Annotated in this window: 61 protein-coding genes and 1 riboswitch (1 of these 62 cut by a window edge); of the genes, 38 read left to right on the top strand and 23 right to left on the bottom strand. The window is 45.2% G+C overall.

Going from position 1 to position 56,950, the window contains the following annotated elements:
• The 4 genes from AB4263_RS02385 to AB4263_RS02370 form a co-directional block, all read left to right on the top strand.
• Positions 1–159: the 3' end of an ornithine carbamoyltransferase gene (locus AB4263_RS02385; protein WP_372097346.1), read on the top strand. 846 nt of this gene lie to the left of the window's left edge; the window shows 159 of its 1,005 coding nt (coding positions 847–1,005); the start codon falls outside the window, past its left edge; the stop codon is at positions 157–159.
• A gap of 287 nt (positions 160–446) precedes the next feature.
• Positions 447–1,376: an aspartate carbamoyltransferase gene (pyrB, locus tag AB4263_RS02380; RefSeq protein ID WP_012604860.1), complete on the top strand. Its 930-nt coding sequence runs from the start codon at positions 447–449 to the stop codon at positions 1,374–1,376.
• A gap of 12 nt (positions 1,377–1,388) precedes the next feature.
• Positions 1,389–1,850: an aspartate carbamoyltransferase regulatory subunit gene (gene pyrI, locus AB4263_RS02375; protein WP_372097344.1), complete on the top strand. Its 462-nt coding sequence runs from the start codon at positions 1,389–1,391 to the stop codon at positions 1,848–1,850.
• Positions 1,851–1,986: 136 nt separating this feature from the next.
• Entirely contained in the window at positions 1,987–2,376 is a 390-nt protein-coding gene (locus AB4263_RS02370) for a RidA family protein (protein ID WP_004735319.1), read from the top strand.
• Between the two features lie 125 nt (positions 2,377–2,501).
• Here AB4263_RS02370 and AB4263_RS02365 read toward each other — a convergent pair whose 3' ends face one another.
• The 8 genes from AB4263_RS02365 to mlaF form a co-directional block, all read right to left on the bottom strand.
• The gene (locus AB4263_RS02365) at positions 2,502–3,227 is read right to left on the bottom strand and encodes a 1-acylglycerol-3-phosphate O-acyltransferase (protein ID WP_081230959.1); all 726 of its coding nucleotides are present in this window, start codon (positions 3,225–3,227) and stop codon (positions 2,502–2,504) included.
• Positions 3,228–3,379: 152 nt separating this feature from the next.
• Positions 3,380–4,645 (bottom strand): UDP-N-acetylglucosamine 1-carboxyvinyltransferase, encoded by a 1,266-nt coding sequence (gene murA / locus AB4263_RS02360; protein WP_372097342.1) that lies wholly within the window; start codon positions 4,643–4,645, stop codon positions 3,380–3,382.
• 8 nt (positions 4,646–4,653) lie between these two features.
• Positions 4,654–4,908: a BolA family iron metabolism protein IbaG gene (ibaG, locus tag AB4263_RS02355; RefSeq protein WP_017058924.1), complete on the bottom strand. Its 255-nt coding sequence runs from the start codon at positions 4,906–4,908 to the stop codon at positions 4,654–4,656.
• A gap of 13 nt (positions 4,909–4,921) precedes the next feature.
• On the bottom strand, positions 4,922–5,230 hold the full coding sequence (locus AB4263_RS02350) for a lipid asymmetry maintenance protein MlaB (protein WP_017058923.1): 309 nt from the start codon (positions 5,228–5,230) through the stop codon (positions 4,922–4,924).
• Positions 5,230–5,859, bottom strand: coding sequence for a phospholipid-binding protein MlaC (locus AB4263_RS02345; RefSeq protein ID WP_120459707.1), 630 nt, complete (start codon positions 5,857–5,859; stop codon positions 5,230–5,232). The genes AB4263_RS02350 and AB4263_RS02345 overlap by 1 nt, the downstream gene beginning before the upstream one ends.
• Before the next feature lie 52 nt (positions 5,860–5,911).
• Positions 5,912–6,403, bottom strand: coding sequence for an outer membrane lipid asymmetry maintenance protein MlaD (gene mlaD / locus AB4263_RS02340; protein ID WP_017058921.1), 492 nt, complete (start codon positions 6,401–6,403; stop codon positions 5,912–5,914).
• Between the two features lie 2 nt (positions 6,404–6,405).
• Positions 6,406–7,185 carry a lipid asymmetry maintenance ABC transporter permease subunit MlaE gene (mlaE, locus tag AB4263_RS02335; protein ID WP_017058920.1) on the bottom strand — a complete coding sequence of 260 codons (780 nt, stop codon included), beginning with the start codon at positions 7,183–7,185 and terminating at the stop codon, positions 6,406–6,408.
• A 1-nt stretch (position 7,186) separates the two neighbouring features.
• The gene (gene mlaF, locus AB4263_RS02330) at positions 7,187–7,981 is read right to left on the bottom strand and encodes a phospholipid ABC transporter ATP-binding protein MlaF (protein WP_017058919.1); all 795 of its coding nucleotides are present in this window, start codon (positions 7,979–7,981) and stop codon (positions 7,187–7,189) included.
• Between the two features lie 264 nt (positions 7,982–8,245).
• Here mlaF and AB4263_RS02325 point away from each other — a divergent pair, with 264 nt between their 5' ends.
• The 12 genes from AB4263_RS02325 (at position 8,246) to mgtE (ending at position 17,518) form a co-directional block, all read left to right on the top strand.
• Complete coding sequence (locus AB4263_RS02325; RefSeq protein WP_017063737.1) at positions 8,246–9,211, top strand: calcium/sodium antiporter; 966 nt, start codon at positions 8,246–8,248, stop codon at positions 9,209–9,211.
• A gap of 34 nt (positions 9,212–9,245) precedes the next feature.
• Positions 9,246–10,217 carry an arabinose-5-phosphate isomerase KdsD gene (kdsD, locus tag AB4263_RS02320; protein WP_017058917.1) on the top strand — a complete coding sequence of 324 codons (972 nt, stop codon included), beginning with the start codon at positions 9,246–9,248 and terminating at the stop codon, positions 10,215–10,217.
• Positions 10,217–10,774, top strand: coding sequence for a 3-deoxy-manno-octulosonate-8-phosphatase KdsC (gene kdsC / locus AB4263_RS02315; RefSeq protein ID WP_017058916.1), 558 nt, complete (start codon positions 10,217–10,219; stop codon positions 10,772–10,774). The genes kdsD and kdsC overlap by 1 nt, the downstream gene beginning before the upstream one ends.
• The gene (gene lptC, locus AB4263_RS02310) at positions 10,771–11,334 is read left to right on the top strand and encodes an LPS export ABC transporter periplasmic protein LptC (protein ID WP_004735306.1); all 564 of its coding nucleotides are present in this window, start codon (positions 10,771–10,773) and stop codon (positions 11,332–11,334) included. Before kdsC ends, lptC begins: the two co-directional genes overlap by 4 nt.
• Positions 11,315–11,809, top strand: a complete 495-nt coding sequence (gene lptA / locus AB4263_RS02305) for a lipopolysaccharide transport periplasmic protein LptA (protein ID WP_017058914.1) — start codon at positions 11,315–11,317, stop codon at positions 11,807–11,809. The genes lptC and lptA overlap by 20 nt, the downstream gene beginning before the upstream one ends.
• Before the next feature lie 2 nt (positions 11,810–11,811).
• Entirely contained in the window at positions 11,812–12,537 is a 726-nt protein-coding gene (gene lptB, locus AB4263_RS02300; protein WP_004735304.1) for an LPS export ABC transporter ATP-binding protein, read from the top strand.
• A 54-nt stretch (positions 12,538–12,591) separates the two neighbouring features.
• Entirely contained in the window at positions 12,592–14,052 is a 1,461-nt protein-coding gene (locus AB4263_RS02295) for an RNA polymerase factor sigma-54 (protein ID WP_136981969.1), read from the top strand.
• Between the two features lie 62 nt (positions 14,053–14,114).
• Positions 14,115–14,402 carry a ribosome hibernation promoting factor gene (gene hpf / locus AB4263_RS02290; protein ID WP_009847742.1) on the top strand — a complete coding sequence of 96 codons (288 nt, stop codon included), beginning with the start codon at positions 14,115–14,117 and terminating at the stop codon, positions 14,400–14,402.
• A 1-nt stretch (position 14,403) separates the two neighbouring features.
• Entirely contained in the window at positions 14,404–14,865 is a 462-nt protein-coding gene (ptsN, locus tag AB4263_RS02285) for a PTS IIA-like nitrogen regulatory protein PtsN (protein ID WP_004738707.1), read from the top strand.
• A 1-nt stretch (position 14,866) separates the two neighbouring features.
• Positions 14,867–15,736, top strand: coding sequence for an RNase adapter RapZ (rapZ, locus tag AB4263_RS02280; RefSeq protein WP_017063735.1), 870 nt, complete (start codon positions 14,867–14,869; stop codon positions 15,734–15,736).
• 2 nt (positions 15,737–15,738) lie between these two features.
• On the top strand, positions 15,739–16,014 hold the full coding sequence (locus tag AB4263_RS02275) for an HPr family phosphocarrier protein (RefSeq protein WP_017066670.1): 276 nt from the start codon (positions 15,739–15,741) through the stop codon (positions 16,012–16,014).
• A 148-nt stretch (positions 16,015–16,162) separates the two neighbouring features.
• Entirely contained in the window at positions 16,163–17,518 is a 1,356-nt protein-coding gene (gene mgtE, locus AB4263_RS02270; RefSeq protein WP_017058911.1) for a magnesium transporter, read from the top strand.
• 98 nt (positions 17,519–17,616) lie between these two features.
• Here the strand turns inward: mgtE and pmbA are convergent, their stop codons facing one another.
• Positions 17,617–18,960: a metalloprotease PmbA gene (pmbA, locus tag AB4263_RS02265; protein ID WP_017058910.1), complete on the bottom strand. Its 1,344-nt coding sequence runs from the start codon at positions 18,958–18,960 to the stop codon at positions 17,617–17,619.
• 118 nt (positions 18,961–19,078) lie between these two features.
• Here pmbA and yjgA point away from each other — a divergent pair, with 118 nt between their 5' ends.
• Positions 19,079–19,603, top strand: a complete 525-nt coding sequence (gene yjgA / locus AB4263_RS02260) for a ribosome biogenesis factor YjgA (RefSeq protein WP_017069408.1) — start codon at positions 19,079–19,081, stop codon at positions 19,601–19,603.
• 123 nt (positions 19,604–19,726) lie between these two features.
• On the opposite strand, the gene thiQ is transcribed toward yjgA, so the two are convergent.
• From thiQ to mpl, 5 genes are all read right to left on the bottom strand, one after another.
• The gene (gene thiQ, locus AB4263_RS02255) at positions 19,727–20,431 is read right to left on the bottom strand and encodes a thiamine ABC transporter ATP-binding protein (RefSeq protein ID WP_372097340.1); all 705 of its coding nucleotides are present in this window, start codon (positions 20,429–20,431) and stop codon (positions 19,727–19,729) included.
• Entirely contained in the window at positions 20,431–22,044 is a 1,614-nt protein-coding gene (thiP, locus tag AB4263_RS02250; protein ID WP_017058907.1) for a thiamine/thiamine pyrophosphate ABC transporter permease ThiP, read from the bottom strand. The genes thiQ and thiP overlap by 1 nt, the downstream gene beginning before the upstream one ends.
• Before the next feature lie 92 nt (positions 22,045–22,136).
• The gene (gene thiB / locus AB4263_RS02245; RefSeq protein ID WP_102320274.1) at positions 22,137–23,129 is read right to left on the bottom strand and encodes a thiamine ABC transporter substrate binding subunit; all 993 of its coding nucleotides are present in this window, start codon (positions 23,127–23,129) and stop codon (positions 22,137–22,139) included.
• A 53-nt stretch (positions 23,130–23,182) separates the two neighbouring features.
• Positions 23,183–23,302: riboswitch (TPP riboswitch) on the bottom strand.
• 43 nt (positions 23,303–23,345) lie between these two features.
• Positions 23,346–23,969, bottom strand: a complete 624-nt coding sequence (locus AB4263_RS02240) for a flavin prenyltransferase UbiX (protein WP_016787846.1) — start codon at positions 23,967–23,969, stop codon at positions 23,346–23,348.
• Between the two features lie 38 nt (positions 23,970–24,007).
• A complete protein-coding gene (gene mpl, locus AB4263_RS02235) occupies positions 24,008–25,366 on the bottom strand; it encodes a UDP-N-acetylmuramate:L-alanyl-gamma-D-glutamyl-meso-diaminopimelate ligase (protein WP_017071296.1) in 1,359 nt (452 codons plus the stop codon).
• A gap of 270 nt (positions 25,367–25,636) precedes the next feature.
• Here mpl and fbp point away from each other — a divergent pair, with 270 nt between their 5' ends.
• Complete coding sequence (fbp, locus tag AB4263_RS02230) at positions 25,637–26,647, top strand: class 1 fructose-bisphosphatase (RefSeq protein WP_017063728.1); 1,011 nt, start codon at positions 25,637–25,639, stop codon at positions 26,645–26,647.
• Between the two features lie 87 nt (positions 26,648–26,734).
• Here the strand turns inward: fbp and AB4263_RS02225 are convergent, their stop codons facing one another.
• From AB4263_RS02225 to AB4263_RS02215, 3 genes are read right to left on the bottom strand one after another with little or no spacing between them, the layout of a single operon-like run.
• Positions 26,735–27,091 (bottom strand): gamma-glutamylcyclotransferase, encoded by a 357-nt coding sequence (locus AB4263_RS02225; protein WP_017069403.1) that lies wholly within the window; start codon positions 27,089–27,091, stop codon positions 26,735–26,737.
• 18 nt (positions 27,092–27,109) lie between these two features.
• Positions 27,110–30,868 carry a translocation/assembly module TamB domain-containing protein gene (locus tag AB4263_RS02220; protein ID WP_372097338.1) on the bottom strand — a complete coding sequence of 1,253 codons (3,759 nt, stop codon included), beginning with the start codon at positions 30,866–30,868 and terminating at the stop codon, positions 27,110–27,112.
• Positions 30,865–32,577 (bottom strand): autotransporter assembly complex family protein, encoded by a 1,713-nt coding sequence (locus AB4263_RS02215; protein ID WP_017058900.1) that lies wholly within the window; start codon positions 32,575–32,577, stop codon positions 30,865–30,867. Before AB4263_RS02215 ends, AB4263_RS02220 begins: the two co-directional genes overlap by 4 nt.
• 195 nt (positions 32,578–32,772) lie before the next feature.
• Between AB4263_RS02215 and msrA the strand changes: the two genes are divergently transcribed.
• Positions 32,773–33,402, top strand: coding sequence for a peptide-methionine (S)-S-oxide reductase MsrA (gene msrA / locus AB4263_RS02210; protein ID WP_017058899.1), 630 nt, complete (start codon positions 32,773–32,775; stop codon positions 33,400–33,402).
• A 110-nt stretch (positions 33,403–33,512) separates the two neighbouring features.
• On the opposite strand, the gene AB4263_RS02205 is transcribed toward msrA, so the two are convergent.
• A complete protein-coding gene (locus AB4263_RS02205) occupies positions 33,513–33,713 on the bottom strand; it encodes a DUF1107 family protein (RefSeq protein WP_017058898.1) in 201 nt (66 codons plus the stop codon).
• A gap of 253 nt (positions 33,714–33,966) precedes the next feature.
• Here AB4263_RS02205 and AB4263_RS02200 point away from each other — a divergent pair, with 253 nt between their 5' ends.
• The 7 genes from AB4263_RS02200 to AB4263_RS02170 all read left to right on the top strand — a co-directional run bounded on the left by AB4263_RS02200 (position 33,967) and on the right by AB4263_RS02170 (position 39,769).
• Positions 33,967–34,518, top strand: coding sequence for a YtfJ family protein (locus tag AB4263_RS02200; RefSeq protein ID WP_017063723.1), 552 nt, complete (start codon positions 33,967–33,969; stop codon positions 34,516–34,518).
• A 91-nt stretch (positions 34,519–34,609) separates the two neighbouring features.
• Positions 34,610–34,900 carry a DUF2607 family protein gene (locus tag AB4263_RS02195; RefSeq protein WP_017063722.1) on the top strand — a complete coding sequence of 97 codons (291 nt, stop codon included), beginning with the start codon at positions 34,610–34,612 and terminating at the stop codon, positions 34,898–34,900.
• A gap of 40 nt (positions 34,901–34,940) precedes the next feature.
• Positions 34,941–35,702, top strand: coding sequence for a DUF2796 domain-containing protein (locus AB4263_RS02190; RefSeq protein ID WP_372097336.1), 762 nt, complete (start codon positions 34,941–34,943; stop codon positions 35,700–35,702).
• 141 nt (positions 35,703–35,843) lie between these two features.
• The gene (locus AB4263_RS02185) at positions 35,844–36,560 is read left to right on the top strand and encodes an ABC transporter ATP-binding protein (RefSeq protein ID WP_017058894.1); all 717 of its coding nucleotides are present in this window, start codon (positions 35,844–35,846) and stop codon (positions 36,558–36,560) included.
• Complete coding sequence (locus tag AB4263_RS02180) at positions 36,557–37,816, top strand: FtsX-like permease family protein (protein ID WP_017067558.1); 1,260 nt, start codon at positions 36,557–36,559, stop codon at positions 37,814–37,816. The genes AB4263_RS02185 and AB4263_RS02180 overlap by 4 nt, the downstream gene beginning before the upstream one ends.
• 14 nt (positions 37,817–37,830) lie before the next feature.
• Positions 37,831–38,346 (top strand): DUF3299 domain-containing protein, encoded by a 516-nt coding sequence (locus AB4263_RS02175; RefSeq protein ID WP_017058892.1) that lies wholly within the window; start codon positions 37,831–37,833, stop codon positions 38,344–38,346.
• Between the two features lie 514 nt (positions 38,347–38,860).
• Complete coding sequence (locus AB4263_RS02170) at positions 38,861–39,769, top strand: TIGR03899 family protein (RefSeq protein ID WP_017069397.1); 909 nt, start codon at positions 38,861–38,863, stop codon at positions 39,767–39,769.
• Positions 39,770–39,940: 171 nt separating this feature from the next.
• Here AB4263_RS02170 and cysC read toward each other — a convergent pair whose 3' ends face one another.
• The 4 genes from cysC to cysD all read right to left on the bottom strand — a co-directional run bounded on the left by cysC (position 39,941) and on the right by cysD (position 44,769).
• A complete protein-coding gene (gene cysC, locus AB4263_RS02165) occupies positions 39,941–40,561 on the bottom strand; it encodes an adenylyl-sulfate kinase (protein WP_102320278.1) in 621 nt (206 codons plus the stop codon).
• A gap of 24 nt (positions 40,562–40,585) precedes the next feature.
• Positions 40,586–42,310, bottom strand: a complete 1,725-nt coding sequence (locus AB4263_RS02160) for an SLC13 family permease (RefSeq protein WP_372097334.1) — start codon at positions 42,308–42,310, stop codon at positions 40,586–40,588.
• Positions 42,311–42,375: 65 nt separating this feature from the next.
• On the bottom strand, positions 42,376–43,806 hold the full coding sequence (gene cysN, locus AB4263_RS02155) for a sulfate adenylyltransferase subunit CysN (RefSeq protein ID WP_372097332.1): 1,431 nt from the start codon (positions 43,804–43,806) through the stop codon (positions 42,376–42,378).
• 18 nt (positions 43,807–43,824) lie between these two features.
• Positions 43,825–44,769 carry a sulfate adenylyltransferase subunit CysD gene (gene cysD, locus AB4263_RS02150; protein WP_226088532.1) on the bottom strand — a complete coding sequence of 315 codons (945 nt, stop codon included), beginning with the start codon at positions 44,767–44,769 and terminating at the stop codon, positions 43,825–43,827.
• 414 nt (positions 44,770–45,183) lie between these two features.
• Here cysD and AB4263_RS02145 point away from each other — a divergent pair, with 414 nt between their 5' ends.
• From AB4263_RS02145 to AB4263_RS02100, 10 genes are all read left to right on the top strand, one after another.
• Positions 45,184–47,160, top strand: coding sequence for a bifunctional 2',3'-cyclic-nucleotide 2'-phosphodiesterase/3'-nucleotidase (locus AB4263_RS02145; RefSeq protein WP_136979540.1), 1,977 nt, complete (start codon positions 45,184–45,186; stop codon positions 47,158–47,160).
• Between the two features lie 338 nt (positions 47,161–47,498).
• Positions 47,499–48,086 (top strand): DedA family protein, encoded by a 588-nt coding sequence (locus tag AB4263_RS02140; protein ID WP_017100018.1) that lies wholly within the window; start codon positions 47,499–47,501, stop codon positions 48,084–48,086.
• The gene (locus tag AB4263_RS02135) at positions 48,083–49,216 is read left to right on the top strand and encodes an ATP-grasp domain-containing protein (RefSeq protein ID WP_136979542.1); all 1,134 of its coding nucleotides are present in this window, start codon (positions 48,083–48,085) and stop codon (positions 49,214–49,216) included. Before AB4263_RS02140 ends, AB4263_RS02135 begins: the two co-directional genes overlap by 4 nt.
• A 19-nt stretch (positions 49,217–49,235) precedes the next feature.
• Complete coding sequence (locus AB4263_RS02130) at positions 49,236–49,778, top strand: hypothetical protein (protein ID WP_372097330.1); 543 nt, start codon at positions 49,236–49,238, stop codon at positions 49,776–49,778.
• Between the two features lie 2 nt (positions 49,779–49,780).
• Positions 49,781–50,530: an NRDE family protein gene (locus AB4263_RS02125; protein WP_372097328.1), complete on the top strand. Its 750-nt coding sequence runs from the start codon at positions 49,781–49,783 to the stop codon at positions 50,528–50,530.
• Positions 50,531–50,542: 12 nt separating this feature from the next.
• Positions 50,543–50,980: a YHS domain-containing (seleno)protein gene (locus AB4263_RS02120; protein WP_102333018.1), complete on the top strand. Its 438-nt coding sequence runs from the start codon at positions 50,543–50,545 to the stop codon at positions 50,978–50,980.
• 12 nt (positions 50,981–50,992) lie between these two features.
• Entirely contained in the window at positions 50,993–52,747 is a 1,755-nt protein-coding gene (locus tag AB4263_RS02115) for a lysophospholipid acyltransferase family protein (RefSeq protein WP_372097326.1), read from the top strand.
• Positions 52,748–52,818: 71 nt separating this feature from the next.
• Positions 52,819–53,385 carry a Crp/Fnr family transcriptional regulator gene (locus tag AB4263_RS02110; protein WP_372097324.1) on the top strand — a complete coding sequence of 189 codons (567 nt, stop codon included), beginning with the start codon at positions 52,819–52,821 and terminating at the stop codon, positions 53,383–53,385.
• A 57-nt stretch (positions 53,386–53,442) separates the two neighbouring features.
• Positions 53,443–53,895 (top strand): GNAT family N-acetyltransferase, encoded by a 453-nt coding sequence (locus tag AB4263_RS02105; protein WP_017058878.1) that lies wholly within the window; start codon positions 53,443–53,445, stop codon positions 53,893–53,895.
• A complete protein-coding gene (locus AB4263_RS02100) occupies positions 53,895–54,743 on the top strand; it encodes a DMT family transporter (RefSeq protein WP_065584307.1) in 849 nt (282 codons plus the stop codon). The genes AB4263_RS02105 and AB4263_RS02100 overlap by 1 nt, the downstream gene beginning before the upstream one ends.
• Before the next feature lie 59 nt (positions 54,744–54,802).
• Here the strand turns inward: AB4263_RS02100 and AB4263_RS02095 are convergent, their stop codons facing one another.
• Positions 54,803–55,387: a LysM-like peptidoglycan-binding domain-containing protein gene (locus AB4263_RS02095; protein ID WP_017068022.1), complete on the bottom strand. Its 585-nt coding sequence runs from the start codon at positions 55,385–55,387 to the stop codon at positions 54,803–54,805.
• Between the two features lie 213 nt (positions 55,388–55,600).
• Here AB4263_RS02095 and AB4263_RS02090 point away from each other — a divergent pair, with 213 nt between their 5' ends.
• Both AB4263_RS02090 and AB4263_RS02085 read left to right on the top strand, forming a co-directional pair.
• The gene (locus AB4263_RS02090; RefSeq protein WP_017078817.1) at positions 55,601–56,221 is read left to right on the top strand and encodes an FKBP-type peptidyl-prolyl cis-trans isomerase; all 621 of its coding nucleotides are present in this window, start codon (positions 55,601–55,603) and stop codon (positions 56,219–56,221) included.
• Positions 56,222–56,355: 134 nt separating this feature from the next.
• The gene (locus AB4263_RS02085; protein WP_017058875.1) at positions 56,356–56,850 is read left to right on the top strand and encodes a DUF2780 domain-containing protein; all 495 of its coding nucleotides are present in this window, start codon (positions 56,356–56,358) and stop codon (positions 56,848–56,850) included.
• Positions 56,851–56,950: the final 100 nt, after the last annotated feature.

Below are 56,950 nucleotides of genomic sequence, written 5' to 3'. Positions count from 1 at the left end.
GAAACTGTGATTGGTCAGCAAGTCTCTGACAAGTATGGAATGAACGGCTTGGAAGTGACTGACGAAGTGTTTGAATCTGACTACTCGATTGTATTTGATGAAGCTGAAAATCGCATGCACACCATCAAGGCGGTGATGGTCGCGACGCTTGGTCAATAGACAATAATGAAAGTAAACAAAAGCTTGATGTAATCGCTTGCGCTCACAAATTGAAAGCGTATAATTCTCGGCAATTTGTCTGAGAGTAGTGAAAATGACGCCAAGCAATGTTGTGATAAAACATAATGATATTGTGAAAACACATAGTAATATTGTGAAAACACCAAATATTGCTCGTAAGCTAAGATGCTTACCAGGCCGTCTATTCTGCTTTTCAGCACTTTTTTAAAGCCTCCCATTATGGGGGGCTTTTTTATGGCCAATACATTATTGTGGGGAAGAAGATCATGGCGAATTCGCTCTATCAAAAGCACATCATCTCAATTCCAGAGCTTTCTCGTGAAGAGCTAGAATTAATTGTTCAAACGGCAGGTCAGCTAAAGGCTGAGCCAAACCCAGAACTCATCAAGAACAAAGTTGTTGCCAGCTGCTTCTTCGAACCTTCTACGCGAACTCGTCTCTCTTTTGAAACTGCGATTCAACGCATCGGTGGTGATGTGATTGGTTTCGACAGTGGTGGTAACACTTCTTTGGCAAAGAAAGGCGAAACGCTAGCGGACTCGGTACAGGTTATCTCTTCATACGTTGACGCTTACGTGATGCGTCACCCTCAAGAAGGCGCAGCGCGTCTGGCTTCTGAGTTCTCAAACGGTGTACCTGTTATTAACGCAGGTGACGGCGCAAACCAACACCCAACACAAACGTTACTAGACCTATTCTCTATCGCTGAGACACAAGGCCGCCTCGACAACCTAAACGTTGCATTCGTTGGTGACCTTAAGTACGGCCGTACGGTTCACTCGTTGACTCAAGCACTAGCAAAATTCGACAACATCTGTTTCTACTTCGTGGCTCCAGAAGCACTAGCGATGCCAGACTACATTTGCGAAGAGCTTGATGAAGCGGGCATCAAGTACCAACTATTGACGGACATGGAAGATGTGATTCCTGAACTAGATGTCTTGTACATGACTCGAGTTCAAAAAGAGCGCTTCGATGAGTCAGAATACGCGCACATAAAATCCGCATACATCCTGACCGCTTCGATGCTGGAAAATGCACGCGATAACCTGAAGGTTCTGCACCCTCTTCCTCGCGTTGATGAAATTACTGTCGATGTCGATAAAACACCTTACGCTTACTACTTCCAGCAAGCAGAGAATGGTGTTTACGCCCGTGAAGCATTGCTAGCCCTTGTTCTTAACGAAACGCTGTAGAGGAGAGATATAATGTCTAAAGAGACTCAATTAAAAGTTGAAGCAATCAGAAACGGTACTGTTATCGACCATATCCCAGCCAATATCGGGATCAAGGTTCTAAAACTGTTCGACATGCACAACTCTCATCAGCGCGTGACGATTGGCCTAAATCTGCCGTCTTCTGCACTAGGCGGAAAAGACCTGCTCAAGATTGAGAATGTGTTTATCACAAAAGAACAGGCGAGCAAGCTGGCACTTTATGCGCCTCATGCAACAGTGAACCAAATAGAAGATTACGAAGTAGTTAAGAAGCTACCACTAGAACTTCCTGAGCAAATCAACGATGTGTTCGAGTGTCCAAATACTAACTGTATTACTCACAATGAACCGGTTGAAAGCAGCTTTAAGATCTTTGAAAAGAAAGAAGATATTCGATTGAAGTGTAAGTATTGCGAAAAAGTCTTCTCTCGCGAGATCGTGACAGAAAGATAACGTCATACGGCAAAGAAGACCGAATGTAAAAACTATCAAATACCTCGCCTATACGGGGTATTTTGCGCTTTACCTAGCCAAAGTTTGAAGGCACACTGAAAATTGATTTTTATCTAATAACTGATGGAATAAACCAATGACTAAAGTACTTCACACAGAATCTGCTCCAGCTGCAATCGGCCCATACGTACAAGGCGTTGACCTTGGCAACATGGTACTGACTTCTGGTCAAATCCCAGTAAACCCAGCAACTGGTGAAGTATCTGCTGATATCGCAGAGCAAGCTCGCCAATCTCTAGACAACGTTCAAGCGGTTGTTGAAGCTTCAGGCCTGACTGTAAAAGACATCGTAAAACTAACGGTATTCGTTAAAGACCTAAACGACTTCGGCACAGTAAACGAGGTTTACGGCAAATTCTTCGATGAGCACGGCGTTGCAAACTACCCTGCACGTTCATGTGTTGAAGTAGCTCGTCTGCCAAAAGATGTAGGTATCGAGATCGAAGCTATTGCGGTTCGCAAATAGGTTTTAATCTCTAGATTAAACACCTTCTAATAAACGACTTAGCGTAATGCTGAGTGTTTATTAGATACAAAAAAAGGTTGCCCAGTTGGCAACCTTTTTTATTGTCTGTCGTTTAGCTTAAATGATTACTTCTTATTAAGATCGACCACTTCTTTGTCTAACTCTTCAAGCTTAGCAGCCATCTGCTCACGAGCTAGGTTAGCCAGTTCACGAACATTAGACTTGTCGTAGCCTTCAGTGCTGATTGGTGGCAGCATTTCAACAATCACGTGACCATTGTTCCAACGGTTTAGCTTCACGCCACCGGTTGAGCTACACACGATAGGGATGATAGGCAAGCCAGCACCAATCGCAGCATGGAATGCACCTGTTTTGAATGGCAGCAGACCACGGCCACGAGAACGAGTGCCTTCAGGGAACATCCAAACTGAAACATCGCTCTCTTTTAGACTCGTCACGACCTGATCAATCGTACCTACCGCTTTGCTACGGTTAGCACGGTCAATTAGGATGTTACCCGTCAACCAGTAAAGCTGACCAAATAGAGGCATCCACACTAGGCTTTTCTTACCAACAGTTACCACTTTTGGCGTTACCGCTGATGAAATCGTGAATAGATCCCAGCTGTTTTGGTGGTTCGCCACATAAACATGTTGGCCGCGAGAGTAGGCATCTTCTGGGATGCGAAGCTCTAACTTCATGCCGAAGATCTTCGACATGCGACCGAAATAACGGCCAAAGGTAAATACGTGTTTCGGGTTGCGTGGACTTAATAGGCAGTAACCACAACCAAATACAAACATAAGAATCGCAAATATCGCCACTGCGAAAATACGTAATATTGCTATCATTTTGTTCCTCACCGACCGCCAAGTTGATTCATCTATTCGCGCAAAAATGAGCAATAGATTTACTCGCGGTAAATACAACTATAAAAAAGCCGAAACCAAGGTTCCGACTTTTATGTTTTCATCTTACTGATTCATGAATCCACTAACCTAGGTTAGTTCGACTCACTAAATCGTGTAATGTTTGCGCCTAAGGCTGACAATTTATCTTCAATCTTATCGTAGCCACGATCGATGTGATAAATACGGTCAACGATGGTTTCACCTTGAGCAATACAGCCAGCAATAACAAGGCTCGCAGATGCGCGAAGGTCCGTTGCCATTACTTGAGCGCCGCTCAGTTTTTCCGTTTCACCACAGATAGCCGTGTTACCTTCGATTTCCGCTTTTGCACCCATTCGCTGTAACTCAGGAATGTGCATAAAACGGTTTTCAAAGATAGTCTCAGTGATAACACCACTGCCCTTCGCCATCATGTTAAGCAGAGTAAACTGTGCTTGCATGTCGGTTGGGAAACCAGGGTGAGGTGCCGTTACGATTTTCACCGCTTTCAGTTCACGACCCGTCATATCAAGACAGATCCAGTCTTCGCCCGTTTCAACCTTCGCACCCGCTTCTTCAAGCTTCGCTAAGGCAGCTTCAAGAAGATGAGCGTTGGTGTTGCGACAAACCACTTTACCGCCAGAAACAGCAGCAGCAACCAGGAAAGTACCTGTTTCAATACGGTCAGCAACCACAGAGTGTTGGCCACCACCAAGACGTTCAACGCCTTCGATAGTAATCGTATCTGTACCTGCGCCAGAAATTTTAGCACCCAGTTTGTTTAGGAAGTCAGCCGTATCAACAATCTCAGGCTCACGCGCTGAGTTATCGAGTACTGTTGTTCCTTCCGCTAGCGTTGCTGCACACATGATAGTAATGGTGGCACCCACACTTACTTTATCCATCACGATGTGCGCGCCTTTCAGACGGCCATCAACACTTGCTTTCACATAACCATCTTCCAACTTAATGGTCGCACCTAGTTGCTCTAGGCCGTGGATATGCAGATCAACAGGTCGAGCACCAATTGCACAACCGCCTGGAAGTGACACTTGGCCTTCACCAAAACGAGCGACTAGAGGACCTAAAGCCCAGATAGAAGCACGCATTGTTTTCACTAAATCGTAAGGCGCACAAAATTCATTAATTTCGCTGCCATCAACATGAACACTACCATTACGCGATACTTTTGCGCCTAAACGCTTAAGCAGTTCCATCGTAGTATCGATGTCACGTAGGTGAGGAACGTTACTTACTTCCACTGGCTCTTCAGCAAGAATTGAAGCAAATAAGATAGGTAGCGCTGCATTTTTTGCGCCTGAGATCGTCACTTCACCGCTTAGCGGCTTATCCGATCCAATAACTCGAAACTTTTCCATCATAAACCTTAAAGTGACATCAGTTTCTTATCACGTTCCCACTCTTCCGGCGTGAAAGCCTTAATAGAAAGAGCATGGATGTCATTGCGTTGAATGTATTCCATTAGTGGGCCGTAGATTAGTTGCTGCTTCTTAACTCGATTCATGCCGTCAAAACATGGATCAACCGCAACAACTTCGTAATGACTGCCTTCCCCTTTCACGAAAATTTCCTGAAGGTTCAGTGCTTCTGCTAATAATTCTTGTACTTTTGTGCTGTCCACAAATAGCTCCTGCCTAATTTTTTATGTGTTCTGCCATCATTGGCTGGATATTGCTCAATTGGAACAACGTTCGTAATTGTTCTGGCACGAAACTGAGCATTATATGACAGTTTTGATTTTTTGCATGCTCTAATAAGTGAATTAGCATCACCATTCCTGCTGAATCGACTCGATTTATATGGCTAAGGTCAATTTCAACGCTCGATTCCGTCGTTTGCCACTTTTCCAATATACGCCAGATTGCAGGGACACTGTCTCGGTCTAAATCACCGAACAGTTGATACTCTTTAGAGCTTAGTGCTTGCCATTGAGAATGGCTCATTATTTGTTACTCTCAAAACGAATCGGTTGTGCGGCTAATTTCTCTAGTTCGTCTGCAACTTGTAAGATGCCTTCTTGACGAATCTTAGTATTCCACTCCGATTGCTTGCTCGACAACAAGCTAATACCTTCGGCAACCATATCAAATGCTTTCCACTCGCCAGATTTCTTGTCTTTGCGAAGCTTAAATTCAAGCTTAATGTTTGGTCGCGGCGTATCGATGATGTCGACCTTGATACTGGTAATGCGGCTATCCGCTTTGATTTTTGGTTCTGGACCAAATTCAATCGTCTGATCTGTGTATTGAGTCAGCACTTGGGCATAAGAAGAAACAAGGTATTTACGGAATGAATCGATAAACACGCCCACGTCTTTTCTATCCGCGCCTTTCAAGTTTGGTCCAAGTAACTTAAGAGCTGCATATTGTGCATTCACATAAGGCATCAACTCTTCTTCCACGATGACCTTCAATAACTCTGGATCTTGGTGGATGTTGTCTTGTTCACTCTTCAAACGCTCAAATGCCACTTCGGCCACTTGAGTCATCATCTGGTAAGGCTGAGTACGGTCAATCGATTCTGCAGCAAAGGCTTGGGTAGAAATAAGCAACGCCATTGCCGCCATAAACATTGATTTCAAGTAACCAATAGCTTTTAAATAACTAATAGTTTTCAACATTATCTTATTCCTTAGCTTCGCTGTCATTAGAACCACCAACGCTATACAGCACTTGGCCAATCAAATCTTCTAGTACCAATGCTGACTTAGTGTCTTCAATTGAATCACCATCGACCAACATCTCTTCATCATCAAAAATGAAGCCTGGAACCAGACTAATGTACTGCTCACCAATTAAGCCAGATGTTAAAATTTGAGCACTAGAGGTATCTGGAAATTGTGAGTACTTCCCGTCAATAGACAGTTCAACGACAGGAAGGTAGCTCTCGGTATCAAGCTCAATGCTTTTAACTCGTCCAACAACGACGCCACCCACTTTCACTGGAGAACGAACTTTTAGGCTGCCAATGTTGTCAAAGGTCGCTTTTAGATTGTAAGTATGGTTCGAACCTATGCCTTTTACGTCAGCGACTTGAAAGATCATGATTAAGATTGCGCAAATTCCGGCAATAACAAAGGTGCCGACCCATAATTCTAATTTTCGAGTTTGTTGCATGATTAATTCCCAAACATCAATGCGGTAAGAACAAAATCTAGCCCTAGTACCGCTAGAGAAGAGTGCACTACAGTGCGTGTGGTTGCCTGACTGATACCTTCTGAAGTCGGTACTGCGTCATAACCATTGAAAAGTGCGATCCAAGTTACGGTGATAGCGAAGACCATACATTTGATCATGCTGTTACCAATATCTCGGCCAAGTTCTACTGAAGACTGCATCGCAGACCAGAAACTGCCGTGATCAATGCCTTTCCAATCAACACCAACCAGTTGACCGCCCCAAATACCTACCGCCATAAAAATCATAGCAAGCAATGGCATTGAGATAAGCCCGGCCCAAAGACGTGGTGCAATAATGCGTTTAAGAGGGTCAACGGCCATCATCTCAAGGCTTGAGATCTGCTCTGTTGCCTTCATTAACCCAATCTCTGCCGTGAGTGCTGAACCGGCTCGACCTGCAAATAATAACGCAGTCACCACAGGCCCCAACTCACGCAACAGTGAAAGCGCGACCATTTGACCAAGGTTTCCCTCAGCGCCGTAGTCAATTAACACGACATAGCCCTGCAGGCTGAGCACCATGCCGATAAACAGACCCGAAACTAAAATAATAGCCAATGACTGAACGCCAACGCTATAAAGTTGTTTTACTAATAAGGGGAAGTTTTTTAGTCGCGGGATGCCAAACAAAGCCCCAAATAACATCAGGCTTGCTCGACCAAATGACTCACAGCTCGCAAGTGTACGCTTACCGACACCCGCAATAGTTTTAACAATCATATTAAAACAAATCCTTTTCTAAGCTCTTCGCAGGGAATCTAAATGGTACTGGACCATCGGCTTCGCCTTGCAAAAATTGCTGCACTCTCGGATCGCTATTGTTGTACAACTCATCAGGTGTTCCAGCGGCAATAATCTTGCTATCTGCCATGAGGTAAACCCAATCAGCAATACTCATCACCTCTGGCACATCGTGAGAAACAACAATCGAGGTTAAGCCCAAGGCTTGATTGAGATTTCGTATCAATTCAACCAATACGCCCATGGTGATGGGATCTTGGCCAACAAACGGCTCATCGTACATGATAAGTTCTGGATCTAGTGCGATTGCGCGCGCCAGTGCGGCACGCCTAGCCATTCCGCCAGACAACTCACTCGGCATCAATTGCGCAGCACCACGTAATCCTACCGCTTCAAGCTTAAGTAATACGATGGTACGAATGAATTTTTCATTAAGTTCAGTGTGCTCTCGCAGCGGAAACGCCACATTATCAAAGACATTGAGATCCGTAAAAAGCGCACCCGATTGGAATAGCATGCTCATTTTCTTACGTGCTTGATATAGCTTTCGACGTGATAATGCAGGGATATTGTCACCATCAAACCAAACTTCGCCTTCATCTGGCGGCAGTTGCCCACCGATCAAACGCAGTAAAGTCGTTTTGCCGATCCCAGACGGCCCCATGATGGCGGTTATCTTGCCTTGAGGCACCTCTAAACTGATGTCATCAAAGATAACGCGGTCACCGCGTGAGAAGCTGAGGTTCTTAACTTTCACAAGCTCAGTGTTCAACATATTTTTGTTGTTTCCTTGCTTTAAAAAACGCCAATTATGGCTGCAATAATAATGAGTCTACTTTAGAATTAAAAGCACTGTTCAATTAATTCATATTAAACAGGAATCTATGCAGGGATTTGAAAGCATTAGGAAATTATCTATTGATCTCTCTTTCTTGCCTGCTAACTGGTAATTAATTTGCCGAGTGACTTCCCTTTTATCTAGCAACAGGTCAAAATTAGCGGTTAATTCTCCGTTTTTATTAATTTTTTAGGAATCATCATGCTTGAAGCGATTGCGTTTCTTATTATCGGTCTAGGTTTTTTGGTGTGGAGTGCAGATAAGCTGGTTTACGGTGCCGCTGCTCTTGCTCGCAACTTCGGTATTTCACCACTAGTTATCGGTATGACGATCTTAGCAATGGGGTCTTCGGCTCCTGAAATGATGGTTTCTGCGACAGCAGCCCTTGATGGCAAAACAGATACAGCTGTAGGCAACGTACTGGGCTCTAACATCGCCAACATCGCGCTGATTTTAGGTATTACAGCCCTTATCAAGCCGTTATCGATTAGCTCAGGCGTGATTCGTCGTGAACTACCATTAATGATCGGTGTCACTCTGCTAGCGGGCGCCCTATTGTGGGATAACCATTTAGGCTTCTATGAAGGCGTGTTGTTGTTTGTTCTTTTTGCCGCGTTTTTGTTTGCTATGTTGCAAATCAGCCGCAGCGAGAAAAAGAACGGCGATGCTTTCCTTGATGAGCAAGAATCAGAGATCCCTGAAGGCGTAAGTAACCCTAAGGCTGCAATGTGGGTCGTGATTGGTCTAATCGTCCTACCTTTAGCTGCTGATATGCTGGTAGATAACGCTGTGATCATCGCGAAGTTCTTCGGCATGAGCGACCTTGTCATTGGTTTAACCATCATTGCTGTTGGTACTAGCCTTCCTGAACTTGCAGCATCACTAGCCGGCGTTATGAAGGGTGAAGATGATATGGCTGTAGGTAATATCATTGGTTCAAACGTATTCAACATCCTTGCTGTTATGGGTATCCCGGGCATCCTAAACCCTTCGATCTTGAGCGAGTTCGCTATGGGTCGTGACTTCTGGGTAATGCTAGGCGTATCGCTACTACTTGTTGTGATGGCACTAGGAAAATCTCGTAGTGTGAATCGTATTGAAGGCGGCGTGTTAATTGTGACGTTCGTGGCCTACCAAAGTTACCTATTAATGAACATGTCGGCTTAATTGTTGATTTAACTTCCCGTACTTGGAGTATTTGATGTCTCAGCCATTTGATTACCGCAGCGTTGCAAAACAAGTTTTGGAAACCGAAGTTGCAGGTCTCACTCAATTAGACCAATATTTTAATGATGATTTTTGTAAAGCTTGCGACCTTATCCTGAACAACAAAGGCAAAGTCGTTGTGATGGGCATGGGTAAATCAGGCCACATTGGCAACAAAATCGCAGCAACATTGGCAAGTACCGGGACATCGGCTTTCTTTGTTCACCCAGGCGAAGCGGCGCATGGCGACTTAGGCATGATCGAACCTGGTGATATTGTGATTGCAATATCCAACTCCGGCGAATCGGGAGAAATCCTCAGCCTATTTCCTGTGTTAAAGCGTCTGAGCATCAAGATCATCAGCATGACAGGCAAGCCAGCATCAAACATGGCAACCCTGTCTGATATCCATTTACAAATTTCAGTACCGGAAGAAGCTTGTCCGCTGGGCTTAGCACCAACAACAAGCACCACGGCGACTTTGGTCATGGGTGATGCATTAGCCGTTGCACTTTTGCAGGCTCGAGGCTTCACCGCTCAAGACTTTGCCCTGTCTCATCCTGGTGGCGCTTTAGGTCGTCAGTTGCTGTTGAAGCTCGACGACATCATGCACACAGGCGATTCACTTCCTGTTGTAGCACCCGACGCACTAGTAAGAGACGCTCTACTAGAGATATCTCAGAAAGGCTTAGGCATGACAGCAATCGTTGGTGAAGATGGCCAAATGGCCGGTATTTTTACCGATGGTGATTTACGTCGTATCTTAGACAAACGCGTTGATATCCATAACACGCAGATCGGTGATGTGATGACGCTAAACCCGACGGTAGCCGAGCCAAACATGCTCGCGGTTGAGGGCTTAAACTTGATGCAAGCGAAGAGCATCAATGGCCTGATGTTATGCCAAGAAGGTAAATTAGTCGGAGCGTTAAACATGCATGACTTACTGAAAGCAGGAGTAATGTAATGACACAGACAGTCGAAACTCTATACGGCACTGTTAATTCAGATGTATTTGCAATTGCAAAAGAGATCAAACTGCTGATTTGCGATGTCGATGGTGTCTTCTCTGATGGTCGCATCTACATGGGCAACAACGGTGAAGAGCTGAAAACCTTCCACACTCGTGACGGTTACGGTATCAAATCACTGATGAACGCAGGCATTGAAATCGCGATCATCACGGGTCGCAAATCTCAAATTGTTGAGAATCGTATGACCGCTCTAGGCATTAAGCTGATTTATCAAGGTCAAGACGATAAAGTTAAGGCATACCAAGATATTTGCGATAAGCTTTCTGTAAACCCTGAAAATACAGGTTACATCGGAGACGATCTGATTGACTGGCCTGTAATGGAAAAAGTTGGCTTGAAGGTCTGTGTGGCAGATGGGCACCCGCTACTTGCAAAGCGTGCAAACTACGTGACAACCATTAACGGTGGTCATGGCGCGGTACGTGAAGTCTGTGACCTTATTTTACAAGCAAGAAATGAACTCGACGTGCATAAAGGTTTAAGCATATGAGTTTTACTCGTATTATCTATTTAATACTCATATTTATTGCCTCTTGGTCGACCTATTACTTGTACGACAAAGAGCAAACATCAACGATACAAGTGGCTCCAAATTTGGAGCTGCCCGCGTTTAGTGGCAAAAGCCTGAACAACATTAGCTACGACGAAAGCGGTATTCGCAGCTATCAGGTTGAATCGACGTATTTAGAACACTACTCAGTAGTTGGCGATACGCACTTTCAAAACCCAGTTCTTTCGGTATTCCGTGAAGGGCACACGATTGAATGGCAAGTCACCGCTGATCGCGCGATTATGGATGAGAATCAAGTTGTCACGTTTTATGACAACGTCGTGGCAAAGAACCTGTTGCCAGAAGCCAGCTTCGATACAATGACCACAGATAAAATGGTTGTTGAGCTGCCTAGCCGAGATTTTTATTCAGAGACTCCGGTCCATATGATCGGTACATTTTTTGAAACTGAGGGACAAGCAATGAAAGGTAACTTCGGTACCAACAATGCAACCCTCTTTAATTCTGTTCAAGGTAGATATGAAACTCTTACACCTTAGTTTATTCGCTTTGACCCTTGCGGCACCTAATGTCTATGCTCTGTCTTCGGATAGTGAGCAACCTGTCTACATTGACTCAGACAGCCAGCAATTGGATATGAAAAGTAACCAAGTGACTTTCCTTGGTGATGTGAACCTTAAACAAGGCAGCATCAATATCAATGCCGATAAGGTTATTGTTACTCGTAATGCCGTAAACGGTGAGATTGAAGAAATTCAAGGCTTCGGTAAGCCAGCAACCTTCTCTCAGCTTACTGACGACGGTAAGACACTCTACGGTGAAGCTGACGACCTGCACTACCAGCTTGTTGCCGACCGACTGATCATGACTAAGAATGCGATGTTATCTCAAGATGGCAGCATCATTCGCGGTTCTAAGATCACTTACCAGATCGGTTCTCAGAAATTAGTCGCTGACAGTGGTGAAAACAAACGAGTGTCAACGGTTTTACAACCAACGGAAGTGAATAAGTAACGATGGCTGTTCTTAAAGCAAAAAACCTAGCGAAAACCTACAGTAAACGTAAGGTTGTTACCGATGTAAGCTTACAGGTAGAGTCAGGCCAGATCGTCGGTCTGCTTGGGCCTAACGGTGCAGGTAAAACCACATCTTTCTATATGATTGTTGGTTTGGTGGCGCGTGATGAAGGTACCATCAGCATTGATGACCGAGACATCAGTATCTTACCAATGCACAGCCGCTCTCGTCTTGGTATCGGTTACCTGCCTCAAGAAGCATCGATTTTCCGTAAGTTGTCCGTAGAGAACAACATCATGGCGGTTTTACAAACCCGTGATGAAATGACCAACGAACAACGCCAAGATAAGCTGGAAGACCTGCTAGAAGAGTTCCACATCCAACATATCCGCACCAGCAATGGTATGGCTCTGTCGGGTGGTGAGCGTCGTCGTGTAGAGATTGCTCGTGCACTAGCAGCAAACCCGCAGTTCATTCTATTGGATGAACCATTCGCCGGTGTTGACCCGATCTCAGTAATCGATATCAAAAAAATCATTGTTCACCTGCGTGATCGCGGCTTGGGCGTTTTGATTACCGACCACAACGTTCGTGAAACATTAGACGTGTGTGAAAAAGCTTACATCGTAAGCCAAGGACACCTGATCGCTGAGGGTACTCCTGAAGATGTTCTCAATAACGAACAAGTTAAACAAGTTTATCTAGGCGAACAATTCCGTCTATGATTATATAGAGAGTATCGAGAGTTCTAAGAATAATAACTAGGTAAGTCACACTGAATGAAACCCTCATTACAACTTAAGCTAGGCCAACAGTTAGCAATGACTCCTCAATTGCAGCAAGCGATTCGTTTGTTGCAATTGTCTACTTTAGATTTGCAGCAAGAGATTCAAGAAGCACTTGAATCTAACCCACTACTCGATGTCGAAGAAGGCAATGAAGATACGCCAACATCGGAAGAAAAACCTAGCAGTGACGAAAAAGAAACTGTTGAAGCCACAGAGCAAGACTTAACTGATAGCTCAGACTTAATCGAAAAATCAGAGATTGGCAACGAACTAGAAATCGACACAACTTGGGAAGACGTCTACAGCGCGAACACCGGTAACACGGGTATTGCGATTGATGACGACATGCCGGTTTATCAAGGCGAAACCACTCAAAGCCTGCACGATTACCTACTTTGGCAACTCGACTTAACGCCATTCACTGACACCGACCGAAGCATCGCTTTTGCATTAATCGATGCCATCGACGACTACGGCTACCTCACTGTAACTTGTGAAGACATCCTTGAAAACTTCGACAATGAAGAGATCGAGCTTGATGAAATTGAAGCGGTACGTAAACGAATTCAGCAGTTTGATCCGCTAGGTGTCGGTTCAGTCAACCTGCAAGATTGCTTGTTACTGCAACTGGCAACCTTTCCCCAAGATACGCCTTGGCTTAACGAAGCTAAGTTAGTACTTACTAGCCATATCGACCAACTCGGCAATCGCGATTACAAACTGGTTATCAAAGAGACCAAGTTGAAAGAAGCAGAACTACGTGAAGTTTTGCAACTGATTCAACAGCTGGACCCTCGTCCTGGCAGTAAGATTACTCCGGATGAAACTGAGTATGTGGTTCCAGATGTATCTGTCTTCAAAGACCTTGGCAAATGGTTAGTGACCATTAACCCTGATAGCGTGCCTAAGTTGAAAGTGAATCAGCAGTACGCTGATCTGGGCAGTAAAGGCAACAGCGCCGACAATCAATACATCCGCTCAAATTTGCAAGAAGCAAAGTGGTTAATTAAAAGCCTAGAGAGCCGAAATGAGACGCTACTCAAAGTTGCGCGATGCATTGTTGAACATCAGCGTGATTTCTTCGAACATGGCGAAGAAGCGATGAAGCCAATGGTTCTTAATGATGTTGCGTTAGCTGTTGATATGCACGAATCCACGATCTCTCGTGTGACGACTCAAAAATTCATGCATACGCCACGTGGCATCTTCGAGCTCAAATACTTTTTCTCAAGCCATGTCAGCACTGACAATGGCGGTGAATGTTCATCTACAGCAATTCGCGCACTCATCAAGAAGCTTGTCGCAGCGGAAAATACCGCGAAGCCTCTAAGTGATAGTAAGATTGCTGCTTTACTGGCTGACCAAGGAATTCAGGTAGCTAGACGTACCATAGCGAAATACCGTGAGTCTCTGGGCATTGCCCCATCGAGTCAGCGTAAACGCCTGCTATAAGCTCATTTAGTCGCTAGTTACTTAGCAACTATGATCAGGCAACCAACTGAAAAGGAAAGTCTATGCAAATCAATATTCAAGGCCATCACGTTGATCTTACCGATTCAATGCAAGACTATGTTCACACCAAATTCGACAAACTTGAGCGCTTCTTTGATCATATCAATAGCGTTCAGGTTGTTTTAAAAGTTGAGAAAATCAATCAAATCGCAGAAGCTACCCTGCATATAAATCAGGGGGAAATCCATGCGACAGCAACAGATGAAAGCATGTATGCCGCGATTGATTCATTGGTTGATAAACTCGTCCGCCAACTCAACAAGCACAAAGAAAAGCTAAGTAGTCACTAACATGCAATTAAGCGAAGTACTTTCATTGGACTGCACCAAAAGTGCAGTCCAATGCACAAGCAAAAAAAGAGCCCTTGAGCTCATCAGCCAGATAGCAGCTGAGAGCTGCGGTCAAGATTCAACAGAGCTATTTGAGTGTATGTTGAGCCGTGAGAAGATGGGCAGTACCGGTATTGGTAATGGTATCGCGATTCCCCATGCTCGTATGAATGTCAGTGATAAAGCGATAGCTGTATTACTGCAATGCCAAGATCCTATCGAATTTGATGCGATTGATAATCGTCCTGTCGACCTACTATTTGCCCTGCTTGTTCCTAGCGAACAATGCAAAGAGCATCTAAAAACCCTTTCTTGTATGGCAGAACGACTAAACGACAAGCAGACTCTTAAACAGCTGCGTAATGCTCAGAGCGATCAAGAGCTTTACGACATCATGATTCAAGTGCCAACTTGCGAGCAATAACATGCGATTAATCGTGGTTAGTGGCCAATCAGGGGCCGGTAAAAGTGTTGCGTTACGAGTCCTAGAAGACTTGGGGTATTACTGTGTCGATAATCTACCAGTAAACCTGCTCAACAACTTTGTCGAATCGGTACGCGAAAGCAACCAAAACGTTGCGGTAAGTATTGATATACGTAACCTACCGAAAGAGCCTCAGTTAGTCACCGACACGCTCGAGCAACTCGAGTCAGCTACAAACATCGATGTTGATGTATTGTTCCTCGATGCCAGCAAGCAGACACTCCTTAAGCGCTACAGCGAAACCCGCAGAATCCACCCTTTATCAATTGGCCAAGAAAAGCTATCTCTTGAGCAAGCGATTGATTTAGAGAAGACACTTCTGACACCTCTCGCAGAGCACGCCAGCATTGTGATCGACAGCAGTGACTGCAACCTCTACGAATTGAGTGAAAAGGTTCGATTTAAAGTTGAAGGCAAAGAGAAGCAAGAGCTGATCATCGTCTTTCAATCTTTCGGTTTTAAGTATGGCTTGCCAAGTGATGCCGACTACGTGTTTGATGTTCGCTTTTTGCCGAACCCTCACTGGGAACCTGCACTACGACCACTAACCGGGCTGGATGCACCAATTCACTCCTTTCTAGAAGAACACTCAGAAGTTCTGGAACTCAAGCAACAGATCCAAGGCTTTGTTGAACAGTGGTTACCAATGTTAGAGAAGAACAATCGCAGTTACCTAACGGTCGCGATTGGCTGTACTGGCGGCAAACACCGCTCGGTTTATCTAACCCAGAAAATTGGTGAGTACTTTGAGCAACTTGGCCATCAAGTTCAAATCAGACACGCCTCCCTAGAGAAGCACCAACAGGGCTAACCATGGAATTAACTCGAACTGTACTGATCCAAAATCGCTTGGGTCTTCACGCTAGAGCAGCCGTAAAGTTGGTTGAGCTTGCACAAAGCTTTGATGCAACCATCACTATCCATAGCGAAGAAGATAAAACAGCAACAGCAGACAGCGTAATGGGGTTACTTATGCTGGAATCAGCGCAAGGGCAACATATTACGATTCAAGCTGCAGGTACCGATTCACAGCAAGCACTGGATGCCGTCTGTCATCTCATTGAAGACAAGTTTGATGAGGGTGAGTAGCGAAAACGCTTCACTCACAACGCCTAAGACTCAAACAACGAACCAACCAATATTAAATCTTAGTTCTATCTAAGTTTATGATTTAAATAAGCCCCAGAATTAAGTTACTATTCCAACCATTGTTAGAATAATGAGATAGGAGGAAAATATGGCAGAGCAATTAGAATTCGACCAAGCTCACCAAACCCTCCAAGAAGTCAGCGAAGCCCTAGAAAACGGCCGATTTGTTCACGTACGCCGACAACTTCAGGACATGGAGCCTGAAGATATTGCACACCTTTTAGAAGCCTCCCCTCGCAAAAGTCGTGACGTACTCTGGCAACTCACCGATCCTGAAGACTACGGTGAAATTCTTGATGAACTAAACGAAGACGTCAAAGATGCTCTTGTGTCGAAAATGGCACCTGAGACCTTGGCAGAAGCAACCGAAGGTATGGAAACCGATGACGTCGCGTACGTACTTCGAAGCCTACCCGACGATGTTTCTCGCGAAGTCCTTTCTCAAATGGACTCCGTCGATCGTGCATTAGTTGAAACTGCCCTGTCGTACCCTGAAGATTCAGCGGGTGCGATCATGAACACCGACGTAATCACGATTCGTGGTGATGTCGATGTTGACGTTGTATTGCGCTACATGCGTATGCGTGGCGAACTGCCGGATGCAACTGATGCTCTGTATGTTATTGATGAAGAAGAACGTCTTATCGGTAACCTATCACTTACCACGCTAGTAACGACTCAACCTGATGTCCCTGTTTCAGAAGTGATGGATGATGCCGACGAAGCGATCGCGGTAGAAACCAGTGCGTCAGATATCGCGAGCCTGTTTGAACGTCGTAACTGGGTTTCTGCGCCTGTCATCGATAGTAACCAGCACCTTGTTGGTCGTATCACCATCGATGACGTGGTTGATGTTATCCGTGAAGATGCCGAACACTCAATGATGAGTATGGCGGGTATGGACGATGACGAAGATACCTTCGCACCGGTCGTAAAATCTGCTCGTCGTCGTAGTGTGTGGCTTGGTGCTAACGTACTCGCAGCACTGGCGGCAGCATCTGTATCAAACATGTTTGAAGCAACGCTCGATCAAATGGCAGCGATTGCGGTTCTGATGACTATCGTGCCTTCGATGGGGGGTGTTGCGGGTAACCAAACCGTTGCTCTGGTGATTCGTGGTTTGGCACTCGGTCATATCGGTGACAGTAACAAACGCGAACTGCTACTCAAAGAGGCAGCCATCGGCTTCCTAAACGGCGTTCTATGGGCCGTTATCATTGGTGGTATCGTGGTGGCTTGGAAAGGTAACTGGATACTGGGAGGCATCATCTCAGCGGCGATGATGACCAACTTGATTGTCGCAGGTATTGCTGGTGTAACTATCCCAGTGATGTTGAAGAAGATGAATATCGATCCAGCCCTTGCTGGCGGTATGGCACTGACCACAGTAACCGATGTTATTGGCCTATCGGTGTTCCTAGGCTTAGCGACCATACTGATCTAGTTAGCATAAGCAGTTAGCCAATTTTTGGCGAAATACAGAAAACAAAAAGGGAGCCATTGGCTCCCCTTTTTTAATTCATCAGATTCGCTTTAATTGAATTACTCACCCGCGACTTTCATCGACTCAAGCAGGATAGAACCCGTTTGAATTTGCGAACGTGTTTCTACGTCGTTACCCACAGCAACAATCTGAGTAAACATGTCTTTTAGGTTACCTGCGATTGTTACTTCTGATACTGGGTATTGGATCTCTCCGTTTTCAACCCAGAAACCTGCAGCGCCACGTGAATAATCACCCGTTACGGTGTTTACGCCTTGGCCCATCACTTCAGTGACTAGGAAGCCAGTACCCAACTCTTTTAGCATCTGCTCAAAGTTTTGACCGGTCGATTTAACGAACCAGTTATGAATACCACCAGCATGACCGGTTGGCGTCATATCCATCTTACGTGCGGCATAGCTCGTTAGTAGGTAAGTTGCTAGCACACCGTCAGTGATGATTTCACGATCTTGAGTGAACACACCTTCGCTATCGAATGGGCTTGAAGCCAAACCACGCAAGATATGTGGTCGCTCAGAAATGTTAAACCAGTCAGGTAGGATTTTCTGACCTAAATGATCCAATAAGAAAGATGACTTACGGTAAAGGTTGCCGCCACTGATCGCCATCACAAGGTGACCGATAAGACCTGTCGCAACATCGTTAGCGAACATAATTGGGTATTGGCCTGTTGGTAGCTTTTTCGCATCCAAGCGGCTAATCGTCTTTTCTGCAGCTTCCTGACCTACACGCTCAGGCGTCCACAGTTCGTCACGGTGACGTGCAACGGTGTAGCTGTAGTCACGTTCCATTTCACCATTAGCGCCTTGCCCAATTACACAGCAGCTCGTGCTATGACGACTAGAAGCATAGCTTGCTAGTAAGCCATGGCTGTTACCATAAACCTTAACGCCATAGTGGCTGTCGTAGCTTGCGCCATCACTCTGTTTGATCTTATCGCTATAAGCTAACGCTTGCTTCTCAGCAGCAATCGCAATCTCAGCGGCATAGTCAGGGTTTGGTTCATCAGGGTGAAAAAGATCCAAATCTGGAATTTCTTTTACCATGTATTCTTTTGCCGCAGGACCGGCAAATGGGTCTTCAGAAGTGTACTGAGCGATATCAAGTGCGGCCGCGACGGTTTGAGCAATCGCCTTTTCACTCAGATCAGATGTAGATGCGCTGCCTTTTTTCTGGCCGCGATAAACAGTAATACCTAGCGCACCATCACTATTAAATTCAACGTTTTCCACTTCACACATACGTGTTGAAACACTTAAACCCGTTGACTTAGTAATAGCGACCTCAGCAGCGTCTGCACTCACTGACGCCATATCCAACGCTTTAGCTACTGCGGCTTCTAGCTCAACTCTTTGCTGGGCGACTTGCTGTTTTACATCCATATCTATTCTAATTTTTTAGGTCAATATTATGTAGGATAACAAGAATTTCGCTTTCTCCCCAAGATTCTTGCTAAAATAGGCAATATATTCGTTTGAGATAGTGACATAGGCAGAAAAGATGGCTCGCAAAAACCAAAAAGCCCCATGGGAACCAGAAGAAGAAATCATCTGGGTAAGTAAGACAGAAATGAAAACCGACATGGAAGCGCTACAAAAACTGGGGGAAGAACTTGTTTCCCTGAAGCCTTCTGTATTAGACAAGTTTCCTCTGTCTGAAGATTTGGCACAAGCGATTAAAGATGCACAACGCTTTAAAAATGAAGCGAAGCGCCGTCAACTTCAATACATTGGTAAAGTAATGCGCAATGTTGATCCTGAGCCAATTCAAGCGGCTTTGGATAAAGTACGTAACAAGCACTCGCAAGCAACCGCTGAACTGCACAAGCTTGAGCAACTGCGTGATCGCGTTGTTGCTGAAGGCGATGCTGCCATTTCAGAAGTCATGGACATGTACCCTGAAGCAGACCGTCAGCGTCTTCGTCAGCTAGCTCGCCAAGCTAACAAAGAGAAATCAGCGAACAAGCCAGCAAAGGCTTCTCGTGAAATCTTCCAAATCTTAAAAGAGCTAAAGCTAGAAGACTAATCTTTGTCGCTTTATTCTGTAAGACAATAAAAGACCTAGCACATGCTAGGTCTTTTTGTTTTTGACGTACTCGATATCAAGAAGCACTCAATAACAATAAATACTCACAGGAGTGATGAGTCGTCACTCACCCGCTTTAACAAATGAGCTTAATTCTGTCTGTGGATGATCCGCCGTCAGTGCCTCTATCGAGTCTTCAACCAACACCTTACCTAGCGCCACAAACACAAACTTATTCGCGATACTGCGTGCGTCACCTAAATGGTGAGTCACCATCAAGACCGTAATATTTCGCTCTGCCGCTAATCGCTTCACTAAGCTAAGCATCTCTTCACGCAGCAAAGGATCAAGCGCAGAGAAAGGTTCATCAAGCAGCCAAATATCATGAGGTTGGACAAAACAACGCGCTAACGCAACACGCTGGCGTTGACCGCCGGATAAGTGCTCAGGCAACCTATCCAAATACTCAGCGACGCCAACTTGCGCTGCGGCTTGCTCCACAGCTTGCTTTTGGGTTGCAGTAAGCTTTAAACCTGGATGCAGACCTAAACCAATATTTTCTCGCACCGTAAGGTGAGCAAACAGGTTGTGCTCTTGAAACAACATCGCCAACGGACGCTGATGTGCTTCTTTACCAATAAGCGACTGCCCAGCCACTGATATCTCACCCGATGTAGGCTCGATGAAACCAGCAACTAGCGCCAACAGTGTAGACTTACCCGCACCACTCGGCCCCATAAACGCAACAATATCGCCCTGCTCAGCTTGAAAATCAAAGCTAAACAACTCTCTGTGATAGTGGTAATCCACATCTTTCATCACTAACATCATCGGTTCCTTAATTCTTTAGCATCGAGCTTAGATCTTCGAGTAAATAAGAATTCTATTAAGCTAAAGCTGCCGACACTCAATAACAGTAAGCTCACAGAAACTACCGCCGCCGCTTCCATTTGATAGCTGCCTAACAATTGGAATAGGTACAAAGGCAGAGTTCTAAAATCTTGGCTACCAAACAAAGCAATCGCGCTTAAGTCACCCATCGCCAACATAAAGCTAATCGAGAAGGCTTGCGCCATCGGCTTACGCAATGCTCGCCACTCCACTAACCTAAAACGCGTGAAACCTGTCATACCCAAGCTTGCACACACATACTGGTACTGCTGAGACAAATGCAGCATAGGTTGAGCTAGGGTTTTAATTACGTAAGGCAGCGCCATTAAGCTGTTGACGGCAATCACGATAAAGAAAGCTAAACTGAATACATCGGTGAATGAACGCAGTAATAAGAAGATACCCGTACTGATCACCAGCCCCGGAGTCACCAAGATAATAGTGCCAATCAGCTCGATTTTATCGGCTCGAAAATTCTTGTTCTGTAAACGCCATGCTCGGCTAGTCAGTAGTATGGCGATACCAATACCAACTGCGATAACACTTGCTAATGACGCGACTTTAACCGAGGTCATTAACGCCGCCCAAAACGGCTCGCTGCTGAGTACGGTTAATGCCTGCGAGTTAATTCCACTGACGATAACCATAGCTAATGGCGGCAATACCAGCATTGAGACTATGATGATCCAAAAGCTATCCCAAGCTTTTGACCACCAGCTGTCCTTAACCAAATATTTCTCTTCAGACAACTGACTGGCCGTCACTGAAATAGGCTTCGATAGGCGTTGAATGCTCACCGCTAGCACACCACACAGCAGCATTTGCCATATCGCGAGCAAGGCACCAGCTTGAAGGTCAAAGTCGAATTTAATCGCCTGATAAATAGCGAGCTCGATAGTGGTTGATTTAGGTCCACCGCCTAGCGCCATCACGGTAGCAAAGCTGGTAAAACACAACATGAAGACTAAGCCACACACATGTGGTAATTGCTGTCTTAAGCGAGGCCATTCAACCCATCTGAATTTGTTCCAATGACTCATACCCAAGTGAGCACAAAGCTTGTGTTGCTCGGCAGGCACGGTATCTAACGCTTGCAGAAGTAAGCGACTGGCATAAGGCAAGTTGAAGAAAACGTGCGCCAGCAAAATACCATTCAATCCGTATATGGAAAATGGCAATTCAATATCGAAGTTCGCCAAAAACTTAGCTAACCAACCACTATTGCCATAGATCGCAAGTAAGCCAAATACACCCACTAACACTGGCAGGACTAAGGTCGACGCGAACAGCCTTAACAACAAAGCGCGTCCAAAAAATTGTCTACGACACAGCGCATGAGCAATAGGTATAGCAAAGCCAACACTCAGCACCGTTGAGAGTGTCGCCTGATAAAAACTGAATTTCGTTACATGCCAATAGTAGGGATCGGACCATACTTGGCTGATATCAAGAGAAGGGGCATTGCTAAGCAATGCCCCAACTGCTGAAACCACGAAGGCGGTAATGAGTATCGCTACCCAAATCCCAACCTTAGGTGTTTTCTTTATCATAGATTGATTTTTTACCGTAAATGGTTCGCTCAGTTAACATCGAACAAACCTTTAAATACAGAAAGTTAGAAAGCTAATTTTTTAAAAGTAAATTAAAAAGTAAGTGCACTCTGCCATTCACGAATCCATGGCTTACGCTTAGCTGCAATTTCTTCGGGCGTAAAGCTTAGCGCTTTCTGAGGAACCGTAAGTTGCTCGAACCCTTTTGGAAGCTCAATATCGGTCACTGGGTACATCCAGTTGCCTGTTGGCATCGCCGATTGGAATTCATCACTTAGGATAAACGCCATAAACTCATCAGCAAGCTTTTCGTTCTTGCTGCCTTTAACCTTAGCGGCCACTTCCACTTGAGTGTAATGCCCTTCTTCGAAGCTTGCTGCTGCATACTTAGAATCGCTTTCAGCAATAATGTGGTAAGCCGGAGACGTTGTATAAGACAACACTAAATCCGACTCGCCTTCTAGGAACATAGAGTAAGCTTCAGACCAGCCTTTGGTTACAGTCACTGTTTTCTGAGCAAGCTTCTTCCATGCTGCTGTCGCTTCATCACCGTATACTGATTTCATCCAAAGCATCATGCCTTGGCCTGGTGTTGATGTACGTGGATCTTGGTAGATGACCTTAAGATCATCACGCTGCTCAACCAGTTCTTTCAAGCTCTTCGGCGGGTTTTCCAGTTTCTCTTTATTGTAAACAAAAGCAAAGTAGCCAAAGTCATAGGGTACAAAAGTGCTGTCGTTCCAACCATTAGGAAGCGTTACCGATGACGTATCAACATTATGCTCAGCCAATAAGCCCGTCGCTTTCGCTTCAGCCATCAGGTTGTTGTCGAGACCTAGCAAGATATCGGCTTTGCTGTTGCCGCCCTCAAGACGTAAACGGTTCAGAATAGACACGCCATCTTCTAGAGCGACAAAATTCACATCACAACCACACTTCTCTTCGAATGCTTTTTCAACGGCAGGACGAGGGCCCCAATCCGCAGCAAAAGAGTCATAGGTGTATATAGTCAAAGTGTTGTCTGCAGCAAAGGCAGAAAAAGAAATAGCTGTAGTAACAGCAAGGGTAGTTAATGTGAATTTCACTGGACGCTCTCCATGGTCTGAGCGGCACAGGTTTGAGGGAGGAGAACGGTAGAGGTTGTTCCTAACTCAATTCCTACGCCAGCATTATCTGGTTCAGGTTTACGGGTCCCAAGCACCTGCTTGATCTCAGCTCGCATTCATTATTTGAATGGTTCGCTCCCCGATGAGTGTTCAGAATTGTAATTTGATTTTTAACAATAAGCTATCAAGTTTGGATCAATTACGTTGATCGTAACCCCAACGTGGCACTAAACCTTGTTCGATACCAAGGTGATCTAGAATACGCGCCACCATAAAGTCGACCAGATCTTCAATTGACTTGGGTTGATGATAAAAACCCGGAGCTGCAGGCATGATCGTTACGCCCATGGTCGAAAGTTTGTGCATGTTCTCGAGATGAAGCGTCGAAAATGGCGTCTCGCGAACCACCAACAACAATTGGCCTCGCTCTTTCATGACTACGTCTGCTGCTCGCTCAATCAGGTTATCTGATAGACCATGAGCAATCGAAGCCAAGCTTCCCGCTGAACATGGACAAACGACCATCTGTTTAGGTGCTGCTGAACCAGAGGCAACCGGCGAGAACCAATCATCTTTGCCACACACCACCAGCTTTTCAGGGTCGCAGCCAAGATGTTTAACCAAAGCTTGTTTCGCCGCATCTGGCCCAGCAGGTAACTTAAGTTCATGCTCGGTCGCCAATACCACTCGCGCTGCCGATGAAATCAGCAAGTAGACCTGATAATCGGCTGCCAAAAGGCATTCAAGTAAACGCAGGCCATAAGGCGCACCGGATGCGCCAGTGAAAGCAAGGGTTATCGCTTTATCGTGTTTTGTCATGTTCTCAATTACTTCAAATTATAAGGTCGTGGATGCCGTTAGCCTTTGAGTGCCAATCCATCCAACAGTTTTTGATGAATGCCACCAAAGCCACCATTACTCATTACCAAAATTTGGTCGCCAGCTTGTGCCTCTGAGACAATTTTAGCAACGAATGCATCCATGTCATCACTCACGTGTGCCGGTTGGTGACAAGCGTCTGCAACATCTTGAACTGACCAATCAATGTTATCCGGTTGGAATAAGTAGGTAGAATCCGCTTGTTTAAGCGAATCAGCCAAGGTTTCTTTATGCACACCACGTTTCATGGTGGCGGAACGAGGCTCTAAAACGGCAATGATTTTTTTCGAGTCGACCTTATTACGTAAGCCGCCGAGCGTAAGTTCAATCGCCGTTGGGTGATGAGCAAAATCATCATAAACAGACACACCTGCCACCTCGCCTTTAAACTCCAAACGGCGCTTAGTATTAATAAAGGTAGCTAGTGATTCACAAGCAAGGTCAGGTGTCACGCCCACATGACGTGCAGCTGCAATCGCCATCAAAGCATTATTTACGTTGTGGTCGCCCACTAAATCCCAATTTACGGTTCCAACACATTCATTTTGGAAGTAAACCTCAAATTGAGAGCCATCTTTGACCAGTTTCTTGGCATCCCAGTCGCCTTGCTCGCCACTCGATTCAGTTTCACTCCAGCAACCGCGAGCTAGAACATCTTCAATAGCGCTGTCTTGCTTAGGTGAGAAAATGCGACCATTGCTTGGCACAGTACGCACTAAATGATGGAATTGACGTTTGATCGCTTCAAGATCGTCAAAAATGTCGGCATGATCGAACTCAAGGTTATTCATCACTAAGGTTCTTGGGTGGTAATGAACGAACTTAGATCGTTTATCGAAAAAAGCACTGTCGTATTCGTCGGCTTCTACCACGAAGAACATGCTTTCACCAAGGCGAGCAGAGATACCAAAGTTACCCAACACTCCGCCAACTAAGAAGCCCGGTGCATAGCCACAGTCTTCCAAGATCCAAGCCAACATGCTTGATGTCGTGGTCTTACCGTGCGTTCCCGATACCGCTAACACCCAACGGTCATGCAGTAAGAACTCTTGCAACCACTGAGGACCAGAGGTGTATCTAAGGTTGTTATCCAACACATACTCAACACACGGATTACCGCGGCTCATTGCGTTACCGATAACCACGAGATCTGGCCTTGGTTCTAATTGGCTAGGGTCGAACCCTTCAATAATTTCAATCCCTTGTGATTCCAACAAGGTGCTCATTGGTGGGTAAACATTCGCGTCACTACCCGTAACCTTGTGACCTAATTGACGAGCCAATACCGCAGCACCACCCATGAAGGTGCCACAAATTCCTAAGATATGAATATGCATAAATTGCTTCCAAACGCTTGGCTAAATAAACAGTGCCTAATTAAAACGGCTTGCACTCATTATCATTAAATGGCGATTAAAAGCGAGCGGCAATGCAAAACAAATTGAGTCGACATAGTAAGTGAGATCTGTGTCGCTTAGTTCATTACCATTAAAAAGATCTAACCTTTAGAATTTAGGTAAGCGTCTAGATGAATAAAGCCCACTCAAGAGGCCGAATCTACAGTGCTCAAATCCCCCCTAATATTGAGAGAAGTTTAAGGAAATAACATGTCTGAGATGCGCACCCTTGGTGAGTTCATTGTTGAGAAACAGAGTGACTTCCCCCATGCAAGCGGTGATCTATCATCCCTTTTGTCGTCTATTCGACTTGCTGCAAAAATTGTTAACCGTGAGATCAACAAGGCTGGCCTAGTCGACATCACTGGCGCTGTTGGTACAGACAACGTGCAAGGTGAAGAGCAGCAAAAGCTAGACCTTTACGCGAACGACAAATTTAAAGCGGCTCTAGAAGCCCGTGACCAAGTTTGTGGTGTTGCAAGTGAAGAAGAAGACGAAGCTGTCGCCTTCAATAAAGAGCTCAACAAAAACGCAAAATACGTTGTACTGATGGATCCACTAGATGGCTCATCAAACATCGATGTAAATGTATCGGTTGGTACAATTTTCTCTATCTACCGTCGAGTATCACCGATCGGTACACCACCAACACAAGAAGATTTCTTACAGCCAGGACACAAGCAAGTAGCCGCGGGTTACGTGATTTACGGTTCTTCAACCATGCTTGTATACACAACAGGTGCTGGCGTAAATGGCTTCACCTACGACCCATCACTGGGTACCTTCTGCCTATCTCATGAAAACATGATGATTCCAGACGAAGGTAAGATTTACTCAATCAACGAAGGTAATTACATCCGCTTCCCTACGGGTGTTAAGAAGTACATCAAGTACTGCCAAGAAAATGAGCCAAGCGACAACCGCCCTTACACATCACGTTACATCGGTTCTCTAGTATCAGATTTCCACCGTAACCTTTTGAAAGGCGGCATCTACTTGTACCCAAGCACGCAAAGTCACCCTCAAGGTAAACTGCGTCTGCTTTACGAGTGCAACCCTATTGCTTTCCTTATGGAGCAAGCTGGCGGTATTGCATCAGACGGTGCACAGCGTATCATGGATATCAAACCAACTGAGCTACACCAACGTGTGCCTTTCTTCGTTGGTTCAACAAAAATGGTACGTAAAGTAGAAGAGTTTCTTGAGCTGAACCCTGAGTAACCCTCTCATTTCATTCTCAAACTAACGCTATTAAAAAGCCAGCACCTCAGTGCTGGCTTTTTGTTGTCTCGTAAGGTGATTAACTAGTTAGGAATCATTGTTCCGCTGACACCAGTTACCCGAGAGTATTTCTTTATTAGCTGTTAGATCAAGCTGATACAAATATACCCATGCTAATCCAAATATAGTCTCTATTTGCTCGCGACGATACTCAACAGGAACATCTTCTAGCCGATCGAGCGACTCTAAAATTTCGTCGTTAATGATATAGACCTCACCAGCGACACTTTTCTTTCCCAAAATCATCGCCGGATAGGCACCTAAATCAAAAAGTGCGTATTCCTTAGGTGTATCAAACTGCCCTAATAAATCGCAGCCCTGCAAATAATGGTGATTGGACTGACCTTGCCTCAAGGTTCCATAGACAAAAACAAGATGCTGCATATGCCCTCCCATACGGCTCTACTCGAACTCAAATTGATAGAGAAGATCCACAGCACTGTCTAGGCCAGAAACAGCTTCAACATAGAGATCCTGCATCAATCTATAACGAACGGTAAACTCACCTAACGAGTTAAAGATACCCACACCATACTTCACCTGTAAGCCAGGCAGGATGTAACCACTTACCGTCACTTGAGAGTCATCGCCAGAGCCTGCAGTATCCAGTTGCAAGTCCTTTACACCAAAGGCTTCACCGATTTCACCAACAACCTTACCACTCTTCGCTAAACTCAAACCGATTAAAGTCGTTGTCATCGAACCGCTCGACTCACCGTCGATATCTTGGCCACGCAAAATATAAGACAGTGCGTTCGCTTGTGGCATCGCTGGGTCAGAATAAATCTCGATGGTAGGCTCTGTCGCAGGGCCAGTCACTCGAATACCAGCGGTCACGTCATCCTGAGTATTATCAGGATTACGAATTGCGTTGATGGCTACGTATGGCTGATCCGGTGGTCCATTCATTAGGATCTTACCCTCTTCGATCAAGAGGTCTTGCCCGAATGATTGATAAGTACCATCGACGATGTTCACTTCACCTGTAATAAATGGACCTTGGTCTTTTTGAGCCACGTTGAGCTTACCGACCAAATCACCTTCAAGACCGAAGGCAGACAGTTTAAAGTCATCACCAATGGAGATATTAATATTCGTCATCACATTGAATGGAATCGTATCTTCGTTTTCTGGCTCTAGATCTTTATTCAAAATAACCTGATCAGAAGAGACGCCAACCGCTGACGGTGGTAAATCTTCAACAACAATTCGTCCCCATGGTAATGCAATATCACCGGTGATTTTCGCCAGATCTGGTGTGACATCAATAGTCATATCAGGTACGACCTTCACCTTAACCATCGGTGGGATATCAACCATCAACTCATCAGCGAAAACTCTAACGTTCGAATGCCATGCTTTAAGATCTTGCCAATCTCCGGTTCCCTCAATATCAAGGTGACCATCAGGTGTTTCGACATTCGCATCCAGTTTTGCACTATAACCATCAAAGTCGAGGTCGATGCGGCCATCTTTCACATCAACAGGCGTAACATCGCCTTTGACTTGAATACCATCAACAGAGAATTGACCAAAGACTTGAGGGTGCATCAGAGAGCCTTTAACTTGAAGATCACTCTCAAGGTCGGCTTTCAATAAGCTGTATTCACCTAGAATTGGTTGCAAGAAATCAAGATGGAACGTGGTCAGCTTAATTGCCGCATCGACCATTTTGTCTTCGGCAAGAATATCCGGTAACGACACCGTACCAGACAGGTCACCATTGTCGGAAACATCCAGCTTAAAATCGGCATCCAATTTGTTATCTTTCAGCTGGGCATTCAATGCAATACTTTCCCAACCCAGTGTAATTAGCTCACCAACTTGTTGAACAACCTGACCTTTCGGCATATCAACACTTACCGTAACCTCAGGTTCACCTTGTTCAGACCACTTAGCATGAGCGGTCGCATTGACTAAGCCCTGCAATTGCGTCTCTTTAGGCACAAAGGCTTTAATCTGCTCGAAATCGAATTGATTGATGGCCACCTTGGCCTCACCCGATTTACCGACACGAACGTCTTCATCCAAACACACACTCGAACCAGATTGCTTCCAACAGTGCGCTTGAACATCGGCAAACTGTTTATCGACATCCGCCTTTATCGCGACAGGTTGATCTAATACCCAAGGACCTTGCTGAGTGGTTATTTTGACGCGGTCTAACGACCCATCCCATATAATAGAAGGCTTTTGAATCAACTCTCCAGAGATGGCCAAACTTGTCGACACGATGTCGGATATCACATCAAGTGTCACTGTGTGTTTCTTCTCACCACCACTCACCGTGAGATCAATACTTTCCACGTTTTGATCTTGATAGGTTAGGTTGTTAGCTTTGAGTACAAGATCGGCTTGGGCTTCAGGTAATGGCAGAGGAACCAAAGAGCCATTAAGCGACAAGGATTCTAGTGTTGCTTCGTTATTCCAATCGACCTTATCAACATTTAAAGCAAGATCGACTTCAGGCTCTTTCGTTGGGCCACTAAGTTGGATGCTACCGATCACTCTACCTTTCAGCTCAGAACTACTTTTTGCAAGCTCAGGGAAGAAGATCTCAACGCCCATGTCCCACTGCTTATCAAGTTGCCCCTGTGCCTTAATCGAGTTAACACCATGAGCCAAACTCAAACCGCTGGTTTTCAGCTTTGGTTCACCGTTCGCGCTGCGATCCGACGCTGACAACTGACCTTCGATATCGAGAGGATATTCTCGTAAGATCCCTTCAATATCCAGTTTAGGCAATTCAATCGCCCAGCCGCCCGCTTCCGTCAACTCACCCGAGGTGACGATGCTTCCGCTAATGTTACCCTCGGCTTCTGGCCATTGCAGGCCCGGCTGAATGTCTTTAAGTGTCACGTCAGCTTGCCAGTTAACGAGACTCTTCCAGTTCGCTTTGACCACACCATTTAGTTCTCCACCCAAGGTATTCAGTTTCAAACGTTCAAGTTCAATTTGTTCCGTGGTGCCTTTGCCTTGCAGGTCTATTGTTAAGGCCGGAATTTCCTTACCATCCGCTTCGCCTTTGAGCTGCACATTAAAACCATCTAATGAGCCATCGGCTTTGAATTTCTCAATTGCAGCTTGGTAGTCACTTTTACCAGTAAGAGGCCATTGCGCTTTACCTCCCTCCAAAAGAAGGTCAAATGGCAGAGTTGGCTCTAAGGGTTGAATATCCCCAGACAGTTTTGCCTCAATCAATTCAGAAAACTGAGACTCTAGGCTTAATTTGGCCACGCTACCTTGTGCTTTCAGAGACAACTTCTGACCAGCAAGGTCGGTTTCTTTCACTAACGCATCCAAAGAAAGTTCTAGCGGGTAACCGCCCTTGAGCTCAACCTTCGTGGTTAGATTGGCGCTTGCTTGTGGCATATCGAGTTCGAGAGTTGAAACATCAACCGTGTGTTTGCCCGCGCGAGCTTCTAGCCCAAGGTGGTTAACAACGATTGGTATTTCTTGTTCTAAGGTGAAACGGTTGAGGTCAAAACGCTCCAACACAACCTGCAGAGGAATCCAGACTTCCGGCAATTCGATAGCCGTTTTAACGGCAGCTTTTGGCTCAACCTTTTCTGCTTGCGGTTCTTCTGTCGACTCAGCGAGTTTAACCTTAAGATCATTGAATAAGGTTGGCGATACAGTTAGCTTTTCGCCCTGCATACTCAAAGCCGTAGAGAACAAGCTCCATTCAATTTCATGCCCTAAGATATTCAACTTGATATCAGACAAAGCGATACGGTTGATTACGATTGGCAACGGTGTTTTTACCGATGTTACGGGCGGAGTAGGTTCTGTTTCTTCTGTAGAGGCCGGAGGCAGTTCAGTAAATGCGAAGTCCAATCCTTGAATCGCTAAACGATCGACACACAACTTAGGGTCGAGCAGACAGCGAGGATTAATCGCCAAGTTCAGCTTTTGAACTTTGGTGTCTATATGCAGGCTGTCATCTTTAAACTGAACATTATTAAGCGTAAAGCTCGGGAACAGAGCCCCTTTAGTGCTTTCCACTTTAAGCTGTGGCAACGCTTTTTCAGCGCCCCACAACACAGTGTTCAACCCTGGATTGGTGAACAAAACAAAACCTAGCAAGGCTATCAACAACAGCAAAATAGACGTCAATGAGATCGACGTCCACTTGATGCACTTGCCCATCACTTTGATCATAATTCTGGCCCTAAACTAAAGTGTAACTGGAACTCATCACCTTTTGCTGCATCTAGACCCCAAGCAAAATCTAAGCTCACAGGGCCGACGGGCGACGCCCAACGAACCCCGACGCCGGTACCATGTTTCCATTCAGGTTTATCATTGAAGGCATCACCAATGTCGTAGAATGCTGCGCCCCACCAGTTTCCAACCAAGCGGTATTGGTATTCAAACGAGCTGGTTGCAATGAATTTGGCACCCGTTAGTGCGCCACTTTCATCTCGAGGAGAGATCGACTCATAACCATAACCACGAATGCTATTGTCACCACCAGCAAAGAATCTTAGGGAGGGAGATAGCTTATCAAACTCGTCGGCAAAGTTGCCGCCAAATTGAAGTCGAGTTAAGCCTCGGTGATTGTCGCCAATGCTTCGAATCCAAGCGGTTTGACCTTGAAAACGAACAACCTTAGTTTCAGATAACAAGGTATCATCACCCGCTTCAACCATAATGGTTTGTTTATCGCCCCACATCGGCATCGAACCGCCTCGCGTTCGAGTGCGTGAGAAAGAGATACCCGGCAGCACAAATTGCGCTAAATCATCCTGCAAACCTTGCTCATAGTTTTCGACCAAGTATCGAATGAAGACCGTGCGTTGCCAACCGTTATCCAGTCGCCAATATCTTTCTAGCGCTAAGTTTGACTCCAAACTCTTGGTATCACGATTATCCAAGTTTTTCATACCGTACTTAACTTGATAGTAGTCGTTCAGCACGTCATCCAGAGGGATTTTATAGGTAGCGGTAATCGTCTGTTCAGGTTTAGAAATCGACAGGCTGCTATTGAAGCTATGGCCTTGTTCATTAACCCAAGGTTTTTTCCACTTCAGAGTGCCTTTTACGCCAAGGTCGGTGGATACACCGATACCCGTTTCGATTTGGTTACGAGCTTGCGGAGCAAGGCTAACCTTCATCGGGATCTCTCGGCCTTCGCCTAACTGGCTTAAATCTGGTTCAACAAATACCGAGGAGAACCAATCCGTATTGGACAGGTTTTGGTTGTACTCACCGACTTTGGTGATTGAGTAAGGTTCGCCATCCTCAAATGGTTTAAGTGACTGCACCTTATCTTCTTCTATCTGGCTACCAGTAACCTGAGTAGTACCAAAGTGATAGCGGATACCACTGTTATAATGAAGACGAACATAAGCGCGGTTCAATTCAGGAGCGACTTCTAGCTTACTAAGATCATAAGCACCATCGAAGTAGCCTTTCGCTAAGCCAAGGTTGCGGATCGACGATTTCAAAGAGTCATAATTACCATGATTCAGAGTCGAACCTTTAGACAAGCTACTCTTCGCTATCAAGGCTAAAAAGTCTGGGTCATCCTTGGCTTCACCAGTTAGAACGATATCTGAAGTATAAATAACAACAGGCTCTCCCGGCTCAACCGTAACGGTCATTTCGGTATCATCTTCGGAGTGAGTAAATGTGATTTTAAGGTGGTAGTAGCCTAACGCATTCAGGGCTTCTTTAATCATAGATTCCAAGCGGGATTGGAATCTTAGTGAAACCGAATACTCTTCTTCAGGGATCGCACTCAGATAAGCATCAACATTATCCTCAAGCGCTCCATCTAGCCCTTTGATTTCAAGGGAAACGTCAGCGAAAGCGAGCGTCGATGACAATAGAGTGCCAATCAGAACTGGTAAAGTTTTTCTTATCATGTTTAATTGGTGAAGAAGTTATCAATACGTTAATAAGTGAAAAGAAATAATACCGCTAAATAGGCATTGAGTCTGTAATAAATCCTGGAATAACACGGTCTAATTTAAAGACTTATTCAATATTGACCAACAGTTAATATGAACCCACGTTAAATAAAAGCCAGCGCGGTAAACGTATGCGAAAAGGAATATAACATGCTAAACAAACAACAACTGGTTTCTGCAGCAACCGCACTACCGGGAAATGCTGACCCAATTCGAATCACTGAGCGCCATTTCGTCAATCAAACCGACCTGCTCGATGCACCCACGGGCTCTCAACAAGAAGTCCTGTTTGGTATGGGGTGCTTCTGGGGAGCTGAGCGTTTGTTTTGGCAATTGGATGGCGTTATTTCAACATCCGTTGGTTACGCTGGCGGATACACAGTTAATCCCACTTATGAACAAGTATGTACTGGGCAAACCGGCCATACCGAGGTCGTTCGTGTCATATTTGATAGTGAACAAACCTCTCTAGCTCGAATACTTGAAACCTTTTGGGAGCGTCATGACCCAACTCAAGGGATGCGCCAAGGCAACGATTTAGGGACTCAGTACCGTTCTGCGATTTACACCTTCAGTGAAGAACAACAATCTATCGCTGAGCACTCTAAACGTGAATATCAACGAGCAATGACTGAATCTTTAGGCAACGAGATCACGACGGAAGTTCTGCCTGCTGGAAAATATTTTTTCGCAGAAACCTACCACCAGCAATACCTAGCTAAAAATCCGAATGGGTATTGCGGGTTGGGTGGAACAGGTGTGTGCTTCCCTCCACAATAAAGTGCCGTTCGACATACCATCGTGAACGACACGCATTAAAAAAGGGCTTCCATCAGGAAGCCCTTTTCATTGTTAATCTATTCGGTGCAAGACAAATCGATAAAGCTCAGTTACACCGGCAACGCTGCAATGGTGCCGTTAACTTCTTTAAAAATAGTGAGCTTTTGTTTGTCTGAAACTTCAGGAAGTAGCACCTTGCCTTGGTCGAAGCGAAACTCTCCAACACCTTCAATAGCAAATTGGCCTTTGAACAGGACTTTAACGAAACGCGCCACCTGACGTGGACGGTAAGTAGAAAATTTTCTTAACATAATACAACCTCAATTCCATTTGAGTACTACAGTCACATACCTGAACAGCGTCGCTGTTCAAAGCACATTTAATCGCTAATTCCTTTAGCAAACAGCAAGATAATCTATTGTTCATCTTGATATTGATGCATTATACCTTTTGGTAACAAGCCTGCAACTTCTTTCTACGTCGTACGATAAAAAAGTTAAAGAGGCATTTTTCAAATTTCATATTATACTTCCTGTGCAAACCAATAAGCGGAACAAAAATATAATGAAAAACAAAACTCTACTGGCTTTTCTAGCCGCAGCCTCTCCACTCTTCGCCAATGCTCACAACCTATCAGTAGGCGCTACCCTGCCTGCCGTCGATGTGAGTAACTATGGTGAGATTGTTCTAAACGACGGAAATACTGGATATCAAGCTTGGGCAACCAATGATCTTCTAGGTAAAGTTCGCGTCGTTCAAGCTATCGCTGGCCGCAGCAGCTCTAAAGAGCTCAACGCACCACTGATGGCAGCCATTACCGCATCGAAATTCTCAGAAGACAGCTACCAAACCACCACTATCATCAACCAAGATGATGCGATTTGGGGTACTGGGTCTTTTGTTAAGTCCTCTGCCGAAAGCAGCAAAGAAGAATTTCCATGGTCTTCTATGGTCCTAGATGAAGACGGCGCCGTTGCGTCAACATGGGCTCTAAAAGAAGAAAGCTCAGCGATTATCGTTCAAGACAAGCAAGGTAAAATCTTGTTTGTAAAAGAAGGTGCATTAAACGAATCAGAAGTCACTCAAGTCATTGAGTTGATTAAAGCGAGCCTTTAATAAGATATTCGCGTCTTTTTCGAGACCTAACCAAAGGATATTGTTATATTATAACAGTATCCTTTTTTTAATTCTGTGGTTAATCATCCTGATGTGGCAAAACACACCCAACAATGTGAAACGCAAAACAGGCTTCTTGCTTGGGCTTATGCTCATGTTAAGCGTGTTAGCCGCAACACACATTGTGGATATCGCACCAGAGCACCACACTTCACACCATTGTGAGCTGTTTTCGCTTAATCAGTTCATCACAGCGCACTCACTACCACAGATTCCAGAGTTCCATTCGGAATTTACTGTCGCTATTACAGAGTCAGTAACTTCACTACAGCGGCTATATTTCGCTTATTTGGCACGCTCACCTCCTGTAAATATCGCTTAATTACCACTACTTTTTAATTAACCTTTATTCAGGAAAAAACATGAAACCTACTTTTTTAGCCGTTGTTATCGGCATGACTGTCTCTACAAATGCTCTAGCTAACGAAGAATTCCGCTCTCATGATGCACACGTACATGGCCAAGTTGAAGTAAACATCGCGCAAGATGGGCAAGAATTGCTTGTTGAAGTAACAGCTCCAGGCGCAGATGTGGTTGGGTTTGAACATGCTCCAAAAACTGCAGAACAGAAGAAAGTGTTTGAACAGGCTATCGCACAATTAAACAAGCCAGAAGAGCTGTTTAGTTTTAACAATGCGAGTTGTACTCTGAAGTTCAAGTCAGTAGCAAACACCTTAGAAGGCGGTCATGACGACCATGAAGGCCATGACCATGCGGAACACGGTTATGGCGACCACAAAGACCATGATCACGCTGAACACGATCATGACGACCACAAAGACCATGACCACGCTGAACACGATCATGATGACCACAAAGACCATGACCACGCTGAACACGATCATGATGACCACAAAGACCATGACCACGCTGAGCACGATCATGATGACCACGAAGGTCACGACCACCACGATCATGAAGGCCACGATCACTCAGAAGGTGGCCACGGTGAGTTCACTGTTGAGTACCACTATGAATGTTCAGATGTTGCTAAGCTAGACACAGTTAGCACTCAGTGGTTCTCTAAGTTCAGCAACACTGAAAAAATGACGGTGAACCTACTAACAGACACAGCTCAAGTACAAGAAGTGCTTAACGCAGAGCGTATTAGTTTCCGATTCTAATCACTCCTAGATCGGATTAAACGTAAAATAAACAGCCAAGTAAGTCATCGCTTACTTGGCTGTTCAAATCGGTGTGTTCCTGGGAATTTATGTTTCAAATTACTGTCCAGTAGATACACCGCTTTAATTATTGGAGCTAGCATGTCTTCTGACAGTTCATCACTTGTGGTCAAACTCGAAAATATCAGCTTTCGTTGGAAGCCTGAATTACCACCAACGCTAGAGATCCCCTCTCTTCACATCCAAGCCCAAGAGCACCTTTTTATTAAAGGGCCAAGTGGTTGTGGAAAATCAACTTTGTTAGGGCTACTGACCGGAATCAACCAAGCTGAGCAAGGAGAAGTCTCTATCCTTGATCAAGACCTCACTCAGCTTACACCTCGTCAAAGAGATAAATTCAGAGCCGATCATATTGGTTATATTTTCCAACAATTTAACCTGCTTCCTTATCTATCAGTTATCGATAACGTGACGCTTCCTTGCCAGTTTTCACAGATTCGTAAACAGCAAGTCGCTGAAAGCCAGAAAAGCTTACAAGAGACGGCTCGAGAGTTGTTACTCCGATTAAAGCTACCTCAAGCTTTAATGGACAAGCCCGTTACCGAGTTGAGCATCGGTCAACAACAACGTGTTGCTGCCGCTCGTGCTTTGATCGGCCAACCCAAAATCATTATTGCCGACGAGCCAACCTCGGCTTTGGATCATGACAACCGAGAAGCTTTTATCGAACTGTTGTTAGAACAAGCCAACCAGGCAGGTTCTACTCTTATCTTTGTTAGCCATGATCCAACACTAGAAAAGTTGTTCACTCGAACCATAGATTTAAAAACCGTTAACCAAGCTAAGGTTGTCGTATGAAAGTAATTACTCACTTAGCCTTAAAAAGCGTACTCAACCGTAAAGCCACAGCCATTCTAACTATTCTCACTGTGGCTGTATCCGTCATTCTATTACTCGGTGTGGAACGTGTAAGAACCGAAGCTAAGAGCAGCTTCGCCAATACGATTTCAGGTACTGACCTTATCGTCGGTGGCCGCTCTGGTCAGGTAAACCTGCTGCTTTATTCCGTATTTAGAATCGGTAATGCGACCAACAACATCGACTGGAAAAGCTATGAAGAATTTAGCCAGCACAACGCAGTAAAGTGGGCGATACCAATATCATTGGGCGATTCACACAAAGGCTTCCGTGTGATGGGTACAAATCATAGTTACTTTGAAAACTATCGCTATGGAAGTAAGCAATTACTTACTTTCCAACAAGGTAAAGAGTTTAATCAGCTATTTGACGTAGTGATTGGTGCCGACGTCGCGAAGAAGCTAGATTACAAAATAGGTGATCAAATCATTCTTGCGCACGGTATCAGTGATGTTGCGTTTAGCCGTCACGATAATCTGCCCTTCAAGATTGTGGGAATACTCGCGCCAACAGGAACACCAGTAGACAAAACCGTACACGTATCGCTAGAGGCAATCGAAGCAATTCATGTTGGCTGGGAATCAGGTGCCAACCTCGGGCACACACCGAATGCTGAAGCGCTAAAGCAACGTGACTTCCAACCGAAGCAGATTACCGCGATGATGGTTGGCCTTAAATCGAAGATCCAAACCTTCGCACTGCAACGAGAAATCAATAACTACCGCCAAGAACCTTTAAGCGCCATTATGCCGGGCATTGCGCTTCACGAATTGTGGGGAATGATGGCTGTAGCAGAACAAGCACTACTGATTGTTTCAGGGTTTGTTGTCGTCGCCGGTTTATTGGGCATGCTCAGTAGCCTACTCACTAGCTTGCAAGAAAGGCGCCGAGAGATGGCCATCCTACGTGCGATGGGCGCAAGACCTCGTCATGTGTTTGGTTTACTGATCAGTGAAGCCAGTGCGCTAACCTTCCTTGGCATTACATTAGGTGTTGCAGTATTGTTTGCGCTGATCGCAGTGGTTGCTCCTATTGTGCAACAAAGTTATGGTATCAACATATCGATATCCGCAATCACACCGCATGAGTGGAAACTGCTTATGCTGGTACAAGTTGCTGGAATCATTATCGGCTTTATTCCCGCTTTCAGGGCTTACCGCCAGTCATTGTCTGATGGCATGACGATTCGAATCTAAAATAGGAACCTACGATGCAACGCAAATTCCTACTGATACTTGGGCTACTTCTGTTCCCATTTATCAGTACAGCTCACGCTGAAACCACTCAGAATGACGAATCGGTATTAACACTTGAATGGATTGATTTGATTCCAGAATCAGAACGTGCTCAGCTAGATTCATTTGGTATGCCGATGGTTGACCACAATAGTATGGACAAACCTCAACAATCGACACTTGGTGCTGTTCGCCCAGAGCTGAATGGCAGCACAGTGAAGATTCCTGGCTTTGTGATTCCATTGGAAGGTGATGAGAATATGATCACTGAGTTTCTGCTGGTACCGTACTTTGGCGCATGTATCCACGTGCCACCGCCGCCACCGAACCAAATCATCTACGTGAAGTTCCCGAAAGGTGCACCAATACAGCAGTTATGGGATGTGATCTATTTGGTCGGAACGCTGAAAACTGAGTCAATCAGCCATGACTTAGCGCAAACCGGTTATCTTATTGAAGGTACTGCGATTGAAGAGTATGACGACATGTAGTCATTAGAAGGGTGGCTCAAGGATGAGCTGCCGTCACTGAACGAGTGTGATCATTCAATAACAGTTTAATAACGATAATTTTCTTCTGAATTACGCGATGTAATTAGATAAGTAAGCTAGAACAGCGACATAAATCGCGAGTAATAACCCTATACTAAGCTGTTTCTTCAGCTTGTTATCATTGACTTGATTCATAACTCCCCCTTGAGAATTACAACAAATTTAACATTTTATTATCATTAACAAAAGTAAAATTTTGTTGAAACCTTCAACTATGCTCGCAAAATCTAGCCACCAATAAGATAAAGAGTTACATTTTAGACAGTTATACCAATCACAATAAGTAAGTGTTCAGAAATAGCGTAGGAAAAAGCCTTGAGAACAAGGCGGAGCTTTTTGATAAGTAGTTATTCTACAATCAAAAATTGTAGCTCAGTTATCAAGCGTTTTAACAAGCTAGGCTGAGCAATTATTTACTACGATTGGTTTTGAGTCGTCTCCTAACGGTACTCTTATGTCAAAAACCAAACAGCCAGTGATCATTGAGCATGCTAGCGACACACAGCATAAGCATGAGAAAAAGCCTCATATTGCCGACAGTGCCAGCAGAATGCTGCACATCGCACAAAGCTTCGGCCTCGATTCCTTAATTAGTCATAGTGCCAAGCCAAAGGATAAAGCTGAGAGTACGCTTATCGAACGGGCACTATTGCGAGAGAAAAAACGTAGAGAGCTTCGCCAAAAGAACCTAGAACAGATTCTAAAGTTGGCGCACTCTTCATGTAAGGATGAAGCGGCTGGAGACCCGGATCAGGACTGGTTATACCGTTTCTTCGACATGGCACAAGAGATCCACAATACATCGATGCAGAGGCTATGGGCTCAAGTACTGAAACGAGAAGTCACCAACCCAGGCTCGACGTCGATGAAGGCACTGCAAATCTTAAAAGACATGACGCCAAAGGAAGCACTGACCTTACAAAGAGCAGCTTCATTAGGCTGCAGTTTTGGTAGCGATAACAGCAGAAAGCTCTTACTCGGCTTTAAATCTCATGCAGGGCTATTCAACTTTGGCAAAAGGGACACCACCAACACCATCAACCTTGGTGGGCACAACCTGCCCTACTCCAGCTTGCTCCACTTGATAGAGCTCGGGATTATTCTGGGCACAGAATTAGAATCCGGAGAGATTGATTTCGATCCAGCCCTGCACCTAACCTATCAAGGTAAGAGCATGTCACTGGCACCATTATCAAAAGGCGTGAAGCTGGTTTACTACCGATTCAGCCCTACAGGCAATGAGCTTTGTACCTTGCTCGGTAACAAGCCAAACACGCAGTATTACGATCAACTGATTGCACTATTGAGCCAGAAATTCACAGTACAGACAGAAGTGAAAAGCAGCGTAAATTACACCGTCTAGACACTCGACGGAGCTAAAATTGACGGTGTAAAAAGTGAAGTATAGAGAGGAATAAAGAGAATCTAGAGGATAGGTTTCTTGTCTCGGTAAACTAAGGCTGCACTATTTATCGGTCGTGAATAAACAGATAAACAGATAAACAGCTGAGTAGCCTTAGTCATACCAACGATCTCAGTTGGCTAAGATATTTCGCTTCTCCAACGCATCAATACACAGTTCGACCAATTCATCGAGTGTCTTCTCACCTGCAGGTAGATCAATCTCAGGGTTCTGAGGCGCTTCGTACACTGAACTAATACCTGTAAAGTTCGGGATCTCTCCGGCACGTGCTTTCTTATACAGACCTTTAGGGTCACGCTGTTCGCAAACCTCTAATGGCGTATTGACGAACACCTCAAGAAACTCACCTTCCGGCAATAAATCTCTCACGAGTTGCCTTTCAGCTTGATGCGGAGAAATAAAGGCTGACAACACGATCAAGCCTGCATCTGCCATCAATTTAGCAAGCTCACCAATACGACGGATGTTCTCTCGACGATCTTGCTCAGAGAAGCCAAGGTCACTACATAATCCATGACGCACATTGTCGCCATCCAATAAATAAGTATGGTAACCAAGCTGTGCCAAGCGATTTTCTAATGCTCCAGCGACTGTCGATTTACCAGAACCAGACAACCCCGTGAACCAGAGCACGGCTGGCTTTTGTGATTTCAGATCCGCGCGAAATGTTTTATCAATCGAGTGTTGATGCCACACAACATTCTCATCTTTGGATTTGAGTACTGCGGTCATAATTAGTCCTTTAAATAAACAGCATTAAAATGGGAAAAAATAAGGAATTAGGGTCAGCACCAAGCCCGAATATACAATCGAGATTGGAATGCCGATACGCAGATAATCCGTTAAATGGTAATTACCTACGCTATAAACAAGTAAGTTGGTTTGGTAGCCGTATGGAGAGATAAAACTGGCACTGGCACCAAACAGTACCGCCATGATGAACGGCATAGGGTCAACGCCATAACCTACTGCCATACTGTAGCCAATCGGAAATGAGAGTGCTGCAGCCGCATTATTGGTCACCAGCTCTGTCAAAACCAAAGTCATAAAGTAGGTAGCAACTAACGCACCGAATACGCCCCAGCCATTAAACGCCTCCATAAACATCAGCCCCATCCGCTCAGATAAACCCGATGAAATCATCAGTTGAGCAATAGAAAGTGCAGAGCCCACGATCACCACAATATCAACTGGGAAACGGCGGCGGAGCTCACCCAGTTGCACCACGCCAAATGCCACCAGCAACAGTAGAAAACCAGCTAAGCCTTTGATAATAGGTACTGCATCGATAAGGGCTAAACCAATCACGCTAGCAAAGCCGAGCAACACGAACGTCGATTTGTCGGCATCAAGCTTGGCACTCGAATCTAAGTCATTCATCAACACAAACTCTTTGTTGTGTTGTTGGCGCTGTTCTTCAAAGCGTTTACCTGGAACCAAAATCAAGGTATCACCAGCGGTCAATGTGATATTCCCTAGCCCACCTTCTAGGCGTTCATGGCCACGACGAATAGCAACCACAACCGCATCGAAACGATCTCTAAATTGGCTGGTTTTCAGGGTTTTGTTACAGAAGCTTGCCGACGAACTCACCACCACTTCAACAAAGCTCTGGCCATTCAAATGATGCTGACCAAACAGGGTTAAACCTTGGATTTCTTGCAGTGTTGCAACACTCTCTACATCACCACAAAACAGCAATCGGTCGCGAGCTTGAAGAATAAAATCAGGGTCAATCGACGCGGTGGTTTTACCGTCTCGAATCACTTCGGCTAAGAACAGTTTTCTAAGAGCTCTAAGATTATTTTCAGTGACGCTACGGCCAACTAATGGAGAACCTGGCTCAACTCGCGCCTCGAGAAAGTAAGGCAGATCATCTTGAGAACCATCATCGTAGCTGGGTAGAAAATAGCTAAGAGGAATAAGGATCAATACCCCACCGACCAAAACCGCTAAACCGATCAAGGTAGGTGTGAAAAAGTTTAAGCTCGGTAAACCTGCATCTTCAACAAAACTATTGATGATCAAATTGGTAGAGGTGCCGATCAATGTCAGGGTGCCACCTAAGATGGCAGCGTATGACAAAGGGATAAGTAACTTAGACGGCGCGTGCTGTTGATTACGTTTGATCGCCCCGATCAAAGAAACAACCACCGCGGTGTTATTAGTAAAAGAAGAAAGTAACGCTGTAGAAATACCCAACTTCGCAACCACGGTACCTAGCCTACCTTCAGAGATATTGCGGCTAACCCAGCTGATTAAGCGAGTTTTCTCCAACGCACTTGATGCGAGGATCAGAAGAATTAAAGTCAGTAACGAGGAGTTAGTGAAGTTATTAGCCAAGCTCGACAAGTCGATCATGCCAGCCATAAAAGCAATAAACGCCGCGCCAGCAAAGATAAAGCTTGGCTTAATACGGGTAACGAGCAGGCAAGTAATGATGCCGAGCAAAATCGCTAATACAAATCCTTGTTGCCACATATACCCGTCCTTTATGGCGGAAACGATCGGTTTCCGCCTGATTCAATAAGCTGTTACTTGGTCGTTTATGACTTCAGTAGTTGGCTTAGATCTTTGGCATCCCAATGAGGGAAATGTTTGCGAACCAATGCGTTGAACTCAAGTTCAAATGCAGAGAAGTTACCGACTTGCTGTTCAACAGAGTCCAAACGGTCTCGAATCAAACCCGCGCCAACCGTCACGTTGGTTAGTCGGTCGATAACGATGAAGCCACCGGTATCGGCACTTTCACGGTATTTATCCAGCGCGACAGTCTCGTTCAGTGACCATTCACACAAGCCAATGCCATTCAATGGCAACTCATCGACAGCGTGAGTCGATAGGTTGTTGATGTCGTATTGGTGACGAACCGTTTCAACCTGACCAACGGTTTTCTTGCCTGCGATCTTGATGTCGTAAGCTTTGCCTGGTTGCAATGGTTGCTCTGTCATCCACACGATGTCAGCCAATACGTGGTTAGTGGATTCAATCTGCGCGTTTTCTAGCACAATCAAATCACCACGACTGATATCAATCTCATCTTCAAGAGTCAGTGTTACTGCCAAGCCCGCTTGCGCAGACTCCAAATCACCATCAAAAGTTACAATGCGTGCAACCTTAGAGGTTTTACCCGACGGCAGCGCCTTGATTTCATCACCGACACTGACACAGCCAGAGGCAACGGTGCCAGCAAAACCGCGGAAGTCTAAGTTAGGACGATTGACGTACTGAACTGGGAATCGGAATTCACCTGCCGAACGCTTTTGGTCAATGTCGACGTTCTCTAACACTTCTAGCAGAGATGGGCCTTCGAACCATGCAAGCTCTTTACTTGGTGCAGCAACGTTGATGCCTTCAAGCGCCGATACTGGCAAGATCTGAATATTGGTTTCGCCTTCTAGGTTTTCTGCAAACTCTAGGTATTCATCGCGAATTTCTTCAAAACGATCTTGCGCGTAATCCACGAGATCCATCTTGTTTACAGCAACGATGAAATGCTTCAAACCAAGCAGGTTAGAGATAAACGAGTGACGACGTGTTTGATCCAGAACGCCCTTACGAGCATCAATCAAGATCACCGCCAGATCACACGTTGAAGCGCCTGTTGCCATGTTGCGCGTATACTGCTCATGCCCAGGAGTATCAGCAATAATGAACTTACGTTTTTGAGTCGAGAAGTAGCGGTAAGCCACATCGATCGTGATCCCTTGCTCACGCTCAGCCTGCAGACCATCAACAAGCAGTGCCAAATCAGGTTTCTCACCTGTCGTTCCCACTCGTTGGCTATCCGAGTGAACCGCCGCTAGCTGATCTTCATAAATCTGTTTTGTATCATGGAGTAAGCGACCGATTAGCGTACTTTTACCGTCATCTACCGAGCCACAAGTTAAAAATCTAAGCATAGATTTATGCTGATGCTGACTTAGATAACCTTCAATCCCTAGTTCAGCCAATTCGGCTTCTACTGCACTATTCATTTTTCTTTCCTTAGATTCTTAGAAATAACCTTGGCGCTTTTTCAGCTCCATAGAGCCCGACTGATCATGGTCAATCGCTCGACCTTGACGCTCACTAGACGTCGCCACCAGCATCTCTTCAATAATGCCCGTTAGCGTATTCGCCTCAGATTCAACCGCTCCGGTTAATGGGTAACAGCCTAAAGTACGAAAACGAACGCTTTTCTCTTCAATCACTTCACCTTCTTGCAGCTCCATACGGTCATCATCAACCATGATCAGCATGCCATCACGCTCAACTACAGGGCGTTTGTCTGAAAGGTAAAGTGGAACAATATCGATGCTCTCTAGATAGATGTATTGCCAGATATCGAGCTCAGTCCAATTAGATAGCGGGAAGACACGAATGCTTTCGCCCTTATTAACCTGACCGTTGTAGGTGTGCCAAAGCTCTGGACGCTGGTTTTTTGGATCCCACGTATGGTTCTTATCACGGAAAGAATAAACACGTTCTTTCGCACGAGATTTTTCTTCATCACGACGCGCACCACCAAAAGCCGCATCGAACCCATACTTGTTTAACGCCTGCTTAAGGCCCTGTGTTTTCATGATGTCAGTGTGCTTCGAAGAACCATGTACAAATGGGCTACAACCCATCTCAATACCTTCTGGGTTCTTATGTACTAAAAGGTCGAAGCCGTACTTTTTAGCCGTACGATCACGAAACTCAATCATCTCGCGGAATTTCCAATCCGTATCTACATGCAATAGCGGGAATGGAATCTTGCCTGGATAAAACGCTTTGCGAGCTAAATGAAGCATCACAGAAGAATCTTTTCCGATGGAGTACATCATCACTGGGTTATCAAACTCAGCCGCTACTTCACGGATAATATGAATACTTTCCGCTTCGAGCTGTTTTAGGTGGGTTAAACGTTCTTGGTCCATTTCAGTGCTTCCTTTAAGGCTCGCGTTACGAGCAATTCATTACTTGGTCTTGCCAAGCATGGGATTTAACTCATCCACTTGAGTGAATGGGAGTATTGGCACTAGAAGAAAACAGAAGCTTCGTGTTGAGCTATCCTTGCTATTCGTCTGCCTGATACGTCCTTGATATAGGCATTATGACGAGCCTCTCATATTACTGGAAATTCTAAAATTTCATTTTTTATTCGAAAAGCTGATAAGGGATTGAATTTATCGATAAGCAGGTGAAATGAATGGACTAATATTATCGATATCAGTTGCACATCGATTAATCAGGTTTGGGAGGCGTCTTGCAGAACACCATAAAGTAGTCGATCTAAGTCACGAATTAACATTCGTTGTAATCATTGTTTCATTCCATTTTGTTACATTACGCAACGAATTTTCTACTATCCACTTTGGAGCTACAAAATGAAAGTTGCAATGAAACCTTTGTCATTGGCTGTGCTTGCGGGTCTTGGTTTGACTCTAGCAGGCTGTACAACAACACCAGATACCGATGAAGTGATTAAACTACGTGTCGTAGAGACAACGGACATCCATACCAACCTAATGGATTACGATTACTACAAAGACAAGCCATCGAAAAAAATCGGCTTAGCACGTACTGCAACTCTAGTAAAAGAAGCTCAAAACGAAGTAACCAACAGCGTATTAGTTGATAACGGTGACTTGCTGCAAGGTAGCCCAATGGGTGACTACATGGCAGACAAAGGCATTGAAGCGGGTGAAGTTCACCCTGCATACAAAGCTATGAACCAGCTAAGCTACGACGCTGCAAACATAGGTAACCACGAATTCAACTACGGTCTTGATTTCCTAGAAGAGTCAATCAACGACGCTGATTTCCCGTACATCAGTGCTAACGTTTACGACGCAAAAACCAAAGAACACTACTTCACACCTTACATCATCAAGACGCACACGTTTGAAGATACTGCAGGCGTAGAGCATGAAGTAAAAGTCGGCTACATCGGTTTCGTTCCACCACAAATCATGACGTGGGATAAGAAGAACCTTGAAGGTAAAGTAATCGCTCGTGACATCATTGAGACGGCTAACGAGTTAGTGCCTCAAATGAAAGCGGAAGGCGCTGAAGTTATCGTTGCTATCCCTCACTCAGGCGTATCAACTGACCCATACAAAAATGGCGAAGAGAACTCAACGTTCTACCTATCTGAAGTAGATGGCATTGATGCGATCGCATTCGGCCACTCTCACGCAGTGTTCCCAGGTAAAGGTTTTGATGACATTCAAGGCATCGACAACGAAACGGGCACAATGAACGGCGTTGCGGCAGTAATGCCAGGTCGTTGGGGTAGCCACGTTGGTGTTATGGACCTAACACTGGCACAAAAAGACGGTAAGTGGGAAGTCGTTAAAGGCCAATCAGAAGCACGCCCTATCTACGACAAGATCGAGAAGAAATCTCTTGCTGCGGCTGATGAAGGCATCGTAACAGCACTAGAAAAAGACCACGCTGGTACTCGTGAGTTTGTTAACCAACCGATTGGTAAAGCAGACGATGTGATGTACAGCTTCTTGTCTCTAGTACAAGACGATCCAACAGTTCAAATCGTTAACCTTGCACAGAAAGATTACGTTGAACAGTTCATCCAAGGTGACCCTGACCTAGATGGTACGCCAGTACTTTCCGCGGCTGCACCATTCAAAGCTGGTGGCCGTAAGAATGACCCAGCGAACTTCACTGAAGTTGAATCTGGTCAACTGACATTCCGTAACGCAGCTGACTTATACCTTTACCCGAACACACTAGTTGCGATGAAGGTAACAGGTCACGAAGTAAAAGAGTGGCTTGAGTGTTCTGCTGGTCAATTCAACCAAGTTGATGTTAACTCAACAGCACCACAACAGTTGATCGAGTGGGAGAACTTCCGCACTTACAACTTCGATGTTATCGACGGTGTTGATTACCAAATCGACGTAACTCAACCTGCGAAATACGATGCAAACTGTAAAGTCGTTAACCCTGACTCACAGCGTATTGTTGGCCTAACTTACCAAGGTAAGCCAATCGACATGAAGCAAGACTTCCTGATCGCAACCAACAACTACCGTGCATACAGCGCTAAGTTCCCAGGCACAGGTGAAGACTTCATCGCATTTGATGCACCAGATGAGAACCGTACTGTTCTTGCAAACTACATCTCTCGCGTAAGCAAAGAACAAGGTCAAGTGAGCCCAAGCGCAGATAACAATTGGTCATTTGCACCAATCAAAACGGATAACAAGCTAGATATCCGCTTTGAAACATCTCCAAGCGACAAAGCAGCAGAGTTCATTAAAGAGAAAGGTCAATACCCGATGAAACGTGTTGCGACTGACGATGTTGGTTTTGCTGTTTACCAGATTGACCTAACTAAATAGATTGCTTAAGTAATCCATAGTTAACGTTCTGAAAGGCTGAGTTTTACGACTCAGCCTTTTTCTTTTCTTCTAAATGTTCAGCCCAAAGCCCTAATTTTCGAACGACAAACTCTCGTTCAACCCGCTTCCAAATGCCACGCCTTCAGCTTCAAAACAGCAGTCAAACAGCAGTCAAACAGCAGTCAAACAGCACGACTCAAACCACCAATTGAATGAATCCAACACAAAAAAACACTAATCAGCTGTAAGTTTTTATCTGCTCCTCCTGTCTATTTAATTTACCACACTCAATGAATGGTGGTTAAGCCATTCATCTATAGGATAGATAAGGGCATTTAATGAGCACCGTCGAGAGCATTCAAGCATGGTTACATTCAGGGGAGGAGTCGCTGCTATGGCTGATGCTTGGCATCATCGCGCTTTCTTATCTGCTTGAAGATCTTGCGATTGTTACGGCGGCAGGTATCGCGACTCAAGGTCTAATACTTCCTCAATATGCGCTGCTTGCTATTTTCATCGGTATTGCCACGGGTGATCTCGGTCTTTATTACCTGGGTAAATCAGGACGTTACTTCCGAGGTGTTCGATATAAAGCCCTCACTAATAAGTACTTTCGTTCGCTTCGTACCAAATTACGTCAGAACGCATTCAGCAGCCTTTTTGTTATCCGCTTTATTCCCGGGCTTCGTACCGTCGGCTTTACCTTAAGTGGCTTTTTCGCCATCCCACTGCCTACTTTCTTGTTTGCCGTGATTAGTGCCACTGCGCTCTGGACTGGCATTGTCTTCTCTGCCATCTACTATTTAGGGACATCAGCGTGGCTGCAAGCCTCTGAATATCAATGGATCATCATCCCGTGTGCCATCGCTTTGCTGTTTATCGGCAATCGATTAATGAATAGAACCTACTCTAGAGGATTATCATGAGTTCACCGCAAGATATTCGCATCATTCCAGCACATCAAATTAATGCAGGCATGCCTTTGCTTGAAAAAGATACCGTGCGCAGCGTCTCTCCTTATGAGTTTCTTCCAACTTGGTTCTTCTACACGCCAGTGGTGATTCAAAGCCTGATGCAAGGGTTACGGCACTTTGACTGGGCACTGCCGCTCATCGCCAACCCAAGCATCAAGTTAAGCGGTATGGTAGGCGAATCAAAACACGAGATATTAAGCCTTGCCGGATCTTCAAGTCAGCGTTGGATCTCTCCGTTTATCACCCTCACCAAAACGGATCTCAACGGTAAGAAACAAGCCGAAGACGCACGCAGCGCACTCATACAAACGGATCTTGATTTCCCTATCGTGGCTAAGCCGGATCTTGGCTGTCGAGGTGTTGGCGTTAAGCTGATCAACAACCAAGTTCAACTTGAGCAATATGTCGAATCTTTCCCAAATAATGCTCGCTTTCTACTGCAAAAAAAGGCGCCTTATCAAGCCGAAGCGGGTGTTTTCTACGTTCGTTACCCAAATAAAAAGCAAGGTGAGATCATCTCGATCACACTCAAATATGCGCCAATGGTGATGGGTGATGGCAAGTCGACACTCAAGCAGTTAATTGAAAACAGCCCGCGCGCTGGGCAGCTCAGTCACCTGTATCTACCAAGGCATGAAGATAAATTGGATCACGTGCTCGCAGAGGGCGAAGAGTTCCAACTCGCGTTCGCAGGTAGCCATAGCCGTGGCTGCATCTTCCGCGATGGCAATCAATACATCACTCGGGCTTTAACTGAACGTTTAGACGAGATATTCGATGACTTCGATGGTTTTCATTTTGGCCGACTCGACGTCAAGTTTAAGGACATGCACAGCCTAATGAACGGCGAGGATTTCACGATCCTTGAGGTCAATGGCGCAAGCAGTGAGGCTGGGCATATCTGGGATCGCAACACACCGCTGCGAGAGATATTTTCTACGCTACTACTGCAATACCGCATTCTTTTTGATATTGGCGCTCAGCAAAAACAACGAGGCCATAAGACTCCTTCTTTCAAAAGCTTATTCGCTGCGTGGCAAGAAGAGCGACGCCTTGTTCAACAATATCCGACCACTGACTAACTTTGTACGAGGACCATGAATGAACCCCATAGCCCAACCGAGCACCCTCACTTCTTTCTCTCCTAGTATCAAAGGAGCGGTAGAGATATTGAATCAGGGTCTAGAGTTTTTGTTAGCGATATCTGACAGCGACTATCTGACACGAGCAAAGCCGCACGTCACAAGCTCTATTGGTGAGCATACTCGTCACACGCTCGATCTTTTTCACGCTTTAATTTTAAAAGAGAATGCGACCGTTGATTACAACACTCGCCGTCGTGGTCATCCCGTCGAATACGACCGCTCAATTGCAGTAAAAGAGATCCATTATGTGATCAACTGGCTTGAACGACTAGACCGCAGAGATCTCGAAGCGCCTATCATGATCCAAACCGAAGTTTCAATGGATACACAAGTATTCGCCAGCCTGCCTTCTACGTTAGAAAGAGAGGTCACCTTTGCTGCTCTGCATGCCAATCATCACTACGCGATGATCAAGGTGATCACCACCTTCCTAGACGTCGAAACATGCAATACCTTTGGTTATGCCCCAACCACCAGCAGCTATCTGAGGGAGCAATAATCATGTGTTCAGTATCTTGGCTGCTTGAAGAAAATGGTTATCAGGTCTTTTTTAACCGTGACGAACAAAAGACGCGAGCACTAGCAATGCCACCTAAACAGTATCGAGTCAACGGTGTCGATATCATCATGCCACTCGACCCAACTGGCGGTGGTAGCTGGATCAGTATCAATGAGTTCGGGCTTTCGCTATGCCTACTCAATAACTATCAAGGCATAGTGCCTGTTGGACCTTTAGTCAGCCGTGGTTTGCTACTCAAGAATCTATCATCGAGTCGTAACATCAGTCAGCTCTCTGAAGCGTTTCACAAGCTAGACCTACACTCTTTTGCCCCATTTACCTTGCTAGCTTTCGCGCCCAATCTAACCCAACACAATGGTCTGGTTATCGCCTACATGTGGGATGGTATTCAACAGAAAATAGTCGACACTGATTCTCCACTCTTCTCATCCGGTGTTGATTTAGAGCGAGTGCAAGCCTACCGACAAGCAAAATATGATCAGCTCATGGCGGCAGGTAAGAATCAACAGAACTTACTGATGTTCCACTCTCACCATCACAATGAGCAACCTCATTTAGCGACCTGTATGCATCGCGAAGACGCACATACCGTGAGCTTTACACACTTACGTAACCTGCATGGTCAAGCCTCTATGTTTTATGCACCCGGCTCACCATGCGAACCCATTAAACCATGTCAGATAAATCAGCAGCGCTTTACCTTTGATTTATCACCCGCAATCAATCTATAGATGGAGTCCATCATGAGAAAACTATTCACCATGGTTCTGCTACTTGTTAGCCCGTACGTATTTGCCGCCGATGAAATCTACACTGGTTTCTTTAGCAGTAAGGCGCTCGATGGCTACGATACCGTCGCATATTTCACTTCCGGTAAGCCCATTGAAGGCAGTAAAAAATTCAGCACTGAGTACAAAGGGGCGGATTGGTATTTCTCTTCTGAAAAGAATCTGACTTTATTTGTTAATAATCCTGAAAAATATGCCCCTCAATATGGTGGCTATTGCGCTTGGGCAGTATCAGCGAAGAGCGACTTTGCACCGAGTGACCCACATCAATGGACGATTGTTGATAACAAGCTTTACCTCAACTACGACCAAGAGATTAAGCAGCGCTGGGAACAAGACCAAGCACAGCATATTCAACAAGCCGATAAAGTTTGGCCGCAACTGATTAAGTAAGGTAATTTCATTATGATTGATAGTCCTTTTCGTTTACCACGTTACACGCCTTTTGGTTTAGGTGAGTCTGTTGTCGAGTGGGCAACTGGGCTATCTAAGCTAGACCGACTCTACCAAGATCGTAAAAACGAGTTATCTAGCTTCGAATTCATGAATTACACTCTGTCGGCGCTCAATATCGACTACTCGGTTGCATCGGGAAGCACGGAAAACATCCCGGAAGAAGGGCCTGTCGTGATTGTGGCGAACCACCCGCTTGGCGCCATCGAAGGCGTGATCCTTGCCGATCTCGTAGGATCAGTAAGAAAGGATGTGAAGGTGCTGGCCAATGAGTTACTTAAGCGCCTGCCTGAACTGGATGATCTTTTCATCGGTGTCGATGTCTTTAACAGTAAAGAATCGAAACGCACCAATGCCAAAGCGATTCGAGATGCCAATCGTCATTTGGCTGATGGTGGACTATTGATTGTATTCCCAGCAGGTGAAGTATCAAGCTACCGTAAAGGGGCAAAAACACTGACAGACATCGAGTGGAGCAAGTCGGTAGCGAAATTCGTCAAACGTCACCAAGCCACCACGGTACCTATCTTTATCAATGGCAAGAACAGTGAGCTTTTCTATCAAGCGGGTCGTGTTCATCCACTGTTGAGAACCGCTCTACTCGGGCGTGAACTTCTTAATAAACAAGCGACAACTATCTCTATCTCGATTGGCTCATCGATTCCATATTCAGAGATAAAATCGTTTGAAAAAGAGATGGATATCGTCAACTACCTACGACTTAATACCTATCTAATGAGTCAACAAGACTGCCCGAGCACGCCCATCCACGCACCTTCTTTTGATACCCAAGTGATTGCGCCTATTCCGCCAGAAGTGTTGGCAATAGAGGTCGATTCTCTTCCGGAAGATATGAAGTTACTTGAGCAAGGGAACTTTGAGGTCTACTGCACACCAAGCCAATCCATTCCTAACTTAATGCGCGAGATTGGTCGAGTAAGAGAAGAAAGCTTTAGAGAAGTCGGAGAAGGCAGCGGGCTGGCCTGTGATTTAGATGAGTATGACCTTTACTACCATCAACTGTTTGTGTGGAATAAAACCAAGGCAGAACTAGTCGGGGCGTATCGACTCGGTATGGTCGACAAACTCATCGCAGAGCACGGGCTTGATCAGCTTTACTCTCGTAGCCTGTTTAACTACAACCAAGAATTCATTGATACGTTAGAAAACAGCATTGAACTAGGGCGATCGGTAGTAAGTAAACCTTACCAAAAGAGCCTGAACTCACTGTTACTATTGTGGAAAGGCATTGCGACCTTTGTGTCTCGTCACCCTCAATATACCCATCTGTTCGGCCCAGTCAGTATCAGCAATGATTACAGCCACAATGCGCGTCTGTTGATCGCGACCACGTTATCAATCCACCATTATGATGAGGAAAAGGCGAATTTGGTTTCACCTTCGTCACCACTCAATACCAGCAGTCATGTGTTCTGGCAAAATCACCTGCTCTCTTCACTGGCGAGTGTGCCTCTGCTCTCTAAAGTGTTAGCACGCATGGAGCAAGGTAAAGGCCTGCCGGTACTGCTGCGCCAATATCTAGGGATGAACGGTAAACTGGTGTGTTTTAATGTCGACCCATCGTTTAATGATGCCTTGGATGGCTTGATTGTGGTGAACCTTAAAAAGGTACCACTGAAGACTCTGGGTAAATACATGGGCAGAGAGCTTGCTCAAGATTACCTAGAGCAACACGCACGCCGCTGATTTATCCCGCTCTGTACCTCTCTCCAAATAAGTGCGATGATTTCGGCACTTATTTGGGTTAGGTTATTTTCATGCACACCTCTTTTATCGAACAACTACAAAGCTTCGACTTCTCTGAAAGCCAGATTGAATCTCTAGTTGCTGTCGCCAAGCCACTTGAGTTGCCAACCAGAAACATCTTGATCAATCAAGGTGAGATGGCGAGTTCAATCTACTTTGTACTTGAAGGCTTGTGCCATGCCTGCTACCTCACTGATGATGGTAAGCAATACAGTAAAGAGTTCTATTGGGAACAAGATTGGATCATCGGCTTTGAGAGTCTGATAAAAAGCCAAGCGTCCCCTTACCTATTAGAAACGCTGACTCCCATCACCATGTTAGAGCTGCCAATGAATGCGGTTATCGAGTGGCGTGCATCAAATAATCCTTTGTATTTAAAGCTGTTAGAAACACAGCTGATGCATAAGGAAAACAAAGAACGCTTCATGCTGCTCTATACACCAGAGCAACGCTATCAGCTGTTCTGCGAGCACTATCCCGACCTTGAGCAGCGCTTGAACGACAATCAAATTGCAGCCTACCTAGGAATAACCGCAATCAGCCTGAGCAGAATTAAAGGTCGAATTAACAATAGTTAATGCCAACAATCATCGCGCATAGTACATTCAGAGCATCGATAATCTCTGGATGTAAACATGATCACTTGGCACTCAATTCCTTTTTCTGAACTCTCAACACAACAGCTTTATCAACTACTTAAATTAAGAGTCGATGTATTTGTGGTCGAGCAGACTTGTCCTTATCCAGAGCTGGACGGTAAAGATACACTCGCGGGTGTTGAGCACCTGCTTGGCTATGCTGATGAAGAGTTGGTAGCGTGTGCACGTTTATTACCACCAGGTACCTCTTACGACAACACCAGCATCGGTCGAGTCGCAACCAAGCAATCGGCAAGAGGTGGTGGCTTGGGGCATCAATTAATCAAAGAAGCATTAACACGCTGCGAGGCTCTTTGGCCAAATACGGCCATTGATATTGGCGCGCAGCAACACCTAGAAAACTTCTATGCGAGCCACGGCTTCAACACCATCTCGGATATGTATCTCGAAGATGACATTCCTCATATAGACATGAGATTAGAAAAATAATGACGAATATCACTGCCGGTATTCTATTGTTGGTTGCAGGTAACTTGTTTGCCTCGCTTTCCGACGTAGCGGTAAAGCTGTTAAATGGCGAAGTACCGCCCTTACAGTATATTTTTTTCCGACAGTTGATATCTCTGGTCATCATCACCCCTTTGTGGCTACAGCAGAAAAAAGAACAACGGCGCTTACAGCAGGCTAAGGTAACCTTCATTCGAGGTCAGTTAATTCTGACCGGCAGTGGGTGCATGGTGGTCGCGATCACTCACTTGTCTTTGGCAACCGCCAACGCAGTATTTTATGTCGCGCCTTTACTGATGTTGCCGCTCTCAATGTTGCTATTGAAAGAGCAACCGGCACTCGGCAAGGTTATCGGCACAACCATAGGTTTTATTGGTGCATTGATTGTCTTGAGGCCATCACAATTTCATTGGGCGGCACTGTTTGCTTTGGGGACAGCACTCACCCTAGCACTATTTAATGTACTCGTAAGAAAGCTTCCTAGTGAGCAAACGGTGGTCACTACGCTGTGGTGGACAACCTTATTCTCTATTCCAGCCTCATTAGTACTGTGCTTCTTATACTGGCAGCCAGTGTCTGTGGAGCATTTGGGATACATAGCCCTGAGTGCGACGCTAATCTTAAGTTACAACGGCCTTGCAGTTGCTGCCTATCAAAAAGCACACTCTAGCCAAATTGCCTTGGCTGAGTATTCAGGATTGGTGTTTGTCGCGCTAATAGGTGCAATATGGTTCGATGAGATTCCGGATACATTAACCTTTATCGGAATCATGCTTATCATCTTGCCACTCGCCCCTTTCAAGCGACCAAAAAAAAGAGCTAATGCTTAGCTCTTTTCTATCGTTTATCTGTGTCTGGTGAAGCGCTTTAACTCAGGCTCACTATTCATCTACTTACTGCGACCAAAGCCACCATCGGATAAGCGGAAGAACATCACCGAAGTGTCGCCTTTCTCTAGCTGAAGAATGTCCAACTGCCCAGTTTCAGCAAGTTTGAAACGAACCAGCTGGCCTTTACGAATCTGACTGAGCGGCTTATCTGCACCTTCAATTCGCACTAACGCATTCAAGTCAGACAATGGCAAATCGTTGTTTCGAAAAACCTGCGCTAACGTATCCCCTTGCTTAACAAGGTACTCCTGCCAATTTTTGTTACTCGGTTCTAATGAGCTGTTCTTGGCATTTTGCTGTTCGCTTAAGCCGACGGTGTTTATTTCAAGCTCAACGCGCGATGTTGTTGGAGCTGTGTCTACTTTAGGTTCTGGTAGCGGCACAAAAAGTAATATCAGTACGATCGGAGAAATCACCATCAACAGTCTTTGGTGTAACTTCGGCAATGAACCCCAAGTTTGCGCTGTCGAGGTTTTCATTTTCTTCACATCGATCGAACTCAATTTCTCTTTGACCTGATTCAGTCGATCCTTGAATTCTGCTAAGTGGTCAACTTTCTGTTTTTTCTTTTGACGACGATTCATACCACTGCGTCCTATACATTGAATAACTACAGTATAAAAACCAAAGTACCAACAGTATAGATCTTTCCGTCACAACAAGGCCCAAAGCGAGAAAATTGACATGGCTGTGATTTGGGCACGGTAAAGCACAAGTGATCAGGGACTAGCCGTTTCTTCACGCTGCTAATACTGGTATTCTTACCCTTTTCGTACTGACAAAAAGAGTGACTTTTCATGTCTGAAGTAAAATTTGAAACTGTAGAGCAAAAAGCTAGCTACGGTATCGGTCTACAAATGGGCCAACAACTTGCTGGTTCTGGTCTTGAAGGCCTAAACGTTGACGCAATCGCTGCTGGTATCGCAACAGCTCTAGTTGGCGACATGCCAGCTATCGAAGTTGACGAAATCAACAACGCACTACAAGAGCTACACACTCGTGGTGAAGCTGCACGTCAAGAACTAGCTAAAGCAGCAGCAGCTGACGGCGAAGCTTTCCTAACTGACAACGCTCTTCGTTCAGAAGTAACAGTTCTTGAGTCTGGTCTTCAGTACGAAGTACTAACTGAAGGTACTGGCGAAATCCCAACTGCAGACAAGCAAGTACGTGTTCACTACCACGGCGAACTAACTGACGGTACTGTTTTCGACAGCTCTGTATCTCGCGGTCAACCTGCTGAATTCCCAGTAACTGGCGTAATTCAAGGTTGGGTACAAGCTCTACAAATGATGCCTGTTGGCTCTAAGTGGAAGCTATACATCCCTCAAGATCTAGCATACGGTGAGCGTGGCGCAGGTGCTGCAATCCCACCATTTGCTGCTCTAGTATTTGAAGTAGAACTTCTAGCAATTCTTTAATTTTTATAAAAACCTTTAGTAAAACAAAATACTATAGGTAAATAAAATTGAAATAATCCAACGGCGATGTGACTACATCGCCGTTTTTCGTTTATAGTGAAAGAGTAAATTACTTTATTACTTAAGGACGAATAATGAAGAAAGTACTCATCACAGTTTTAAGCAGCCTTGCTGTTGTCTCTTGCGCTAGCACTAGCGACTCTGAACAAACCAGTTCATCATCAGATACCAACTATTCCCAACTATCCCAAACTGCACTGATGGCTGCAGTGAATATGTGGTCTCAGCAGAACGAAACAACACCGCTTGTGGATACGGTAGCTGACCAAGCTTCTGTTACCAGCGACCAAGCAGTTGGCGGTATTGGTTCAATGTTAGCCCTTGCACAAAACTCTCTTGGCACAGCCGACAACAAAGAACTCGCGACACTTATTCCGGGTATGTCGAGCCTTGAGTCTACTGGTCTATCATCGCTACTAAGCTCACAAGGTGCCGTTGAAAGTGCGTTTTCTGGATTAGGTATGGATCCATCAATGGTTACAACATTTGCACCCATCATTCTTCAAGCACTGCAGTCACAAGGTGCAACGAGCGGCCTGATGGATTCACTTTCAGCTATATGGCAATAATCGTTAGTTATTAATAGCTAGCTTAAAATCTAATAAGGGCACTTCGGTGCTCTTTTTTGTGCGTGGAAGAAAAGATATTTGAGATACGAGATACGAGATA

The organism is Vibrio sp. 10N.261.55.C5 (assembly GCF_041470505.1).
GTDB lineage: Bacteria > Pseudomonadota > Gammaproteobacteria > Enterobacterales > Vibrionaceae > Vibrio > Vibrio crassostreae_C.
This window is presented reverse-complemented; position numbering and strand designations above follow the sequence as displayed.

Bases quoted from the DNA above. Each gene is read 5' to 3' on its own strand.
- mpl (WP_017071296.1), bottom strand. From the start codon at position 25,366: ATGCATATTCATATCTTAGGAATTTGTGGCACCTTCATGGGTGGTGCT.
- AB4263_RS02175 (WP_017058892.1), top strand. From the start codon at position 37,831: ATGCAACGCAAATTCCTACTGATACTTGGGCTACTTCTGTTCCCATTT.
- AB4263_RS02130 (WP_372097330.1), top strand. From the start codon at position 49,236: ATGAACCCCATAGCCCAACCGAGCACCCTCACTTCTTTCTCTCCTAGT.
- AB4263_RS02365 (WP_081230959.1), bottom strand. From the start codon at position 3,227: ATGATAGCAATATTACGTATTTTCGCAGTGGCGATATTTGCGATTCTT.
- AB4263_RS02350 (WP_017058923.1), bottom strand. From the start codon at position 5,230: ATGAGCCATTCTCAATGGCAAGCACTAAGCTCTAAAGAGTATCAACTG.
- AB4263_RS02170 (WP_017069397.1), top strand. From the start codon at position 38,861: ATGTCAAAAACCAAACAGCCAGTGATCATTGAGCATGCTAGCGACACA.
- pyrB (WP_012604860.1), top strand. From the start codon at position 447: ATGGCGAATTCGCTCTATCAAAAGCACATCATCTCAATTCCAGAGCTT.
- yjgA (WP_017069408.1), top strand. From the start codon at position 19,079: ATGGCTCGCAAAAACCAAAAAGCCCCATGGGAACCAGAAGAAGAAATC.
- fbp (WP_017063728.1), top strand. From the start codon at position 25,637: ATGTCTGAGATGCGCACCCTTGGTGAGTTCATTGTTGAGAAACAGAGT.
- AB4263_RS02220 (WP_372097338.1), bottom strand. From the start codon at position 30,868: ATGATCAAAGTGATGGGCAAGTGCATCAAGTGGACGTCGATCTCATTG.
- AB4263_RS02275 (WP_017066670.1), top strand. From the start codon at position 15,739: ATGGAATTAACTCGAACTGTACTGATCCAAAATCGCTTGGGTCTTCAC.
- AB4263_RS02095 (WP_017068022.1), bottom strand. From the start codon at position 55,387: ATGAATCGTCGTCAAAAGAAAAAACAGAAAGTTGACCACTTAGCAGAA.
- murA (WP_372097342.1), bottom strand. From the start codon at position 4,645: ATGGAAAAGTTTCGAGTTATTGGATCGGATAAGCCGCTAAGCGGTGAA.
- AB4263_RS02200 (WP_017063723.1), top strand. From the start codon at position 33,967: ATGAAAAACAAAACTCTACTGGCTTTTCTAGCCGCAGCCTCTCCACTC.
- AB4263_RS02160 (WP_372097334.1), bottom strand. From the start codon at position 42,310: ATGTGGCAACAAGGATTTGTATTAGCGATTTTGCTCGGCATCATTACT.
- lptC (WP_004735306.1), top strand. From the start codon at position 10,771: ATGAGTTTTACTCGTATTATCTATTTAATACTCATATTTATTGCCTCT.
- lptB (WP_004735304.1), top strand. From the start codon at position 11,812: ATGGCTGTTCTTAAAGCAAAAAACCTAGCGAAAACCTACAGTAAACGT.
- ptsN (WP_004738707.1), top strand. From the start codon at position 14,404: ATGCAATTAAGCGAAGTACTTTCATTGGACTGCACCAAAAGTGCAGTC.
- AB4263_RS02325 (WP_017063737.1), top strand. From the start codon at position 8,246: ATGCTTGAAGCGATTGCGTTTCTTATTATCGGTCTAGGTTTTTTGGTG.
- thiP (WP_017058907.1), bottom strand. From the start codon at position 22,044: ATGATAAAGAAAACACCTAAGGTTGGGATTTGGGTAGCGATACTCATT.
- AB4263_RS02085 (WP_017058875.1), top strand. From the start codon at position 56,356: ATGAAGAAAGTACTCATCACAGTTTTAAGCAGCCTTGCTGTTGTCTCT.
- AB4263_RS02140 (WP_017100018.1), top strand. From the start codon at position 47,499: ATGAGCACCGTCGAGAGCATTCAAGCATGGTTACATTCAGGGGAGGAG.
- AB4263_RS02115 (WP_372097326.1), top strand. From the start codon at position 50,993: ATGATTGATAGTCCTTTTCGTTTACCACGTTACACGCCTTTTGGTTTA.
- AB4263_RS02120 (WP_102333018.1), top strand. From the start codon at position 50,543: ATGAGAAAACTATTCACCATGGTTCTGCTACTTGTTAGCCCGTACGTA.
- mgtE (WP_017058911.1), top strand. From the start codon at position 16,163: ATGGCAGAGCAATTAGAATTCGACCAAGCTCACCAAACCCTCCAAGAA.
- AB4263_RS02190 (WP_372097336.1), top strand. From the start codon at position 34,941: ATGAAACCTACTTTTTTAGCCGTTGTTATCGGCATGACTGTCTCTACA.
- mlaD (WP_017058921.1), bottom strand. From the start codon at position 6,403: ATGCAACAAACTCGAAAATTAGAATTATGGGTCGGCACCTTTGTTATT.
- AB4263_RS02180 (WP_017067558.1), top strand. From the start codon at position 36,557: ATGAAAGTAATTACTCACTTAGCCTTAAAAAGCGTACTCAACCGTAAA.
- mlaE (WP_017058920.1), bottom strand. From the start codon at position 7,185: ATGATTGTTAAAACTATTGCGGGTGTCGGTAAGCGTACACTTGCGAGC.
- AB4263_RS02105 (WP_017058878.1), top strand. From the start codon at position 53,443: ATGATCACTTGGCACTCAATTCCTTTTTCTGAACTCTCAACACAACAG.
- AB4263_RS02195 (WP_017063722.1), top strand. From the start codon at position 34,610: ATGTGGCAAAACACACCCAACAATGTGAAACGCAAAACAGGCTTCTTG.
- AB4263_RS02125 (WP_372097328.1), top strand. From the start codon at position 49,781: ATGTGTTCAGTATCTTGGCTGCTTGAAGAAAATGGTTATCAGGTCTTT.
- AB4263_RS02240 (WP_016787846.1), bottom strand. From the start codon at position 23,969: ATGACAAAACACGATAAAGCGATAACCCTTGCTTTCACTGGCGCATCC.
- AB4263_RS02090 (WP_017078817.1), top strand. From the start codon at position 55,601: ATGTCTGAAGTAAAATTTGAAACTGTAGAGCAAAAAGCTAGCTACGGT.
- msrA (WP_017058899.1), top strand. From the start codon at position 32,773: ATGCTAAACAAACAACAACTGGTTTCTGCAGCAACCGCACTACCGGGA.
- AB4263_RS02145 (WP_136979540.1), top strand. From the start codon at position 45,184: ATGAAAGTTGCAATGAAACCTTTGTCATTGGCTGTGCTTGCGGGTCTT.
- AB4263_RS02215 (WP_017058900.1), bottom strand. From the start codon at position 32,577: ATGATAAGAAAAACTTTACCAGTTCTGATTGGCACTCTATTGTCATCG.
- rapZ (WP_017063735.1), top strand. From the start codon at position 14,867: ATGCGATTAATCGTGGTTAGTGGCCAATCAGGGGCCGGTAAAAGTGTT.
- AB4263_RS02345 (WP_120459707.1), bottom strand. From the start codon at position 5,859: ATGTTTATGGCGGCAATGGCGTTGCTTATTTCTACCCAAGCCTTTGCT.
- pyrI (WP_372097344.1), top strand. From the start codon at position 1,389: ATGTCTAAAGAGACTCAATTAAAAGTTGAAGCAATCAGAAACGGTACT.
- AB4263_RS02110 (WP_372097324.1), top strand. From the start codon at position 52,819: ATGCACACCTCTTTTATCGAACAACTACAAAGCTTCGACTTCTCTGAA.
- cysC (WP_102320278.1), bottom strand. From the start codon at position 40,561: ATGACCGCAGTACTCAAATCCAAAGATGAGAATGTTGTGTGGCATCAA.
- AB4263_RS02225 (WP_017069403.1), bottom strand. From the start codon at position 27,091: ATGCAGCATCTTGTTTTTGTCTATGGAACCTTGAGGCAAGGTCAGTCC.
- lptA (WP_017058914.1), top strand. From the start codon at position 11,315: ATGAAACTCTTACACCTTAGTTTATTCGCTTTGACCCTTGCGGCACCT.
- AB4263_RS02205 (WP_017058898.1), bottom strand. From the start codon at position 33,713: ATGTTAAGAAAATTTTCTACTTACCGTCCACGTCAGGTGGCGCGTTTC.
- cysN (WP_372097332.1), bottom strand. From the start codon at position 43,806: ATGAATAGTGCAGTAGAAGCCGAATTGGCTGAACTAGGGATTGAAGGT.
- AB4263_RS02135 (WP_136979542.1), top strand. From the start codon at position 48,083: ATGAGTTCACCGCAAGATATTCGCATCATTCCAGCACATCAAATTAAT.
- pmbA (WP_017058910.1), bottom strand. From the start codon at position 18,960: ATGGATGTAAAACAGCAAGTCGCCCAGCAAAGAGTTGAGCTAGAAGCC.
- hpf (WP_009847742.1), top strand. From the start codon at position 14,115: ATGCAAATCAATATTCAAGGCCATCACGTTGATCTTACCGATTCAATG.
- AB4263_RS02185 (WP_017058894.1), top strand. From the start codon at position 35,844: ATGTCTTCTGACAGTTCATCACTTGTGGTCAAACTCGAAAATATCAGC.
- AB4263_RS02100 (WP_065584307.1), top strand. From the start codon at position 53,895: ATGACGAATATCACTGCCGGTATTCTATTGTTGGTTGCAGGTAACTTG.
- kdsD (WP_017058917.1), top strand. From the start codon at position 9,246: ATGTCTCAGCCATTTGATTACCGCAGCGTTGCAAAACAAGTTTTGGAA.
- mlaF (WP_017058919.1), bottom strand. From the start codon at position 7,981: ATGTTGAACACTGAGCTTGTGAAAGTTAAGAACCTCAGCTTCTCACGC.
- thiQ (WP_372097340.1), bottom strand. From the start codon at position 20,431: ATGTTAGTGATGAAAGATGTGGATTACCACTATCACAGAGAGTTGTTT.
- kdsC (WP_017058916.1), top strand. From the start codon at position 10,217: ATGACACAGACAGTCGAAACTCTATACGGCACTGTTAATTCAGATGTA.
- AB4263_RS02370 (WP_004735319.1), top strand. From the start codon at position 1,987: ATGACTAAAGTACTTCACACAGAATCTGCTCCAGCTGCAATCGGCCCA.
- AB4263_RS02295 (WP_136981969.1), top strand. From the start codon at position 12,592: ATGAAACCCTCATTACAACTTAAGCTAGGCCAACAGTTAGCAATGACT.